Source organism: Ruegeria sp. CDSA241 (assembly GCF_059611265.1).
Map to the genome: position 1 here is coordinate 1 of NZ_JBXWPF010000007.1, position 54263 is coordinate 54263.

Sequence of the window (54263 nt, forward strand, 5' to 3'; positions counted from 1 at the left end):
CAATGGACGCTTACGAAGAAGCCGCAGAGTAAACAGACGACAACCAGATCAGCCCCCGCAATGGCCAGGGGCTGATCTTATGGGATGAAATTGCCAGGAATCCCAAATGGCGGCGTCTTGATGCTGGTCCCGGTCAGACCATGCAGGAATTCCACAAGACTGGTGATTTCTGCATCTGTCAGGTCAATCTCTGGGATGTCGATCCGGCTGCGTAGGCGCGCCATTTCGAACTGATCGCCCCATACCGCGAAATCAATCTGTTCCAGCCACGGAATTTCGGGCAGGGCGGCCATGTCACGGGTCCAACGCGACAGGCTGCGTTCAGGGTTGAGGTGATGGCGGATCACGCTGTCGAGATCGGGAAAGGCCCCGTTATGGCCGTATGGTGCGGTTAGAGCGACATTGCGCAGCATCGGCGTTCGAAAGCGGTAGGCATCCTCAAGCCGATCACTTTCGCCCATGCGGCCAACATCGCGGACATTGGGATCCCATTGCCGGGTGCGGCCCGGGCCAAAGGGCGGCAAGGCCAGCGCGTGGAACTTCTGATCCGACATTAGGGGCCCGGCGTGGCAGGTGGAGCATTGCGCCTTGCCATAGAAAAGGGTCATCCCAGCCTTCTGAACCGGTGACAGCGCATCGGTGTTCCCTGCCAGATAATGATCAAAAGGGCTGTCGATACTGCGCCATTCGATAGCCATGAAGGCGGCCAGAGCATTGGCGATCTGGGTGATGGTTATGTCTTCGGATGTCTCGACTTCAGGGAAGGCTGCGATCATGGCCGGACCGTAGGCGGGGTCGGTGCGCACACGCTTGGCAAGGATCGGCCAGCCCTTGTCTATCCGGTCATGTACCGCGCCGGTCACCTCGTTTTCAGCCACATTTCCTGCCATCTCAAACTGCGAGGTCAGCGGGAACAGCGCCTGCGCGGCCAGCAGAGAATTCAATCCCGCGGGCAACCATTCCTGCGCCGGAGAGTTGAAGCCGTTGCCATAGACATCCGAGATACTCAGTCGTCCGTCATGGAAAACAGTATGGATGTCCTTTGCCCCGAGGTTCCAAAGGCCGGGCGAATTTCGGGGAATACGCTTGCGGATTTTGTCGGACCCAGTGCCCGGCGTGCGATCGGGGCCTAACCCCTGACCGCCTTCGCCAATACCCAGCGACAGGCCGTCGGATGTTCCGAAATCGGGATGGTGGCAATGGGCGCAGGCGATGTTTTGATTGCCCGACAGGATTGGATCGTAAAACAGTTGATGACCGATGGCTGCCTGTTCCATATCAAAGGACAGGAAATCATCATCGGTCAGCGGGCGTGGCAGCTCTTGCGCTGCGGCTGCGCCGGCGAAAAGGAAAGCAATCCCATGCGCCAGATTATATTTGCCCTGTGTATGCTTGCGACCCCTGCGCTGGCCGAGCTGGAACAGGCGCGTGACATGATGGAGGCCGGCGCGTTCGAGGCCGCGCGCGAGGAACTGCTGCCCGCCGCCCGATCCGGCAATGCCGAGGCCGAGGAATTGATCGGCGTGATGTACGGGTTGGGTCTTGGAGTCGAGCAGGATTATGAACGGGCCTTTGAATGGTATCTGCGCGCATCGATGAAGGGGCATCCGGGCGCACAATCGGGGATCGGCTGGTATTACGAACTGGGTCTGGGCATGCCTGCGCCCGATCTTGTGCGGGCTTACATGTGGTACACGCTCAGCGCCATTGGCGGCGATCCCGACGCGGCAATCAGCCTTGAGGAAGTGGTCAAGAAAATGTCGCAGGAGCAGATTGAAAGAGCCCATGTTCTGGTCAACGACTATAAAGGGTGGATGTACCCGTTTCGGTGAGGGTCGGGCCAAACGCCCGACCCTAAATGGCTTAGTTCAGGTCCGCGTCACGCGATGCGTTGACGTCTGCCTCGGCCGCTGCAACGGCTTCGGTGAGCGCGGTGAAGACCTCATCACCACGACCGACGTTGGTTTGGAACCACTCGTAGACCGGGGTTGCCGCCTCTTTGAACGCGGCTTTCTGCTCGGGGGTCGGCACGTACAGATCACCGCCACCGGCGACGAAATCCTCATAGGCCTGGATCGACTTGCGCTTGGGTGAGGCAAAGGTGGCCTGCTGCAGCGCATAGAACCCATCGACCACGACACGGCGCATGTCTTCGGGCATCTCCTGGAACTTGGCGTTATTCATCCACCACAGAGCGCCCATATAGGCATGGCCGTCCAGGGTGACATATTGCAGGCCTGCATCGGGGAATTTCATGCCCATGATGTCGGTGATGCCGTTCTTGGACCCTTCAACCACACCGGTTTGAAAGCTGGTGAACAGTTCCGGCCACGGGATCGGGGTGGGCGATGCACCCAAGGCTTTAACCAGCTCTTGTGGCAGGTCAGCGACCACGGTGCGGATTTTCAACCCTTCCATATCAGCTGGTTCAGCCACGCGACGCTGGGTGTTGGCAAAGTTGCGCCAGCCACCAGTGTTGCCGATGGTCATCAGACGGATCGCGCCGCCGGAATCCTCAAGCGCCATGTCGCGCATGGTGCGGGTGAAATCGCCGGATAGAACATGCTCGGCAATCCGGTCATCCGCCATAAGGTAGGGTAGGTCGAGGACCTGGACATAGGGAAAGATGCCTGACGCCCCGCCCGAGGTCGAGATATAGATGTCGATGGTTCCATCGGCCACACCCTGCAGGCATTCCGCGCCGTTCGAACACAGCTGCGTACCGATGAACAGCTCGACCTCGATCGCGCCGTTCGAAGCGGCTTCGACATAGTTCTTGAAAACGATTAGACCGTCATAATCCTCGTCATTTTCGTTCGAGTTGGCCGTGGCGCGCAGCGTATAATCCGCTGCCGTGGCCGCGATGGCTGATGCGGCGACCAGCGACGTGGCCACCGCTGCGGTTTTGATAAAGGTTCTGAGCATGCGTTTCCTCCCTGTGGAACTCAGTTAGTTGGCAAATCCCGTTATCCTCGGGATCGTCATGGATAATGCGGGGATGTAGGTGATCAGAAAGATCACGATGATTTCAACGGCCAGAAACGGCAGGATCGCCTTGGCAATGGTTTCAACCTTTTCGCGCGACACGGCGGCGGCCACGAACAGCACTAGCCCCATGGGGGGTGTGGCCAGACCAACGGTCAAGTTGACGCTCATGATGATGGCAAAGTGGATCGGGTCGACGCCGAGGCTGGTAAAGATCGGTCCCAGGATCGGCCCAAGAATGATGATCGCAGGCCCGGCATCCAAAAACATGCCGACAACGAACAAGAGCAGGTTGATCAGAAACAGCAGGATCAGCGGGTTTTCCGACAGGCTGAGGATCAGCGAGGCCAGCTGTTCTGGCGCATGGCTGAGGCTGACCACGGTTTTGAACGCCATGGCCGCCCCCACCAGCAGCAGAACGACGGCGGAGGTCAGGCCGGCATTGCTGAGGATCTCGGGCACTTCTTTGAGCGTCAGGGTGCGCAGGATGAAAAAGCCGATCAGAAAGGCATAGCCGACGGCCACCGCTGCGGCTTCGGTAGGTGTAAAGATACCGCCCAGAATACCACCCAGAATGATCACCGGAGTCAGCAGTGGAAAGAACGCCTTGAGGCTGGCCTGACCGCGTTCACCCCATGTGTATTTGCGGCTGGCAACGGGAAAATCATACTTGTCGGCCATGAATTTGATCATCAGCATCAGGCCAACGCCAACCATGACGCCCGGCACGATCCCAGCCAGAAACAGCGCCGCAACGCTTTCGCCCATCACATACGCGTAGATGATCATGATGCCCGAAGGGGGAATGATCGGACCGATCACCGAACTGGCCGCCGTGATTGCCGCGGCAAATTTGCGGGTATAGCCCTGCTTCTCCATCGCCGGGATCAGCATTGAACCCAGCGCTGATGTATCCGCCACGGCAGAGCCCGAGAGTCCCGCAAACAGGATCGAGCTGAGCACGTTCACATGCGCCAACCCGCCGCGAAAATGGCCCATCAAGGCTTGGCTGAATTCCACCAGACGGATGGTTATCCCGCCGCGGTTCATTAGCTCTCCGGCCAGCATGAAGAAAGGGATTGCCATCAGGGGAAAGCTGTCCATGCCGTTATAAACATTGCGGTACAGCAGGGTGATGTCATTGGATTGGCCATTTAGCCACAGCAGGATACCCGGGGCGGCCAAAAGGGCGAAAAAGACCGGCAGGCCGATCATCAGAAAGACAAGGAAAGTGGGCAGGAACCAAATCAACATCTATTCAGCCCCCACCGGTGCGTCGGCAATTTCAGGCAGCAGGTCTGCGCCACCCAATAGCGAGACAATCGCGCGCAGGATCAGCTCGACATTTACTACGATCAGAAGGGCCACCCCTACCAGCAGCGAGGCCATCATCCAGCTGCGCGGGACGCGGTACCATTCGTCAAAGCCAAATGAGGTGGGAATATACAAAGCGGCGGTTGCGAATTTGCCCCCGAACCCGGTCACTTCGGACCAGCCGATCTTAACCGCCACCAGCAGCACCGCCAGTGACACGAACAGCAGCGCGAGCATCAGTACCTGTCCCAATACGCGCGGAAGCATCAGGGGCACCATGTCGATGGCCACGAACCCGCCGCGGCGAAATGCGGTCGGGGCCATCAGACCCGTCATCCAGAGCATGCAGAACCGGGCGGCCTCATCCGGCCAGGGCAGTGCGTTGCCCAGCACATATCGGAAGAATACCTGAATCAGGATTGCAGTCACCATGAATGCAATCGCAACGACGCCAACCGCGCGGCCCAATCGCAGCACGGTTTCGTTCACGAATGCAATCGGCGCCAGCATCGTTGCCAGTCCGCCCATGCGTTTCCTCCCTATGTCAGCCGCGGGTTTGTCCCGCAGTCGTCAGAGCGCGCTTAGGACTGCGCGAATTGGCCGAGTTTTCCGGCATAGAAGGTCAGCGCGTCTCCATCGCTTATGCTGGCCTTCAGGACTTTGCCCACCACGATCACATGATCGCCTGCGTCGTGATAAGCGTGTTGTTCACATTCAAACCGTGCCAGACAATCCGGCAGCAGAGGGGTACCATTTGAGCAATGCCCATGGGCGATGTCTCGCAGCGCAAAGGCGTTTTTCGAGCAGCCGAAACACAGCTCGGCCTGTTCAGAGGACAATACATGAACGCTGAAATGGCGCGCCTTGTGGAAATAGGGGAAGCGGCGCGAGTTGCGGTCGCCGGCCCACATGATCAGGGGCGGGTCCAGCGATAGGGACGAAAAACTGTTGGCGGTGATGCAGACCGGGCCGTCCGTGCTGTTGCAGGTGACGATGGTAACTCCGGTGGCAAAGCGGCCAAACGCATCGCGCAGGGTTCGGGTGTCATCCTTGTGTGGGATGAAAGTATGGTTCATGTCCTGTGACATTGCATTCATCATGGTACCTCATGGCCCAGTGCCGCCTCATAAAGGCGGTACCAACTCTCGCGATCCAGATTGACTTTCAAGGCGTCCGAAATCTGTTTGATCCGGCCCAGATTGTTGGTGCCCAGCACCGGCAGGATGCCAGCAGGATGTGCCAGAAGGAAGGCCACGGCCACTGCGGCCCGGTCCACTCCGAATTCGGCTGCGATCTCATCCGCGACCACGCCGACCGGAGGGTTCCCGGCCATCAGCAGTCCGCCGCCCAGCGGCGACCACGCCATCACCGGCTGCCCATGCTGTTGATGAAACGCCAAGTCGCCATTGGTGAAGGGGCGGATTTCGCCCAGCGAGATCTCGATCTGGTTGGTGACCAGTTGGGTCTTCATCGCTGATTGCAGCAGGGTCCAGTCCCACGGGCGGAAATTCGATACGCCAACCGCGCCCACTTTGCCGCTGGCCACGACCTCGTCCAGCGCTGCGCCGGTCTCATGGTGGTCCATGAAGGGATCAGGGCGGTGGATCAGGAGCAGGTCGACATGGTCTATTGCCATTTCGGACAGCGAGGTGTCGACGGATTTCAGGATATGCGCACGCGACGTGTCATAATATTTTACCTTCGCATCCGCGTATCGGCCCATCGGCGCAACGATGTCGCATTTGGTGACGATCTCCATCCGCGCGCGCAGCGCCGGGTTGGCGCGCAGGGCGTTGCCCAAAACCGCCTCGGCTGCGTAACCGCCATAGATGTCGGCCTGATCGAATGTGGTGATGCCCTGATCCAGGCAGGCTTGTATCTTGGCTTCGACATGATCCGCCGAAGTGTCACTGTCATCACCCAAGCGCCACATGCCGTATACTAGGCGGCTCATTTCCAGCGTGTCTGAAAACTTTACACGTTGCATTAGCGGCGAACTCCGTTGCCCAGCGGGGTGGCTGGGATGGTTTTGGGCACGCGTCCGTATTCCTCGGGAAGCGAGCAGGTTTTCAGGTTGGGCATCACGCGGGCACCGAAATGGCGGGCCTCGTCCAGATGTGGATAGCCCGAGAAGATGAAGGCGCGGATGCCCATCTTTTGATAGTCTTCAATCTTGGTCATGACCTGATCGGTGGAGCCCACAAGCGCTGCGCCGCAGCCAGACCGCGCCCGGCCAACGCCGGTCCAAAGACCTGGCTCGACATAGCCGTATTCATCCGCCAGATCGCGGTTTTTGGCCTGATGCGCAACACCCAGCGAGGTGGAATCCAGCGCCCGTTCGCGGATGGCGCGACCGTATTCGTCGTCCAGCTTGGATACGATGTAATCAGCGTATTCCTGCGCTTCGGCCTCGGTATCGCGAACGATCATGTGAACGCGCAAGCCGTAATCCAGTGTCCGGTTGTAATTCTCGGCTACCGCATGAACCGCCTTCATCCGCCCGGCCAGTTGATCCTTGGTTTCTGGCCACATCAGATAGACATCGCAATGCTCTCCGCACAGTTCGAGCGCAGATGGGGAATAGCCGCCGAAATACAACAGTGGTCCGCCGGTCTGATAGGGTTTGGCTGGATCGGTGGTCAGGCCCGAGAAATTATAGACCTCGCCCGCATGGTTGATCTCATCCCGCGTCCAAGCCTGTTTCAGGATTTCGACGACTTCGCGAGAGCGTTGATAACGGAACGCGCTGTCTGCCTTTTCACCAGGAAAATCGGACGATATGATGTTGACCGTCAAGCGCCCCTGCAACATGTGATCCAGCGTCGCGATGGTGCGGGCCAGCATGATGGGCTGCATTTCACCGCAACGCACCGCGGCCAGCAGGTTGATCTTGTCGGTGATCGGTGCGCATCCAGAAACAAAGCTGAGCGTGTCCTGACCGACCTGATAGGATGACGGGCACAGGATGTTGCGAAACCCCTGTGCCTCGGCCTCTTTCACGATGGCGGAACAATGGTCCCAGCTGGACCGCAGATCGCCATCGGGCATCCCCAGAAACTGATAGTCATCCGAACACAGAGCCGAAAACCACGAGACCTCGGCCGCATTCAGATCGGGGGAGGTGATTGGGACGATCGTCATCTGAGTCGGTCTCCGCAATGGATTTGCTTTTTCTCTTGCGTAGCAATCACATTGATGTAGATCAATAGTGTATCAATTTTTCCTGTGACCAATCGAAGCGCCCCGACGTGCCCCCCACAAGCCGAAACCCCAATGCCCTTCCGATATATGTTCAGATTGCAGAACTGCTGATCCGCGATATTGCGGCCGGCCGTCTGATTGACGGTGAGCGCCTGCCGCCCGAACGGGACATGGCGGCGGACCTGAATGTCTCGGTCGGGACCCTGCGAAAATCGCTGTCCGAGCTTGAGAAAAAAGGGATGTTGGAACGCATTCAGGGCTCGGGCAATTACATCCGTGAGACCGGAACGCAGAACAGCGTCTATGCGATGTTCCGGCTTGAGCTGCCCGAAGGGGGCGGTTTGCCAAGCGCGGATATCCTGTCGGTCGATCATCTGGAAAAGCCTGCCAATCTGCCCGGGTTCGGAGCCGCGGCCACGGGGTCGCGCGTGCGCCGGATGCGCTATTTGAATGACACAATCATCGCGGTCGAAGAGATATGGCTCGACGAATCAGTGGGTTTGATCGACGGCAACCTGCTGTCTGACTCGCTGTATCGCTATTATCAGCAGCAGTTGGGGTTCTGGATCACGCGGGCCGTAGACAGGGTTTCAATCGCCGCGCTGCCCGATTGGACACCGACGGGCTTTACCAAGCCCTTCGGGCAGACGGTCGGGTATATCGAGCGGTTCAGCTGGTCAGAACAGGTCGAACCCGTCGAATTCTCTAAAACTTGGTTCGATCCGGATCGGGCCACCTATGTTCAACGCTTGAAGTAAAAGGAAACGCGCATGACCCGGACCATCAATTACGGGCTGATCGGATGCGGCATGATGGGGCAGGAGCACCTGCATAATATCGCTCTGCTGGATGGCACGCGCGTGGCGGCAATCTATGAGCCCGACCCGCAGATGGCCCACGCCGCGCAAGAGATCGCGCCCGAGGCTGTGATGGTGGGGTCGGTGGCTGACCTTCTGGCGGTCGAGGATCTGGATTGCCTGGTCATCGCCAGCCCGAACCACCTGCATGTGGATCAGATCTGCGACATCGCGGCGATGCGCCCACTGCCCCTGTTGGTGGAAAAGCCGCTTTTTACCGATCCGCAGGATGCGGCGCGGCTGGAAACGGTGCAGCGTGACTATCCCCATCCAATCTGGGTGGCGATGGAATATCGCTATATGCCTCCGATTGCCGCTTTGATCAAAGGGCTCCAATCCACCGGCGGGGTGCAGATGCTGACGATCCGAGAACATCGATTTCCCTTTCTGGAAAAGGTCGGCAACTGGAACCGGTTCAACCGCAATACCGGCGGCACATTTGTCGAGAAATGCTGCCATTTCTTCGACCTGATGCGGCTGATCCTTGGGTCCGATCCGGTGCGGATCACCGCCAGCGGTGGGCAGGCGGTAAACCATCTGGACGAAAGCTATGATGGGGAAACGCCGGATATTCTGGATCACGGTTATGTTCTGGTTGATTTCGCCAACGGCACGCGGGCGATGCTGGAACTGTGCATGTTCGCCGAAGGATCGCGGTACCAAGAGGAAATCTCGGCCACAGGACAACTGGCCAAGATCGAGGCGCTGGTGCCGGGGCCGGGGCGCTTTTGGCCCGATCATCTGGGTGAGCCGCCGGTGCCGCAGGTGATTGTCAGCCCGCGTAATCCGAAGGGGCCGGTGTCACAAGACATCCCCGTCGATCCGCGCCTGCTGGCCGCCGGGGACCACAATGGATCGACCTATTACCAGCATCAGGGGTTCCTTGCGCTTGTCCGCGGCGAAAGGGCCGCGCCGGATGTGACGCTGCAGGATGGTCTGTGGGCCGTTCGTATGGGGTTGGCGGCACAACAGGCGCTGGCAACGGGTGAAGCCGTTCGGTTGACCTGATAGGCAACAAGGACGATGCGCTGAGCCGGTGACGAAATTGCGCCTATCGGAAACGCGCTCCCCCAACTTGCGCATAAAAACCTGTCGTTTTTGATTTCTAATGGGTCTTTTTCGCTTGTTGATGCTGCATCTGCACCCTAGCTCTGTCCGTGGGACACCCCTCCCCAACGAGGGGCGTGTATCTGGAAGGGTAATACACATGACTATCGAACAACCGGCATCGAATGACGCCGTGCGCAAACCTGAAACGCGGCCGGCAAATCCGCGCTTTTCCTCGGGGCCCTGCGCCAAACCCCCCACATTTGACCTGACCAAACTGGCTGACGCAGCGCTTGGCCGTTCGCATCGCGCTGCTGTTGGCAAGGATAAGCTGAAAGCGGCCATCGACGGTACGCGTGAAGTGCTGGGCATTCCAGCAGATTACAAGATCGGCATCGTTCCCGCGTCTGACACTGGCGCGGTTGAGATGGCGCTGTGGTCGCTGTTGGGTGAACGCAAGGTCGAGATGCTGGCCTGGGAAAGTTTTGGCGCGGGATGGATCACGGATGTGGTCAAGCAGCTAAAAATCGACGCCGAAGTGAAAACAGCCGATTATGGGCAGATCATCGATCTGGCCTCGGTCAACTTCCTCCATGACGTGGTCTTTACATGGAACGGCACGACTTCGGGCGTGCGGGTGCCAAACGGTGACTGGATCGCGGAAGACCGTCAGGGTTTGACGATCTGCGATGCGACTTCGGCGGCCTTCGCGATGGACCTGCCGTGGGACAAGTTGGATGTGACCACGTTTAGCTGGCAGAAAGTTCTGGGCGGAGAGGCGGCGCATGGGATGCTGATCCTTTCCCCGCGCGCTGTGGAGCGGCTTGAAAGCTATACCCCCGCATGGCCATTGCCCAAGATTTTCCGCCTGACCAAGGGCGGTAAGCTGATCGATGGTATCTTTACTGGCGCCACGATCAACACCCCGTCGATGCTGGCGGTTGAGGACTATCTGTTCGCATTGGATTGGGCGCGCTCAGTTGGTGGTCTGCAGGGATTGATTGGCCGGGCCGATGCGAATGCCGGTGCGGTGCATGCGTTCTGCGAGCAGAATGGCTGGATCGCTAACCTGGCTGACGACCCGGCGACGCAGTCGAATACGTCTGTCTGTCTGAAATTCACCGATGCGCGCATCCGGGACGGCGCAGCCTTTGCCAAGGCCGTTGCAAAGCGGTTGGAGGCCGAGAATATCGCGTTGGATATCGGGGCTTATCGCGACGCACCTGCGGGTCTGCGTATCTGGTGCGGCGGCACGGTCGAAACTTCGGATATCGAAGCGATGTTGCCCTGGCTAGCCTGGGCCTTCGAGGCTGAGCTCGCAGCACAAACTGAAGCCGCCTGATCTTTCCCAATCTTCACCGGGCCGCCTCAGGCCCGGACATCTCATTACATTCAAGGACCACAGACATGGCTCCCAAAGTACTCGTTTCTGACAAACTCAGTGAAACCGCTGTTCAGATTTTCCGCGACCGCGGCATCGACGTGGATTTCATGCCCGATCTGGGCAAGGACAAAGATAAACTGGCCGAAGTGATTGGCCAATATGACGGCCTTGCCATCCGCTCGGCTACCAAGGTCACGCCGACCTTGCTGGAACATGCGGACAAGCTGAAAGTCATAGGTCGCGCCGGCATCGGCACCGACAATGTCGACAAGGATGCCGCCAGCAAGAAGGGCGTCATCGTGATGAACACGCCCTTTGGCAACATGATCACCACAGCCGAGCACGCGATTGCGATGATGTTCGCCGTGGCGCGGCAGATCCCCGAGGCCAGCACTTCGACCCATGCGGGCAAATGGGAAAAGTCCAAGTTCATGGGGATCGAGCTGACCAACAAAACCTTGGGCGTCATTGGTGCGGGCAATATTGGCGGGATCGTCTGCGAACGCGCCCTGGGCCTGAAAATGAAGGTTGTCGCCTATGATCCCTATCTGGGCGAAGAGAAAGCCGCCAAGATGGGTGTTGAAAAGGTTGAACTGGATGAGCTGCTGTCGCGTGCCGATTTCATCACCTTGCATGTGCCGCTGACCGATCAGACTCGCAACATTCTCAGCCGCGAAAATCTGGCCAAGACCAAGCCTGGCGTGCGCATCGTCAACTGTGCCCGCGGCGGTCTGGTCGATGAAGAGGCGCTGGCCGAGGCTCTGCAATCCGGTCACGTTGCCGGTGCCGCCTTTGACGTGTTCAGCGAAGAACCGGCCAAGGACAACGCGCTGTTCAACCTGCCCAATGTCGTCTGCACCCCGCATCTGGGTGCCGCCACGACCGAGGCGCAGGAAAACGTGGCGCTGCAGGTGGCCGAGCAGATCTCGAACTATCTGCTGACCGGCGCGGTGGAAAACGCGCTGAACATGCCCAGCGTGACGGCGGAAGAGGCCAAGGTCATGGGGCCCTGGATCAAACTGGCCGGGCATCTGGGCGGTTTCATCGGTCAGATGACGGATGAGCCGATCAAGGCGATCAACATCCTCTATGATGGTGTTGCGTCGGAAATGAACCTTGCCGCTTTGAACTGCTCGGCTGTTGCCGGGATCATGAAGAAGTTCAATCCCGAGGTGAACATGGTTTCGGCCCCGGTTGTGGCCAAGGAACGTGGTATTCAGATTTCGACCACCAATCAGGACAAGTCTGGCGCCTTCGAGGGCTATATCAAGGTGACCGTCGTGACCGAGAAACGCGAGCGTTCGATCGGCGGAACCGTGTTCAGCGATGGCAAGCCGCGCTTCATTCAGATCAAAGGCATCAATATCGACGCCGAGGTGGGCGCGCACATGCTCTATACCACGAACGAAGATGTGCCGGGTATCATCGGTGCGTTAGGTCAGGCCATGGGTGAGCACAGCGTCAATATCGCGAACTTTACCCTCGGACGCACCGAGGCAGGGGGGGAGGCGATTGCCTTGCTTTATGTTGATGAACCCGTACCAGCCGAAGCGCGGGCAAAGCTGGCCGAAACCGGCCTGTTCACGCAAATCAAACCGCTGGAGTTCGACGTTGCCTGAGGCGGTGTTGAATATCTGAGACACTTCATACCCGCGTCTTCCAAGGCGTGGGTATTTTCTTTTCCTGGCCGCCAAGACGCGTCACAAGCAGGGTGTTCCTGTTGATTTAGGGTTTTCCATGTCCTCGCCAATTTATGCAATCGGTGACATCCACGGCCAGCTCGGCATGCTGCAGGTTGCGCTGTCGCGGATCGAGGCCGATGGCGGGCCAGATGCAAAGATTGTGTTTCTGGGTGACTATGTCGACCGGGGCCCGGACAGCCGCGCCGTGTTGGACCTGCTGATCGAAGGCCAAAAGGCGGGGCGCAACTGGGTCATGGTCAAGGGCAACCACGACCGAATGATGGCTCGCTTCGTGCAAGAGCGCGAAATTGCAGATAAGCAACTGCCCGTCACGCTGAACTGGCTGAACCCACGGCTGGGTGGTCGGGAAACGCTGGCCTCCTACGGGGTTGAAGTCACGGACAATGACCGCATCTATCAGGTCCATGAACGGGCCTGTGCCGCCGTACCGCCAGCACATCTGGATTTCATCAACGCTTTGCCAGTTTACCATCAAGAGGATGAGCTGCTGTTCGTCCACGCTGGCATCAGGCCCGGTCTTCCACTGTCGCAGCAATCCGAAGATGACCTGGTTTGGATACGGCAGGAATTTTTGGTTGAATCTGGCCCGCACCCCTGGCTGATCGTGCATGGTCACACCCCTGTGGATACGGCGGAACATTGCGGCAATCGGATCAATTTGGATGCGGGCGCGGGCTATGGTCATCCGTTGGCCACTGCCGTGTTCGAGGGCCGTGATTGCTGGTTGCTGACCGCACAGGGGCGCGCGCCGCTGAGACCTAGTCTTCGGTAAACAGGTCTTTGTAAGCTTCGCGTAGCGCGTTTTTTTGCACTTTGCCCATCGTATTGCGCGGCAATTCGTTCAGCACTATCAGCTTGCGGGGATGTTTGAATCGCGCCAGTTGGGTCTGTGAGCTTGCCATGATGGCCTCGAGGTCGGGCGACTTGTTTGGTTCGGCTACCAACAGGCCCAACACGGTTTCGCCGAAATCCGGATGGGGCACGCCGATAACTGCGCTTTCCAGAACACCGAGCTGGTCGTCCAGCACCAGTTCGACCTCTTTGGGATAGATGTTGTACCCGCCCGAGATGATCAGGTCCTTGCCGCGTCCGACGATATGGACATAGCCGTCCGCGTCCACACGTCCAAGGTCGCCGGTGATAAAGAACCCGTCCTCGCGCAACTCTGCTGCGGTCTTCTCGGGCATTTCCCAATAGCCCTGAAAGACGTTGGGGCCACGCACCTCGATCATGCCGATTTCGCCCTGTGGCAAGGTTTCACCCGTCTCTGAGTCGGTCACTTTGAGCTCAACGCCCGGCAAGGGGAACCCCACGGATCCGGCGCGGCGTTCACCGTCATAGGGGTTCGAGGTGTTCATGTTGGTCTCGGTCATACCGTAGCGTTCAAGAATGCGGTGCCCGGTGCGGGCCTCAAACTGCTGATGCGTTTCGGCCAGCATTGGGGCCGAGCCCGAGATGAACAGCCGCATATGACGTGCCAGATCGCCGGTGAACCGGTCGTCATCCAACAGACGGGTGTAGAAGGTCGGAACCCCCATCATCGCGGTTGCATCAGGCAAATGCCGCAGTACCTCATCCAGATCGAATTTCGGCAGAAAGATCATCGACCCGCCCGAAGCCAGTACCACGTTGGTTGCCACGAACAGCCCATGAGTGTGAAAGATTGGCAGAGCATGCAGCAACACGTCATCGTCGGTAAACCGCCATTCCCGTACCAATGTTTCGGCATTCGACAGCAGATTGGCCTGTGACAACATCGCGCCCTTGGATCGGCCGGTCGTGCCGGACGTGTACAGGAAGGCGGCCAGATCATCCTCGGTGCGGTTGACCGGCTCGAAAGCAGGCAGCATACCCAGCGCACGCCGCATCAGGCTGCCGGATCCATCAGCGTTTAGCGTTTCAAGCCGTGCCTTCTGGGCGGCGGCGACGGGTGCCAATCCAGCCCTATTTACATCATCGCAGACCACCAGCGCAGCGCCGCTGTTTTCAATGAAATAGCTCAGTTCGCTGACCGTATAGGCAGTGTTGAGTGGCAGAAAAACCAGACCGGTCTGCACACAAGCAGCAAACAGCGCAAGCGCTTCGGGCGACTTTTCCACCTGAACCGCAACGCGTTGTCCGGGTTCGAGCTCAAAGCCGATTAGGGTATTGGCCAACCGAGATGCCATGTCCAGGAAATCAGAATGGGTCAGCACCTGACCGTTGGGCAGATGCAGGAAAGGCGTCTCTTTGCCCGCGTGAATGCCAAACAAGCGATCGTAAAGCAGGTTGCCCATTTACCGAGTTCCTTTCTGTCCAGTCCTGGCGAATCTGTCTTGGAATGGCGTGCTGGTAAAGCCCTGAATGGCGCAATCGGTCGCCGTTCTGTCCGCATGATGTGCCAGAGGTTGCTGCGGACAAACTGTCTTCTGGCGATCGGGGGCTATCTGCGTTAATCGCAGGTGAATTCGCCGGAGATAGACTATGTATGTTGCCACCCTGTTGACCAATCCCGAAACGCGAACGCTGGATTTGGCGCTGGTCGAGTCGCTGCGGAATGCCTGGGGCGGGGCCGAGATCATCTGGCTCAGCCCGGATGAGGCGGCAGAGTTCGCGCTGCAGGACCTTCCGGGCAACCAATGGGATGTCTGGGGTGATTTGCAGAAGCTTGGCGTTGACCTGATCGTGCAGCCTGCCGAGGGGCGGCGCAAAAAGATGCTGTTGGCGGATATGGACAGCACCATGATCCAGCAGGAATGCATCGACGAATTGGCGGATGAGGCCGGGGTCGGCGACCGCGTCAAGGACATCACCGCCCGCGCAATGAATGGCGAATTGGATTTCGAAGGCGCGCTGACCGAACGGGTCGGGTTGCTGAAAGGGTTGGATGAGGCTGTGATCGGCAAGGTTCTGGCCGAACGCATCACCTTGATGCCCGGCGGCAAGGAGCTGGTCGCGACGATGCGCGCGAATGGCGTCTATGCGGCACTGGTCTCGGGCGGGTTCACGGCGTTTACTGCCAAGGTGGGCAGTGAATTGGGGTTTGACGAAAACCGTGCCAACACTCTGCTGGCCGAAAACGGCAAGCTGACCGGCGATGTGCAGCGACCGATTCTGGGACGACAGGCCAAAGTCGACGCGCTGGAACAGATTACCAAGCGTTTGGGCCTGTCCGAAAACGATGTGATCGCTGTGGGTGACGGGGCAAATGATCTGGGTATGTTGGACCGGGCCGGAACCGGGGTTGCGCTGCATGCAAAGCCTTCGGTCGCGGAACAATGCGAAGTGCGCGTCAACCATGGCGATCTGACCGCGCTTTTGTATCTGCAGGGCTATGCGCGGCAGGAATTTGCCCAAGCCTGAAAACCGGGGCTTTCCTTTATTTAACAAAAATGTTAAACAGTGGTCATGAATACGCTTCTGACCACATTCTCCGCATTGTCCGACGCCACGCGGTTTTCCATCGTTGAACAGTTGATGCAGGACGGAGAGCAGCCCGCGGGCGACCTGATCGAAGGGCGCGGCATGTCGGGTGCTGCGGTCTCGCGCCACCTGAAGGTTTTGCGTGAGGCCGGGCTGGTTCGGCAACGGGTGCAGGGCACCCAGCGGATGTATTCGATCCGCCCCGAAGGTCTGTACGCGATCGCGGAGTGGACCATTTCGAAACGGCAATTCTGGGAAAGCAGTCTGGATCGTCTGGGCGATGCTATTGAAAGGGATACCTCATGGCCGATCTAAAGCTGGAGCGCACGTTCCCGATACCGCCAGAGGATCTGTTTGCGTGGATCACTGTCGCAGAACGGCTGTTGCAATGGTGGGGCCCCGAAGGGGTGCATGTGCCCGAACATACTCTCGATTTTTCGCGCGTTGGTCCGTGGTATTCGGTCATGCAGAATGGCGAGGGCCAGCGGTTCAAGGTCTCGGGCCATGTGACCCATGTCGATCCGCCCAATTCGGTTGGCTTCACCTGGGGCTGGCATGACGATCAGGATCAGCGCGGGGCCGAAAGCCATGTAACGCTGCGGATCGAAGCCGCAGGCGGCGGCGCTCGGCTGGTGGTCGATCACCGCGACCTGGGGGATGACGAGATCGCCGCAAACCACGAGAAAGGCTGGACCTCGACGCTGAACAAGCTGGCCGGTCTGGTGCAATAAGTTTTCATCTGGGAGGAAAGAAATGCCACAGTTTCTGTTTGTCTATCACGGCGGGACCACGCCATCGGACCCGGCCGAAGTCGAAGCAACCATGGCCGCCTGGGGCGCGTGGTTTCAGAATATGGGCCCGTCACTAGAAATACCCGGCAACCCGGTGGGCCAGTCCTATACCGTCAGCTCGGGCGGTGTGGTCGACAATGGCGGTGCCAACCCGGTATCCGGCTTTACCGTGATCAAGGCCGACAGCATCGACGCCGCCAATGAAATGGCCAAGGGATGCCCCATGGTCGTAAACGGGTCAGGCTCGGTCGAGGTGGCCGAGATTCACGAGATTGAGATGTAGCGGCCCTAGCCGGGGAAACCCGGCGCGGGTCGGATCACGCCACATTCCAGCCCGCGACGGCTGTATTGCGTGGCGTTCATAAAGGTGCGGGTGGCCGGGTGATCGGCCTCCAGTACGCCGAGGCTGACCAGAATGGCAGCAATGGCGCATTCGCTGGCACGGGTGGCGCCATCGGTGATCTTCAGCGCGACGCCCATGCGTTTTTCAGGGATGATGGCGATGAATACGGCCTCGGCCCCGGTCTTGATCGCGGCGCGCCCGTTCATGGCGCGCATCAGCTCGGTACAGGCGCGCGTCTCTCCGGCCACCAGCTCGGGATGTTTGATCATCGCCGCGGTCAGGTGTTGTGCCGCATCGCTGGCCCGGTCCGACCGGTCCGCCGCCGAGGCAAACCACGCCATCGACCGTGCCATCCCCACCAGCGAGGTGGCAAAGTTCGGGGCGGAACAGCCATCGATGCCATAGCCAGGGCTGGTTTCGCCGGTGGTTTCTTCCAGCGCGGACAAACAGGCCTGTTGAACCGGGTGGTCGATTTCAAGATATTCCGGCCCGGCGCCCATATGCTGTGCTACCGTCAAAAACCCGCAATGTTTGCCCGAGCAGTTGTTGTGGATCTGACAGGGCGTGTCGTCGGCAAGTATCAGCCCGTCGCGCGCCGCCATATCCTGAGGCTCTTGCGGCCCACAGCGCAAATCGGGTTCAGCCAGGCCCAGATGGTCCAGCCAGGACGTTACCCTGTCTGTGTGAATATGCGCGCCGTTATGCGAGGCACAGGCCAATGCCAGATGCTCGCTGTTCAGCCCGTATTTCGCGGCCGCCCCCGATGTAATCAACGGCAGGGCCTGTATCATCTTGGCCGAAGACCGGGGGTAGATTATCGCCTCCGGGTCGCCCCAGCTGCGCACGATCTGACCAGTGTCATCACAGATAACCGCATGTCCCAGATGCAGGCTTTCCAGTAAAGGCCCCCGCCATAGTTCGGTCATTGCTACAGGCTGCGTCATCGGGACCCTCCTAAACATGCGCAAAAAACTGCCAACCGCCCTTTCGCCTATGGCGAAACTTGCGATAGTGTGTGTATGTCGGCAATCACCGGAAGACGCAACTTACAGACGAACCGTCAGGGTTCGCGAGCCTTCCCGGTGGGTATGAGGTATTAGGTCGAGCTAGGAGGCTGGACAGATGGGATCAAAGCTCGTCCGCGTAATCGCGGGCCTGTGCGTGGCAGGGATGACAACGGCTGCTACCGCTCAGCAGGCAGACAGCACCAATAGAGTATCCGTAAACACCGACTGGAGTGTGTTTGTGGAAGAGGACCCAACCGAATGCTGGAGCGTTGCAACGCCGGATGAAACCGTCAACACGCGCGGCGGGCGCGTTGTTTCGGTGAGGCGCAGCGACATCCTGCTGTTTGTCGTATTCAGACCTGATCCCGATGTGAAGGGGCGCGTTTCATTCACCGGGGGCTATCCGTTTGCCGCGGGATCGACCGTATCTGTATCCATCGACGGAAACAGCTTCGAATTCAGCACCGAAGGCGAATGGGCCTGGCCCGCGTCAGAGGGTGATGACCAAAAAGTAATCGCTGCCATGAAAAGCGGTACCGAAGCAGTGCTGACCGCCCGGTCCGAACGCGGCACTCAGACCAAAGATACTTTCTCATTGCTGGGCTTCACAGCCGCTTTAGACGACGCCGAGAAACGCTGTACCAACTGAGCGCGCCAGCGCTCGGGCAGTGGCCAGGCTTGCAAAGTGGTGCCAGTTTCGCAGGATAGGACCGCCCTCCTTCATAGCTTAACTTAACGTCATCTATAAATTTGATCTGCGTCAATGCTCCGCGCTCTGAAATACTGAACTAATCGGTTCAAGCAGAGAGAAAAGGAGAGCATCGATGCAGAAGAAAGTTTTGGGCCTGTTTGTGCTGACCGCCGTCGTATTGCTGAGCGCTTGTGATAAATCCGCTGAGACATACCCGGTTTCGGGAGAGCAATGTGGGCCAAACGATCCGGTCAAAACGCTGGACGCCGAGGATTGCTTTATTCCACCAGCAGGTGCGTGATCCAATACGGCTGGCCTGGAAACGTCCGGGCGGCATAAGAGTTCGAAGGACCGCGGGGTTGATCCCCGCGGTTTTTTGTAACCTCTGGCGTCGCTATGCTAAGCTGAGCGCGTTAGTTTAACGACCCTTCGAGGAGTATGTCATGCGTTTGGTGATACTGGCTGTTTTAACCCCCACGTTGGCTGTGGCGGATCCTGCAATGGAATGCACGAACGCAAGTTCACAAGTCGAAATCGGATCTTGCGTTGCCAGTATGGAAGCGGGGGTTGAGGCCGCGCTGACCGATAGTTTTGGCTTTGCCATGGATGCAGCCAACGCGTTGGACGAGGTGACCGGACGGACAAGCGCGGCGCCTGCGATGGAGGCGGCGCAAAGCGCGTGGGTCGGGTATCGTGATGCGCAGTGCGAGGCGGTCGGCGCGTCTTTTGGTGGTGGGTCGGGAACCGGCATTGGTATCACCTCTTGCCGGATTGAATTGGGGCGCCTGCGGATTGACGAATTGCTGCGTTTTGCAAATTAGGCGCGACGAATTCTTTTGATCTTTGCGCGCAGTCCTATATAGAGGCGCATTCCAAGCCAGAATCTTCGAGACCCACCTATGTCGCCCAAAGCGCCGATCACTCAAGACGTCATGACCATCCCCCGCAAATTGCCGGAGGGGAAGGTGAACCTTGTCGGGTTGACCCGGGATCGCCTGCGCGAGACCCTGATCGAACACGGCACGCCTGAAAAACAGGCCAAGATGCGCACGGGCCAGATCTGGCAGTGGATTTACCAATGGGGTGTGCGCGACTTTGCCGAGATGACCAATCTGGCTAAAGCCTATCGCACCCTGCTGGCCGAGCATTTCGTGATCGAAATCCCCGAGGTTGTGACCCGACAGGTGTCCGAGGATGGCACACGCAAGTATCTGGTCCGTATTGCTGGCGGCCATGAGGTCGAGGTGGTCTATATTCCCGAGGACGATCGCGGCACGCTGTGTATCTCGTCTCAGGTCGGTTGCACGCTGACTTGTTCCTTCTGCCATACAGGCACGCAGAAACTGGTGCGCAACCTGACGGCGGCGGAAATTGTCGGTCAGGTGATGATGGCGCGGGATGATCTTGACGAGTGGCCGGTACCGGGTGCGCCCAAGGACGAAACCCGCCTGCTGTCGAACATCGTTCTGATGGGTATGGGCGAGCCTCTTTACAATTTTGAGAACGTCCGCGACGCGATGAAAATCGCGATGGACCCCGAAGGTATCTCGCTGTCTCGCCGCCGGATTACCCTGTCGACATCGGGCGTGGTGCCCGAGATTGCGCGTACCGCGAAGGAAATCGGCTGCCTGCTGGCAATTTCGTTCCACGCGACGACCAATGAAGTCCGCGATGTGCTGGTGCCGATCAACAAACGCTGGAATATCGAAGAGTTGCTGCAGGCTTTGGCCAGCTATCCCAAGGTTTCCAATTCGGAACGGATTACGTTTGAATACGTGATGCTTGATGGTGTGAATGACAGCGATGAGGATGCGCATCGTCTGATCGAACATATCAAGCGCCACAAAATCCCGGCCAAGATCAATCTGATCCCGTTCAACGAATGGCCCGGCGCGCCGTATAAGCGCAGCTCAAACAATCGTATTCGGGCTTTTGCCAATATCATCTATCAGGCCGGGTATGCCTCGCCCATCCGCAAGACGCGGGGCGAGGACATTATGGCGGCCTGCGGTCAGCTGAAATCGGCCACCGAACGCGCCCGTAAATCGCGCAAGCAGATTGAGGCCGAGGCCGGTCTCGACCGCGGATAAGCGGCTGAATAGAAGAGCGTCGCAAAATTAATTTTTGGGGCGCTGTCTATCGAATGCAAAATTTGATATGTTTCATTGGCTAGGTGTGGATGCACCAGGCTCACTTGCGCACAATAGGGTGAGTTCGGTGGCTGGCATGTGGCAAATTCGTTCACGGCGGCTACCTTGTATTTCAGCTCCGTGTGCCGATTGCGGCATAACAGGTTACGAGTTGGGTTATCTCTATGATGTTTCGATTGAAAATTCCGTACTTTAATTTTGTTTTAGTTTTGGCTTGTGCGGCCGTCGCCGTAACTGATGTTGTTGCGCAGTCAAATGATGAGGATGCTCATCTGGCTATCGAAAATCCGGCTGATCTGACCAAGGACGACGCGCGTGAAATTTATGACTCGTTGCAGCGCCGGATGGCACGCGGCTATGCCGCAGCGCAGTTGGATCTGCTTCTGAATTACCAAAACTGGCCGCTGTACAACGATGCGCCCTATATATCTGAAACCCATGGTCGGCGATTTGTGAACAGCTATGCAAACCGGATGGCGTATAATTATGCAACCTTGACGGAAGGCGAAAAGCTTCCGGTGGGGTCTGTGCTGGCCAAGGACAGCGTGACCGTTACGGATGAGGGGAAAAGCCATCCCGGCGCGATGTTCGTCATGCAGAAACTGGCCGAGGGCGCCAACCCTGCTACGGCTGATTGGCGTTATATCATGGTCATGCCGGATGGGTCATTGTTTGGGGACACGATGGGGGATCGCGCCAACGCAGTTGCGTATTGCCACGATTGCCACGAGGCGGTTGCCGACCGAGATTACACATTCTTCGTTCCCGAAGAATATCTGGTCGACAATTAGGCCTCTCTCACCCAAATCTCGCGGTGCCGATCACTTTGATCAGTTGCTGACGAACCGGATCTGGCTGCGCTGCGACGGCGTTCAGGACCTCTCGAAGTTCTGCGCGCAACCCATGCATCTGGTCGATCAGGGAAATCATCATCGACACTGCGTCTGCCTCCATTTCGTATTGGTCGTGCAACTCGCAGGCCAACTCCAGCCGGGCAACGTCGAGGCTGTGATAGACCAATCCGCGATCTGTTTGTTCGGGGATCACGATTTCGGCGGCCAGATATTCTGTCAATCGGGTCGAAGTCAGCCGGGCTACGGCGGTGATCAGTTCCTCTTCGGTCAGGGTGCGGGTCATGACGGCATTCCTTTGCGTGGGTCATAGCGGTGGGTTTCTCGCCATGAATCCATAAATTGCCTCAACTCATCATCGATTTGATCGGGCATTGAAATGGTCAGCTCGATCAACTGGTCGCCCCGTTCGGCCGAGCCGCGCTTCTTCACGCCCTTACCCCGCAAGCGCAGGGTTCTGCCGCTGCTGGTTCCCGCCGGGACGGTCACGTTTACACCCCCATCGATCGTGGGCGCCGCCACTTTGCCGCCCAGCACCGCCTCATCAATCGTGATGGGCAGCGTGATGTGAATGTCATTTCCCTGACGGTCGAATACCGGATGATCCGCGACTGATACTGTCACCAGCGCATCGCCGCGCGGCCCCTCACCATAGCCAGCGGCACCCTTGCCCCGCAGGCGAATGGTCTGACCGCTTGTGATCCCTGCGGGTATCTTGACCTCGATCCGGTCCCCATCCGGCAGGGTCAGTTTCTGGCTGGCGCCAAACACCGCATCCAGAAAGCTGATCTGAAGCGTGAAGTTCAGATTGTGGCCGGGCGCGTGAAACTCGCGGCCGCCTTGCCCACCAAATCCGCCGCGACCCCGCATGAATTCGGCAAAGATATCCGACATGTCGTCGGGGTCCGTCGCCTGCCCGCGATAGGGGTTGCCGGCGGCTTCGGCGTAATCGCGATAGTATTGCTGTTGCGGGCGTTCCTGTCCCGAGGCATCAATCTCACCATTGTCATAGCGTTTGCGCGTCTCAGGATCTTTCAACAGATCATAGGCCGCGGCGGCGGCCTTGAACTTGGCTTCGGCCTCGGCGTCCCCGGGTTTCAAGTCCGGGTGGCATTCCTTGGCAATGCGCCGATACGCTTTTTTGATTTCAGCGTCGCTGGCATCTTTGGCCACGCCAAGTGCGGCATAGGGATCGTCGCTCATCTCACCTCTCATGGATGGGGGAAGGGCTGATCATGATGAAGGTATTTTATCACGTGATTTCAACAGGTCAAAAAGAACCGGTGGCTAAATTGGTTCGCAAGTTTCGTAATCTCTGATACTATCAGGCTGTTTCATATTATTCATTGACGGAGATTAGCCGATGACGCGCAGACTTAAATCGGTTCTGGCCTTGCTGGCGGGCAATGCCATTGGGTTAATGTTGGCCGCTTTGCTACTGACCGGTTTTGCAATCAAGCCGATTTCATTCATCGTTGTGGTGATCGTATTCACGCTGGTGCAGGTGGTGGCCGAGCCGCTAATCCTGAAGTTGGGTGAGAAAAGGGCGCCTTCGTTGAAAGGCGGGATCGCGTTGATCGTGACCTTTGTCGGCCTGCTTGTGACCGATCTGGTGACCAATGGGCTGACGGTTGGCGGAATTTCCAACCTGCTGGCTGCGACACTGCTGGTCTGGCTGGGCGCGCTGATCGCCAGCGTAGTGCTGCCGATCTACGTGTTCACCGAGCTGCGCACGCCCAAAAAGTAATTACAGTGCGTTCAGGCTGGCATCGATTGCCTGCCAAAGCTCAACCACCGGCTCGCATCCCACGGACAGACGGACAAAAGCGGGGTCAACGTCGTCGCCCCAACGGGCGCGGCGCTCGGCCGAGCTATGAACGCCGCCAAAAGACGTCGCAGGGCGCAGCATTGGACAGGTGTTGATGAAGGTTTCGGCCTTGGCCTGGGTTTCCAACGTGATCGAAAGAAGGAATCCGAACCGCGTGGTCTGAGCCTGTGCCAAGGTGTAGGACGGGTCGCCCGGCAGGCCGGGATAGCGGATGTATTTTACAGCTGGATGCGCTGCCAACCGTTCCGCCAACACCTGGGCCGAGCTGCACATCCGGTCGAACCGAACATCCAACGTTTCCAACCCGCGATGCAGCAACCAGGCCTCGTGCGGACCGGGGATCGCGCCAGAGACACGCCGCCATTCCTCGACCCGCTCCATGATATCTGCGTTCCGGCTGGCCACATGTCCCATCAGCAGATCGGAATGCCCGCCCATGGCCTTGGTGTCCGAGGATACGACGATGTCTAGGCCCATATCCAACGGGCGTTGGCCCAGTGGCGTCAGGGTTGTGTTGTCGGCAATGGTGATGCCGCCTGCCGCGCGCACGGACGACGCGATGGCTGGCAGGTCCATCATATCCAGGCCAGGGTTCGAGGGGCTTTCGACAAAGACCACATCGAAGCCGTCGAACCCACCTTCGGAAAAGGCGGTTGTCGGGCGTTCTGTCACTATGACACCCAGACCAGACAGAAATCGGTCGGCCAGCACGCGGGTGACGTAATAGCCATCCGACGGGATTAGGATGCGCGACCCGGCTTTGACCGTGGCAAACAACGCGGCCGAAATCGCCGCCATGCCCGACGGGAAAGCCAGGCAGGGGGCGTCTTCAAGATGGGCGAGAACCTGTTCCAGATGTTCCCAGGTTGGGTTGTTGACGCGACCGTAGAAATCATGCCCGTCCGGCGCGCCGGGCAGGTGGAACATACTGCTTTGGGTCAGGGGCAGGGCCACGGGCTCGCCCTTGGTCAGTGCGTTGCCCCGCAGATGCAGCATCTCGCCGGTCTTGCGCCCCATCGTTTAGCGCCCCGGTATTTCGTCACGGGGCGGGGTGGGTTCCCATTTCTCGATTATGTCGACCGCCTCTTGCGCGGTATCGACGAACCGGAACAGGTCCAGATCCTCGTCCGAGATGGTGCCGGCGTCGGCCAGCGCCTCCCAGTTGATGACCTTTTCCCAGAACGCGCGACCGAATAGCAGGAAAGGCACGCGCTCCATACGGCCGGTTTGAATCAGGGTCAGGGACTCGAACAGCTCATCCATGGTGCCAAAGCCGCCGGGGAAGATGGTGATGGCGCGGGCGCGCATCAGGAAATGCATCTTGCGGATGGCGAAATAGTGGAAGTTAAAGCTGAGCTCGGGCGTAACGTACAGGTTCGGTGCCTGTTCATGCGGCAGCACAATGTTGAGACCGATGGAACAGCCGTTCGCATCCTGTGCGCCGCGGTTACCAGCCTCCATCACGCCGGGGCCACCGCCGGTGACGATTACATTCTCGCGCCCGCCGGTTTCGTTCGATTTCTCGGTCATCAACCGGGCAAACTCGCGCGCTTCGTCGTAATATTCCGACAGCCCGGCCAGCGTTTCCGTCCGCGCGGTGTGTTTCTGTGACGGCTCAGGGATACGCGCGCCGCCGAACATGACGATGGTCGAGGTGATCTCACGCTCGGTCATGATCATCTCGGGCTTGAGCAGTTCCAGCTGCAAGCGCACCGGGCGCAGCTCATCCCGGCACAGGAAATCCTCATCGGCAAAGGCAAGGCGATAGGCGGGTGAGCGGGTTTGCGGGGTGTCGGGTACCTCGCTTGCGGTCGAACGGTCGGTCTGCGCGTCGCGAAACGGGCTGAGGCGGTCTTCTCTCATGGGGTAACGATCCCTGCTTGCGTGTTTTCCAAACAGCTATAGGGTTCGGGCGCAGAGTGCCAGTCACGGAAAGATGAGAATGAATTGGAAGAGCGAAATACTGGCGGCACAGCACCGCATAACCGGCTATGCACAAGTGACGCCAGTCATGGAAAGCCGTGCCTTGGGTCTGGGTTATTCGGTGGAAATGAAGCTGGAGCATATGCAGCACACCGGCAGTTTCAAGGCGCGCGGGGCGTTTAACACTCTGATCAGCACGGATGTGCCTGAGGCTGGTGTTGTGGCCGCATCGGGCGGCAATCACGGCGCAGCGGCCGCCTTTGCCGCGCAGGCGCTGGGCTATCCGGCCAAGATTTTCGTGCCCGAACTGGCGGGGCCATCCAAGATCGCGCTGATCGAACAGACCGGCGCGGATTTGAGCGTGATGCCGGGTGAATATGCCAACGCCTTGACAGCCGCGCGGGCGCATGAGGAGGCCACGGGCGCGATGCAGATCCATGCCTATGACGCGCCTGCAACCGTTGCTGGACAGGGCACTTGCTTTGCCGAGTGGGAGGCGCAGGGCCTGCAGGCCGATACCGTATTGATCGCGGTGGGCGGTGGCGGCCTGATCGCCGGGGCGCTGGCCTGGCTGCAAGGCACGCGCAAGGTCGTGGCGGTTGAGCCAGAAACCTCCTGCGCGCTGAATGCAGCCCTGCAGGCGGGAGAACCGGTGGATGTATCCGTCTCGGGCATTGCGGCAAATGCGCTGGGCGCGCGGCGGATCGGCTCGATTTGTTTCGATCTGGCACAGGGCGTGCAATCAGTTCTGGTCAGTGATGAGGCCATCGCGAAGGCGCAGAAGGCCCTGTGGCGGGCGCATCGGATTCTGGTGGAACCGGCAGGCGCAACCGCCTTGGCTGCGCTGCTTTCGGGGGCTTACACGCCAGAGCCGGGCGAGCGGGTGGCGGTGCTGATCTGCGGCGGAAATATCTCACCGGACCCTCTGAACGGCTGAAACCGCAACAAACAGCCGCAAAGCGTGCGCTCAGCGTCGCATTGCAGCCAGTCCGTCGCTTGCGTATAGGCAACACAAGCGTGAACAGAATCTGCAGGGAGCCGCCAAATGTCCAACGCGCAACTGGAAGCCGCCATCGAAGCCGCCTGGGAGGCGCGAGATGCCATCACCCCCGCCACCACCGGCGAGACTCGCGAAGCGATCGAAGATACGCTGAACGCGCTGGACAGCGGGTCGCTGCGGGTGGCGGAAAAGCAGAACAGCGGCGACTGGCATGTGAACCAGTGGGCGAAAAAAGCGGTTCTGCTGGGCTTTCGCATCAAGGATATGGAAATCCAGACCGGCGGCGCTCAGGACGGCGGCTGGTGGGACAAGGTGGACAGCAAGTTCGCGGGTTGGGGTGAAAACCAATGGCGGGCCGCTGGCTTTCGCGCGGTGCCGAATTGCGTCGTTCGCAAATCCGCCTTTATTGCGCCCGGCGTGGTTCTGATGCCGTCATTTGTGAACCTGGGTGCCTATGTGGACGAGGGCACAATGGTTGATACTTGGGCCACCGTCGGTTCATGCGCGCAGATCGGCAAGAACGTCCATCTGTCGGGCGGTGTTGGGATCGGCGGCGTTCTGGAACCGATGCAGGCGGGTCCGACCATCATCGAAGACAACTGCTTTATCGGCGCCCGGTCCGAAGTGGTCGAAGGCTGCATCGTGCGCGAAGGCTCGGTTCTGGGCATGGGCGTGTTCATCGGCAAATCGACCAAGATCGTCGATCGCGAAACCGGCGAGGTCACCTATGGTGAAGTTCCGCCCTATTCGGTGGTTGTTGCGGGCTCGATGCCGTCCAAGAACAACATCAACCTCTACTGCGCCGTGATCGTGAAACGGGTGGATGAAAAGACCCGCTCGAAAACCGGGATCAACGAGCTGCTGCGCGACTAATACTGGGCGCGGATCAAACAAGGGGGCTGCAGCGCGATCCGCTGCCGCCCTTTTTTGTTATCGCTTACCCTTTGACCGGATAGCGGTCCGGTTCTTCGAACACATCAATGACGCGCGACCCGGCTTTGATCTTGCCGCCATGCTCCACTCCTGCGGGGATCGAATAGCTGTCACCGGGGCCATAGCTCCTGGTTTCATCGCCAATGGTCAGCTCAATCTCACCTTCGACCACAGTTCCCCATTGTGCCAGATGGGAATGAAGGGGCAGTTCGAAATCCTGAAGAAAGGTAAAAAACGCCACCAGCCCCGCGTCTGATCTGATCACGGCCGTTTGCACCACATCTTCGGGGAAGGGCACGTCGAGGCTTGGGAATCCTGTGATGAAATCCGGATAAGTCATGGCAACGTCCTTTTGTGATCGGTGTCAGGTTACTGCGGGCACTATGGCGGCACAGGCGATCCACTGCAATTCCCCGGCTGCTTGACCGCAGGCAGGCACGCGGCTATGGCCCCTTGCATGGAAAAGCAAAAGAAACCTTCGCGTCAGCAGGTCTATACCCTTCTTGTGCAGATCGGTCGCAAGGATGGAGATGGCCTGCCCGACGGCGCAACCGGGGCGGCATTGATGTGTTTTGCCAGTGGCGTCGACGAGGCCGAGGCCGTGCGCGAAACGGTGGCGATCCTGAAACAGGCAGATACCGCGCCTTTGGATGTCACAGGCTATGGCACTTTGGCCGAACGTGAGGCGCAAGGTCACGAGATCGACCCGGATGAACGGGCCCTAATGCAGCGCGCACTGGATGAAAATGCAGTGATCGTGGCGCAGATGACCCCGTTTTTCGGGGATGAAGAGACGGCTTAGTTCCGCGCCCCAAACCACTTGCGATAAATCTCGTCATAGGTGCCGTCTTCGCGCAGCGCCAGCAGCGCCTGGTTGACGTCTTCGACCAGCGGGGACCCGGTAGGGAAGGCAATGCCGTAATTCTCGCGCAGGAATATACCGCCTGTCATCGAGGCGATCCGGCGTCCTTCATGGGCGGCGAAATAGGACAGGATCGGCGCATCGAACACGATGGCGTCCAGTTCCTCGTTGCGAAAAGCTTCAAGCATGGGGTCGAGCCCATCATAGTTGGTAAACTCGATCTCGCGGCGGTTCAGGAAGTTCGCAGCGGTTGAATTCGTGATTGTTCCGACCTCTTTGCCGTAAAGGTCATTTATCGAATTCACGCTGCCACTGATTGCATCCACTGTCATGACCGAGGTGATCCGCGCAGTGAAGACCGAGACGATAAACAGCGAAGATACAACCAGCACTACACCCAGAATTCGACCAAATGGCGTGCGCGGCATTCGTTCCTCAAACCCGCCATTGACCACCAGGTTCAAGGCCCACCAGAATGAGGGGAACCAGGCCTCGTCAAGCTTGCGGTCGAAATAGGGCTGCGAGCGGCGCTCGAACACCCACATCAGCATGCCGCCGCCAAGAAGGATGGCAAAGGCGAGCCCGATAGCAATGAACAATTCGCGCGACAGTAACGCATGTAGCAGTGACGGGCGGCGCACCGCGTCCGATGGCACCATGATCTGCAAACCAGCCTCGAAAATCGGCTGGCTGAAGTCCATCTGCGTTTCTCGCGAGGCAGTGATCGAGATATTGGCGATGGCCAGATCTGCGGATCTGTTCTGCACTGCGCCCAGCATGTCGCCAAAGGCGTCGGAACGTTGGATGGAATAGTCCCAATTCAGGGATTCAGCCAACGCCTCAAGCAGGTCCATCGAGAATCCGGTTTGGGCTCCATCTTCGACAAAAGAAAACGGAGGCCGTGTCACGGTCGAAACCGTCAGCGTCTGGGCCTGGCTTTGCTGGCCGAGAACGGCGAAAGTCAGGCAGATCAATGCGAAAAGAGCACGTGTCATCGTAAAATCACCTGTTTCGCGGCCCTCTAGCGCATATTCGAACCGGCAGACAAGGCAATCGCAGCGTAAGGCCCCATGTTTTCCGGGGGTGTCAGTTCGATACAAGGTGGAAAAAGCCCGCGGTTTCTGGCCTGTTGGGGTTGGCAATCGGGCCAATTCGTTGAATCTGTGCGCGAACCTGAAAGAAATTTTATGGAAAGGGCCCACCATGACAGATCCGATTGCGTTGACGGCCGACCTGATCCGTTGCCCATCGGTCACACCTGAAGAAGGCGGTGCCCTTGTCCTGCTGCAGGATGTCCTGTCGCAGGCGGGGTTTGATTGTACCCGTGTTGATCGCGCCGGCATCAGCAATCTGTTTGCGCGATGGGGTGCAAAAGGTCACGCCCGAAGCTTTGGTTTCAACGGTCACACCGATGTTGTTCCGGTGGGCGACGAGGCCGCTTGGACCACACCGCCTTTCGGGGCAGAAATCCGGGAAGGGTTCATGTATGGACGCGGGACCACTGACATGAAATCGGGTGTGGCGGCCTTTGCAGCGGCGGCAGTGGATTTTGTACGCGACACGCCGCCCGACGGGGCGATCATCCTGACGATCACGGGTGACGAAGAGGCTGATGCGCTGCATGGCACCACCGCCCTGCTTGACCATATGGATCAATGCGGCGAGCGGATGAGCGTCTGCCTGGTCGGTGAACCCACCTGCCCGAACAGGATGGGTGAAATGATGAAGATTGGCCGTCGCGGCTCGATGACCGCCTGGTTTACCGTAACAGGTGTGCAGGGCCATTCGGCCTATCCGCACCGGGCAAAGAACCCACTGCCCGCCATGGCCCGGCTGATGGACAGGCTGGCCAGTCACGAGTTGGACCGGGGATCTGATCATTTTGACGCCTCGACGCTGGCGGTTGTGGCGATCGACACGGGTAATTCCGCCACAAATGTCATCCCGGCACAGTGCAGCGGGGCGGTGAACATCCGGTTCAACGACCTGCATTCCGGCGCCAGCCTCAGCGATTGGCTGCAAGCGCAGGCGCGCGATGTAGCCGCCGCGTTTGGCGTTGATGTTGATGTGCGGATCAAGATATCGGGCGAAAGCTTTCTGACCCCTCCTGGCCCTCTGTCGGAATTGGTGGCCAAAGCGGTTGCGGCTGAAACCGGGGTCACGCCCGAGATGTCAACAACCGGGGGTACTTCGGACGCGCGTTTCGTCAAGGATCATTGTCCGGTTGTCGAATTTGGTTTGGTCGGCAAAACCATGCATCAGGTGGATGAATGCGTTGAGGTGGCGCAGATTGAACAGCTCAAGGCGGTCTATACCCGTATCCTGACCGACTATTTTTCCTGATTCATGCAGCGCACCCTGGTGATCATGGCGAAAGAACCGCGCCCGGGCCGTGTCAAAACCCGGTTGGGGCGCGATATCGGTATGGTCGGTGCGGCGTGGTGGTTTCGCCATCAGACCCGCTCTTTGATCCGGCGCCTGCGCGATCCGCGCTGGCAGATCGTGCTGGCGGTCTCGCCGGACCGCGAAGGGCTGACCAGCCGCATCTGGCCCGCTGATCTGCCACGTGCGCCACAGGGGCGTGGGGATCTAGGCGATCGTATGGGGCGGATGCTGCGGGAAATGCCAACAGGGCCAGTCTGTCTGATCGGTGCGGATATCCCAGGGGTTACACGGGGGCATATCGCGCGCGCGTTCCGGGCATTGGGGCGCAACCAGATGGTGTTTGGTCCGGCCCCGGATGGCGGATATTGGCTGGTCGGGGCGCAACGCATTGGTGCCCTGCCACACAGCCTGTTTCAAAACGTGCGCTGGTCGACGGAACATGCGCTGGCCGACACGCTGGCCTCGATCCCCGGATGCCGGGTGGAGATGCTGGATCAGCTGCGCGATGTCGACACGGTTGCTGATCTGCAAGCCTGACCCTTTTTGGTCATGACGCCGCCGCATCTCCGTGATAGGCCGAAATCATGACTCGCATCCCTACCAAGCAAGAGGTCCTCGATTGGATCTCAGCGAACCCCACCCTGACCTCGAAACGCGACATTGCTAAAGCCTTTGGCATCAAGGGCGCGGATCGGATCGACCTGAAACGGATCCTCAAGGAACTTGAGGCCGAAGGGCATCTTGAAAAGCGCAATCGCAGCTATCGTGACCCGGATCGTTTGCCGCCTGTCAGCGTGTTGCAGGTGAAGGCGCCGAATGCCGATGGTGATCTGTTCGCGCGCCCGCTGGAATGGCATGGCGAAGGGGTCGAGCCGGTTGTTCTGATGATCACTCGCGCCAGTGACCCGGCGCTGGGTGAAGGCGACCGCATTCTGGCCCGTCTGACCGTGGTGCATGAGGAAGACCATAATTACGAGGCCCGCCTGATCCGCCGGATCGGAACCAACCCGCGCAAGATCGTCGGTATCTTCCGCAAAGGGACCGAGGGCGGACGGATCGTGCCCATCGACAAGGCCGGGCAGAACGAGTGGTTGGTCAATGAAGGTGCCGTACTGGGTGCAAAAGACGGTGAGCTGGTCGAGGCAGAACAGGCCGGACCCAAGACCCGCATGGGCCTGCCACGTGCCCGCATTGTCGAACGGCTGGGCGACCCGTCGGCCCCCAAGGCCGTGTCGCTGATCGCCATTCATCAGCATGGCATTCCCGATGACTTTCCCGACACAGTGATTGCAGAGGCCGACAAGGCCAAACCCGCTGGCCTGAAAGGGCGCGAAGACCTGCGCGATATGCCGCTGCTGACCATCGACCCCTCAGACGCGCGGGATCATGATGACGCCTGTTTCGCCCATGCTGACGATGATCCTAAGAACCCCGGGGGGCATGTTATTTGGGTCGCCATTGCTGACGTCGCCGCCTATGTGCAGCCCGGTACGGCGCTGGACCGCGAGGCGCGCAAGCGGGGCAACTCCAGCTATTTCCCCGACCGCGTGGTGCCGATGCTGCCGGATCGGCTGTCCGGTGATTTGTGTTCGTTGCACGAAGGCGTCCCGCGCGCGTGTATCGCCGTGCGGATGCAGATCGACGCCGAGGGCAACAAGATCGGCCACCGGTTCGTGCGGGGGCTTATGCGCTCCGCCGCCTCGCTGCATTATGCCGAGGTGCAGGAGGCCATCGATGGTGCCCCCAATGACCGCACCGGGCCTCTGTTAGAGACCGTATTGAAGCCGCTCTATGCTGCTTATGCTGCACTGAAAAAGGCGCGGGGTGTGCGGCAACCGCTGGAACTGGACCTGCCGGAACGCAAGATTATCCTGAGCGATACGGGCGACGTTCAAAGCGTGGCTTTCCGCGACCGTCTGGACGCGCATAAGCTGATCGAAGAGTTCATGATCCTCGCCAATGTCGCTGCGGCTGAAACCCTGATCGCCAAGCGCCGCCCGCTGCTGTTCCGTGTCCACGAAGAACCAGCACCCGAGAAGCTGGAAAGCCTGCGGGAAACGGCTCAGGCGGCGGGGTTGAATTTGGCCAAGGGGCAGGTGTTGCAGACCCGCCACCTGAACGCACTGCTGAATGCGGCTGCGGGCACCGAGGATGCAGAGTTGATCAATCTGACCACCCTGCGGTCGATGGCGCAGGCCTATTACAACGCTGAAAATTTCGGCCATTTCGGGCTGGCGCTGCGGAATTACGCGCATTTCACCTCGCCCATCCGGCGCTATGCCGACCTGATCGTGCACCGCGCGCTGATCTCGGCCCATGGCTGGGGTACCGATGGGCTGACCGAGGATGAGATCGCCCGGCTGGACGAAACTGCCACTCATATCTCGGATACCGAACGCCGCTCGATGATGGCGGAACGAGATACGACCGACCGGTATCTGGCGGCTTATCTGAGCGAGCGCGTTGGGACTGAGTTCTCGGGTCGGATCAGTGGTATCGCCCGGTTTGGGGCTTTCGTGAAAATGGACGAGACCGGCGCGGACGGTCTGGTACCGGTGCGATCCTTGGGGCGCGAGTTCTTCCATTTCGACCGCGAGGCCGGAACCCTGATGGGGTCGGACACCGGGCTGATCATAGCCATCGGCCAACGCGTCACCGTGCGTCTGACCGAGGCGACACCTGTGACGGGCGGGCTGGAGTTGGAGCTGTTGTCGATCGACGATCAGGCCCTGCCGACGGGGCGCGGAGGAGCATCCAAGCGCCCAACGCGACGCAAGGCGGTCAGCACCAAGCGCAAGAAGGACAAGATCAAACGCAAGGTGGAACGCAAACGCCGTCAGAAGTGATTTCGCATCTCGGGAACAAGGCGAATGTAAGTTAGCCTTTTCCGGGAAGGTGATAGGTCAACGCGCGGGCGATCAGCCAGCCATGGCGGGTGGCGTCGATCTGACCCGGGTCATCAAACAGAACAGCGCGGTTGCCGTCTATCCGATCTTCGCCCGGAAAGGCCGAGGTGAAATCGCCCATCAACCGGCTTTGACAATGCACGAACAGGGCAAAGCGGGCTGCTTTGTGCCCGCCCAATCGGATCGTGGATCCCTTGGGCGCCAGATAGGCGGGCTGCCCCCAGCGCAATGCCTCTTGCAACGGCTGCGCGCGGGGCAACGAAGTGGCGGTTTCCAGGATCAACTGACGCAGTGCAAGCGCCCCGACACGTGTGCCTTCGGGCAGGGCTTGATAGGCCGCTGCCACTGCGGGATCGTCAAATTGTGTCATGACAGCGGTATCGCCTGCTCCATCCGGTCTATGTAGTCGCTCAACAGCTTATCCTGTTTGATCCGCTGGGTCAGCGGTGTATTGGCCGGCGTCGCGCGCATCGCGGCAAGCATCGGGGCCACGCTCATATCCACTGAGGTCGGGGTTTCTCCCATCAGATAAGTCGACTGCCACAGATAGGCCGAGATCGCCTCAAGATCGCGTTCCAGCCTATCCTGACGTTCCGCATCTGAGAATCGAGAGACGCCCTGAAACCCCAATCCTTTAACAACGTTCTTGCGGATAGAATTGGCAACTGGTTTGCGGATCAGGGCGGGGATGCCAGTGAAAAAGGTCTTATACAGAATCGGCCAGACTTCGTCATTGGCCCAACGGTCCTGAACGATCTGAAAATACAAATGTTCCTCAGCCAGGCGGATCAGAGCACGAGATTGGGCTTTTTGCAGATCGCCCAGCCCGTGATCAAAATCGGTGCCTTGTGTCTCAAGCCAGTCGCGGATCAGGTCGCTGTCGGGGATCAGACGCTGGGGCGTGCGCAGAACCGGCAGCTTTTGATGCGGCATCTTGCGCGGGTCAAGAAGGTCAGATCGCTGCCAGCGTTGGCCCGATGTTTGCAGCATTAGTGCGGTTTTCACGCAAAACGGGCTGGCGCTGAACAGGCCAAAGGCAGAGGGGTAGGTCAAAAGGGTCAGCATCTTAGGCTCCATCATGGGGATATGTGATGGGTACGCCGGCCTAATGACAGTTTTTGTCATTAGAGATAAAGTAACCTGCATTATGACCCGCACCGCCCGTTTGTTCCAATTAATGCAATCCTTGCGCTCTGGCCCGTCGCCAAGAACGTCGATTGAGCTGGCTCAGGATCTGGGCGTTTCGCCGCGCACGATTCACAGAGACATCGATTCATTGCGTAGCCTCGGCGCCGTGATCGACGGAGAGGCGGGGTTCGGGTTCACCCTGATCGAGGACGCCACCCTGCCACCGCTTGGCTTCACCGATGATGAGCTTGAGGCCCTGGTGCTTGGCCTGCGCGAGGTACAATCCATTGGTGATCCCGGCCTCTCAGAGGCTGCCAGCGAAGTCCTACGCAAGCTGCAGGGTCGTTTGCCACCGCGCCAGTCTCAGCGCCTCAGCCATGCGGTGCTGACCGCCACACGGTTTGACCGGCCGGCGAAACCAACGGTGGATGTCGCTGAACTGCGGCGGGCCACCTGGGACGAACAGACGATCGAATTTTCCTATTGGGATGCCAAAGGCGATGAGACCCATCGCCGCGTAAATCCGTTGAGCATCGTTTACATGGACCGCGCCAGCGTGCTGATCAGCTGGTGTCTGTTGCGGCAGGATTTCCGCGTGTTTCGGTTGGATCGCATGCAAGAGATGCAGATTACCGGGGCCTCGTTCCGGCCCAATCGGGTCCCCCTGCTGCGCGAAGCTCTGAACCGGCTGCGGTCCGAGCGAGAGGCGAGAGACCGCGACTCGGAAAGCTGAGCGCTTTGAGATTTGCCATTTTTGCGCTATCCTGTGGTTGAGCAGTTATCAGGAAATTCGGAATGCGTAGATGCGTAAGCGGCGTTATGACCGCAGCATTATGGGCATCCATCGTACAGGCGGAGTCCATCAAAAGCCCGGAAGGGCCACAGCCGATACAATTGGCGTCGGCTGATCTTACAGTCTCAATCCGACCGGTCGTCCGACCATCGGAGGAAATGTATCGCGTGTCAGAGGAAAGAAGCGCCCGGTTTCAGGCGTGGCTTGGTGATTTTCGGGCGAGGGCACAGGCGCAGGGCATCCTGCCCGGGACTTTGGACCGCGCGCTTGCGGGGCTGGCCTATGACAAGGACATCATCAAGCGCGATCGTAATCAGGCTGAGTTTACCAAGCCCATCTGGGACTATCTGGATGCGGCCGTTTCTGATCGGCGCGTCGCGGACGGTCGCGCGGGGTTGGAACGCCATGCCGCGGTGCTGACCCGGATTGAGGCGCAGTATGGCGTCGAAAAAGAGGTCGTGGCCGCGATTTGGGGGCTTGAGACATCTTTCGGCACATTTCGGGGGTCGGATCAGACGATCCGTTCGCTTGCGACGCTGGCCTTTGATGCCCGACGGGCTGAGTTCTTTGAAACGCAACTGATTGCCGCCTTGCGGATCATTCAGGTAGGCGATGTCAGCCCCGCAACGATGATCGGAAGCTGGGCCGGAGCAATGGGGCATACGCAGTTCATACCGACCTCGTTTTTGGATCACGCCGTGGATTTCGACGGTGATGGGCGGCGGGATATATGGGCGGATGACCCGACCGACGCGCTGGCCTCGACAGCGGCCTATCTGGCGCGTCATGGGTGGACCAAGGGACAGCCATGGGGTGTTGAAGTGCGCCTGCCCGCCGGGTTCGATTTTGCGGCCGCGAGACGCGATTACACGCTGCTGCCGTCAGACTGGGCGGCGCTGGGCGTGGTTGCGTGGGATGGACAGCCGCTTGCGGATCATGGTCAGGCAGCGATCTTGTTGCCAGCGGGTGGTGAAGGCGTTGCATTGATGGTCTTCGAAAATTTCCGCGTGATCGAGCAATACAACGGTGCAGATGCCTATGTGATCGGCATTGGACATTTGTCCGACCGTCTGGCGGGCCGCGCGGCGTTTCAGGCCGAGTGGCCTCGGGGTGATCGGGCGTTGAGCTTTGCTGAGAAGAAGGAATTGCAGCTCCGGCTGACCGAAGCCGGGTTCGATACGCAGGGGATCGACGGGCGCACCGGTCCGAACACCACCGAGGCGGTTCGGGCCTATCAACTGGCACAGGGGCTTTTGCCGGACGGCTATGCGTCCGCGCCGCTGTTAGAGCGGTTGAGGTAGGGGAGGGGGCTCTGCCCCCGTCGCCTGACGGCGCCTCCCCCGAGGTATTTTCAGCCAGATGAAGCTGCGCGGGTCAGGAGGCCGCTTTCATCAGGCCCTGTGCGATGATCTCGGCCTGTGCCTCGTCCAGAGATTTGTGGATGCGTACGAGCATCTCATCAATTTCCGCGGGTGTCAGAACCAGCGGAGGAGAGATGATCATCCGATCGCCCACATGGCGCATGATCAGGTTATTCGCAAAGCAGCGGTCGCGGCAGATATAGCCGACTGTACCCGGATCGGAGGCGAATTTGGCGCGGCTGGCCTTGTCCGGGGTCAACGCAATCGAGGCCATCATGCCGACGATCTTGGCCTCGCCCACAAGCGGGTGATCGGCCAGCGCCTCCCATTTTTCCTTCAGATACGGCGCGGCCACATCGCGGACATGCTCGACGATCTTTTCTTCTTCGAGGATGCGCAGGTTTTCCAGTGCCACGGCGGCGGCGACCGGATGGCCGGAATAGGTGTAGCCGTGATTGAACTCGGTGCCACCAATGACCTCGGCGATTTCATCGCTTACGATGGATCCGCCAATCGGCGCATAGCCCGAGCTGAGGCCTTTGGCGATGGTCATGATATCGGGGCGAATGCCGACGGTTTGTGACCCGAACCAATTGCCGGTGCGGCCAAAGCCGCAGATGACCTCATCCGCGATCAACAGGATATCGTATTTGTCACAGATGCGCTGAATTTCAGGCCAGTAGGTATCCGGTGCAACGATCACGCCACCTGCGCCCTGAACGGGTTCGGCGATAAAGGCCGCGACGCGGTTTTCGCCCAGCTCCTCGATTGCTTCTTCCAGCTCACGCGCGCGGGCCAGGCCGAATTCTTCGGGTGACATGCTGCCACCTTCGGCCCACCAGTTTGGCTGGTTGATATGGTGGATATTCGGGATCGGGATTCCACCCTGCGCGTGCATCCCTGCCATGCCGCCCAACGACGCCGAGCCGACCGAAGAGCCATGATAGGCGTTATGGCGGCTGATGATGATGTTCTTGTCGGGCTGGCCTTTTTCGGCCCAATAGGTCCGAACCAGACGGATGTTTGTGTCATTCGCCTCAGACCCGCCGGCTGCAAAGAACACATGGTTCAGATCGCCCGGCGCAAGTTCCGCGATCTTCGCGGCCAGCGCGATGGCAGGGACGTGGGTCGTTTTGAAAAAGGTATTGTAATACGGCAGTTCGCGCATCTGGCGGGCTGCGACCTCGGCCAGTTCATCGCGACCATAGCCGATATTGACACACCACAGGCCCGCCATTGCATCGAGTATTTCTTCACCCTCGCTGTCCGTAAGGTAGACGCCCTTCGCACGGGTGATCACGCGCGCGCCTTCTTTCCCTAGGGCGCCATTGGCCGAAAAAGGGTGCATGTGGTGGGCGGCGTCCAAGGCCTGCAGCTGGGCCGTGGGCAAATGGTTTGTGATGGTCGACATCGGAAAATCTCCTGCAAGAGCGATTGGCAGCTACAATATGATCAAATTTTTTCCTGTCAATCGAATCGGACAGATCTAAGCGTTGACTAAGGCGTCTGCCATCAGCTCCATGCCCTGTTCGATATCTTGTGCGGTTGCTTTTGCTGCCATATCCGCGTCCTGATTGCGCAACGCCGAAATGATATCCTTGTGGCGGTCCGGCAGGCTCTGAGTGCCGAATCTACCACATACAACGCGCAAAGACGGCCCGAATCTAAGCCACAGGCGCTCGGCCAGATCATTGAGAATCGGGGCGTTTGCATGGCCGTAAAGCGTTTCGTGAAACCGGTGGTTGAGGCGCAGATAGCCGCTGACGTCTCCATCGCTGATAGTGCGATCCAGACGTTGGTCGATCTGCTCAAGATGATCAATGTCCTGAGGTGTCACATTCGCAGTTGCACGCCTCGAAAGCTCTGATTCTATTTTGATTCTTGAATAAATCATCTGTTCGACGTCGCCGTCGGTCAGAAGAGGAACACTCACTCGGCGGTTGCCCTGAAACACCAGAGCACCATCGGATATCAGGCGCCTGATCGCCTCCCGCACAGGGGTCATTCCAACACCCAGCGAATCAGTGAGACCCTGGATCGTGACGGGTTGCCCCGGCACCAATTCACCGTACATGATTTGTGATCTGAGGGTATTATAGACCTGTTCATGCGCAGGTCGTTTTTCACGCGCACCGTCAGTGCTGGATGCCTTATTTTTGATCAAATCCAAGTGGTTTGCCCTGTTTCCCGCTATGTTGACTTGTCAGGTTTCTGACCTCGTGAAACCATACGACGGATCGTGCGAAAACGCAAAACTTGATCAAATCCAAAAAAACGGGAAAATAGCGCGTACACTTGCAGGGAGAATAATATGACAATCAAAACGCTGACCATGACAGCGGTCATCGCATTGGGGACTTCGGCGGCCTTCGCTGAAGAGGTGCGTGTTTACAACTGGTCCGACTATATCGACGAAGAGCTTCTGACAAAGTTCGAGGAAGATACCGGTCTGACTCTGATTTATGATGTTTTTGACAGCAACGAGGTATTGGAGACCAAGATGCTGGCCGGTGGATCAGGCTATGACGTGGTGGTGCCTTCGGGTACTTTCCTTCAGCGTCAGATCCAGGCTGGAGCCTTTCAGGCGCTTGACGCTGCACAGCTGTCGAATTCAGGCAATCTGTGGGATGTGATTCAGGAACGTACTGCCGGGTATGATCCGGACAACGCCTATTCTATCAACTACATGTGGGGCACAACCGGGCTTGGTGTAAATGTTGGAAAAGTGCAAGAAGCGTTGGGCGAGGATGTTGCGCTGAACAGCATGGATCTGGTTCTGAAACCCGAGAATATGGAGAAACTTGCATCCTGCGGCGTACATTTCCTGGATGCTCCGGCAGAAATCATTCCGATGGTTCTGCAATATTTGGGTGAAGACCCGGACAGCCATGACAAAGATGTTATTGGCAAGGCCGAGGCGGTTTTGACCAGCGTTCGACCGCACATTCAGAAGTTCCACAGCTCGGAATATATCAACGCATTGGCCAATGGCGACATCTGTGTCGCCGTGGGGTGGTCGGGTGATATCCTGCAGGCCCGCGATCGTGCGGCCGAAGCCGATAATGGTGTTGAAATTGAGTATCATCCCTTTGCTGAAGGGTCGTTGATGTGGTTCGACCAGATGGCGATTCCGGCTGATGCTCCGAACCCGGAGGGTGCGCATAAATTCCTGAATTTCATTCTGGATGCCAACAATATGGCTGCGGCCTCGAACTATGTTTACTACGCCAATGGCAACAAGGCTTCGCAAGAATTTCTTGAGGAAGACGTGATCGGTGATCCGGCCATCTATCCGGATGATGCGACCATGCAAAACCTCTATATCACGACGCCTTACCCGTCGAAGATACAGCGGGTCGTGACCCGTTTGTGGACCAAGATCAAATCGGGCACCTGATCCGGCTTGTTTCAGCAGGGCGGACCAACCGCCCTGCCATTCTTTTCAGATTGCCGAACGGGGGCCGTTTTGAACTCTACTGTTTTTGTGCCGTGGGAAGACCCACAGGCGAAACCTCTGATCCAGTTCCAGAATGTCACCAAACGGTTTGGTGAGTTCACGGCCATCGACAATCTGTCCTTGGATATATTTGAGAAAGAATTCTTTGCTCTGCTAGGGCCCTCGGGCTGCGGCAAGACCACGATGATGCGAATGTTGGCCGGGTTTGAAAAACCGACCGAAGGGCATATTTTGCTGGGCGGGCAGGATATAGATCCCATTCCGCCGAACAAACGGGCTGTGAACATGATGTTCCAATCCTACGCCCTGTTTCCGCATCTATCTATCTGGGAAAACATCGCCTTTGGTCTGCGTCGGGACAATATGCCAAAGCATGATCTTATGGATCGTGTCGAAGAGATGTTGCGCCTGACCCGGCTTGAACAATTCGCCCGTCGCAAACCGCACCAGATCTCGGGTGGTCAGCGTCAGCGCGTGGCGCTTGCGCGATCCCTGGCCAAAGCGCCAAAGCTGCTGTTGCTGGACGAACCTTTGGGGGCGCTGGATAAGAAACTGCGACAGGATACGCAATTCGAGCTGATGGATATTCAGGAAAAGACCGGCACCACCTTTGTGATCGTGACCCATGATCAGGAAGAGGCGATGACCGTGGCCAGCCGGGTTGCGGTAATGGATCAGGGTAATCTGATACAAGTGGCGACACCCGACCGGATTTATGAGAATCCCAGTTCGGTCTATGTGGCCGATTTCATTGGCGACGTGAACATCATCCAGGGCAGGGCCACGGCAAGCGCCGATGAGACCTATCAGATTGACTGGGCTGAAGGTCAGGCACCTTTGACTGCGTCCTCGACCACAGAGTTTTCGAACGGTCAGCTCTGTCATCTGGCGATCCGCCCCGAGAAGGTGACGATCTCGGTTGATCGTCCAGCGGATGCAATCAACGCAGTGCAGGGCAAGGTGCTTGACATTGCCTATCTGGGCAATCTGTCCACTTATCACGTCGAACTGAATAACGGCACGATTATCAAGGCGCAGACGGCAAATACCCGTCGCATTTCGCGTCGTTCCTTTACATGGGAAGACCCGGTCTGGCTGTCCTGGACAGCCACCGCCGCGGTTCTGTTGGCGGATTGATGCGCCGCGCCCTTCTGATCGCCGTCCCGTATGTCTGGCTTTTGGCGCTGTTTCTGGTGCCATTTTTCATCGTTCTGAAAATCTCGCTTTCGGACACGGAGCTGGCCATCCCGCCTTACACGCCGACACTGGATCTATCTCAGGGCTGGGCCGGGCTCAGGGATTTCTTCAGCCAGCTGGATTTTGAGAATTTCGTCTGGCTAACCGAAGATGACCTGTATTGGAAAGCTTACCTGTCCAGTGTCAAAATAGCGTTGATTTCAACCATACTGACTTTGCTGGTGGGGTATCCTATCGCGTATGGCATGGCCCGCGCACCGGCTGAGTGGCGCCCGACGTTGATGATGTTGGTAATTCTACCGTTCTGGACGTCGTTCCTGATCCGGGTCTATGCTTGGATGGGTATTCTCAGCAACGAAGGTTACCTGAACCAACTGCTGCTGTGGGCGGGCATCATCTCGACCCCGCTGACCATTCTGAACACCAACACAGCTGTCTATATCGGTATCGTCTATACCTATCTGCCCTTCATGATTCTGCCGATCTATTCCGCGCTTGAACGAATGGACGAGTCGCTGATCGAGGCCGCAGAGGATTTGGGCTGTTCGCGTATTCAGGCCTTCTGGCTGATAACGATCCCCTTGTCACGCCCGGGTATCATCGCGGGTTGTTTCCTGGTGATGATTCCGGTGATCGGCGAATTTGTGATCCCATCATTGCTCGGGGGATCCGGGACATTGATGATCGGCAAAGTGTTGTGGGAGGAGTTCTTCTCGAACCGCGACTGGCCGGTGGCCGGTGCCGTGGCAGTTGTGCTGTTGCTGATCCTTGTGATTCCCATCGTGCTGTTCCAGCGCAACCAGCAGAAACAGACGGAGGCTGAGCAATGAACAGGTTAAGCTGGTTCAACGTCGTCTCGTTGACGCTTGGTTTCGCGTTTCTCTATATCCCGATGCTCATTTTGATCATCTTCTCTTTTAACGAAAGCAAACTGGTCACGGTTTGGGCTGGATTTTCGACCAAATGGTATGGTGAGTTGGTCCAGAACGAAGCGTTTCTTGATGCTGCCTGGGTCACCTTGCGGGTTGCAGTATTCTCGTCGACCCTAGCCACCATTCTGGGTACGGCGGCGGCTTATGTGCTGGTACGCGGTGGGCGGTTCTTTGGCCGGACTCTGTTTTCAGGCATGATCTATGCGCCTCTTGTGATGCCCGAAGTGATCACTGGCTTGTCGCTTTTGCTGCTGTTCATCGGAATTGGACTGGACCGGGGTATTTTGACCATCGTGCTGGCACATACGACCTTTTCAATGTGCTTCGTGTCGGTTGTTGTATCCTCACGTCTGGTCACGTTTGATCAGTCTCTGGAAGAGGCAGCGTTGGATCTTGGGTGCTCACCCGCACAAGCCTTCCGTCTTGTCACCCTGCCGATCATCGCCCCGGCGGTGATTTCAGGCTGGCTATTGGCTTTTACGCTGTCGCTGGATGATCTGGTGATCGCATCATTCACATCGGGCCCGTCAGCCACGACTCTGCCGATCAAGATTTTCTCAGCTGTGCGGCTGGGCGTCAGCCCTGAAATCAATGCGCTATCCACGATCATGATTGCGGTCGTGACGGTCGGTGTCATAGCAGCATCTTTGGTCACCAAGCGCGCGATGGTCCGGCAAAAACAGGATGAGATGGCGGCAGTGCGTGCGGAATGAAACGTCTGTTCCCTGAGTATACCTATGGATCTGGACCGCGATCAGGGTGCTGGTGGGATGAAACTATCGCAGCACCAGACTGGCCGGTGTTGCAGGATGATCTGAGCGTGGATGTCGCCATCATCGGCGGCGGGTTCACAGGTGTTACAGCCGCGCTTTTCCTGGGGCAGGCAGGCCTATCCGTCGCAGTTCTCGAGGCGGAGACGCCGGGGTGGGGTGCCTCGGGTCGCAATGGTGGGTTTTGCTGCCGAGGTGGGTCAAAGCTGAGCGATCGTGGCATGGCTCGGCGATATGGGGTCGAGGGGGCCGAAAGCTTTGCCCGGGCCGAAGTGGATGCGGTCAATCTTGTCGCCGACCTGCTTGAGGCGCATCAGATCGAAGCGGACGTTCATTCCAAGGGCGAGACCGCCCTGGCCCACACCGCCCGCGCCATGGAGAAATTGCGACGCTCTGCGGATGACGGGGGCTGCTTGCATGAGGCAGCCGACCTGCCCGGGCTCGGGTTGGGTGGGGATTTTTTCGGGGGCTATAGCGTGCCGGTCGGATTTGGTCTGAACCCCCGGAAATACCTGTTCGGCATTGCAAATGCGGCCGCTTCCGTTGGGGTCCGATTTTTTCAGAAAACCATGGCCAGAGACATCACCAAAACCAGCGCGAGCTTTGATGTTCGAACCGCGTCAGGACGGATCAAAGCGTCGAATGTACTGATATGCACCAACGGATATTCCAGTGAAAACATGCCTGAATGGCTGTCTGGGCGCTATATGCCAGCGCAATCAACCGTTCTGGTGACCCGCCCGTTGACCGAGGCTGAGGTATCGGCGCAGGGCTGGACCTCGGATCAGATGTCTTACGATACACGAAATCTCCTGCACTATTTTCGTCTTATGCCGGATCGACGGTTTCTGTTTGGGATGCGCGGTGGCCTGCGCTCATCACCTAAGGCCGAGGCTGCGATCCGGCAAAAGGTGCAGCGTGATTTCAAGGCCATGTTTCCGGCATGGGCCGATGTGGACGTGACCAATATGTGGTCAGGGATGGTGTGCCTTACCCAGGACCTGACGCCGTTCGCAGGGTCCGTTCCGGGTCAGAATGGGATGTTTGCTGGGCTGGCCTATCATGGAAACGGCGTCGCGATGGGTACCTATTGTGGGCGGGCGCTTAGTCGCATGGTGCTTGGACAGGATGCGGAATTGCCTGAGCCAATGGCCCGACCCCCGCGGCGTTTTCCACTTGGGTCCTGGCGGCGGGCGCTGATGCCGCCAGCCTATGCGTTAATGGCACTGGCCGACCTCTGACACTCACAAAGCGGCCAGTTCCAGCTCGAGCCCTTGTTCATAATCCGGTGCCCCATGTTCTGTGCGCCATAGGCAGTAGGCCGCCATCCTCCACCCGTACCAGCGGCGCAAAGACCGGTAGCGGTTTACGGTTTCCTGCCGGTCATAGGCCGAAAGAAAGGACTGTTGCTCGTCGACGGTCAAAACCGCACCTCTGTAAAGATATTGCATGGCGGGTGACAGGAACAGCGCAAGGTCCTCGCAAGGATCACCAACGGCTGGGCATTGCCAGTCAATCAGCGTCAGCCCCGAGGATGCGACGAGGATGTTTCCCGCCACCGGGTCGCCGTGAATCAGGCAAGTGTGATCCGACCGCAAAATATGATGCTGTGGTTGCATCTTTTCCAGCTGAGCCCGTCGATCCGATGTGCACATCGCCAGAATGCTTTGACCATGTTCGGCCAGATCTGCGCTACCGTTTTTACCGGTGGGTGCGTTCTCTATGTTTAGGTTGAGCGAATGCAGGCGGTGCAGCAACCGGGCCACTGGGGCCGGGTCAGACCGCCAGGGGGTGCCCTGTGCGTGGTCGTAGAACACCCAATATCCGTTGTCATGTTGTCCCGTTGCCCGCAATCGCGGCACAACCCCAGAAGAAGCCAGTGCCCGCAGACAGGCGGCTTCCAATGCGGGATCGTTGCGAAACAATGGGTTTTCCAGGTCCGAGCGGTACAGTTTCAATACCTGATCACTGTCGTCGCCCAGCACCTTCCACACCCGGTTTGTCCTGCCACCATACAGAGTTTCGAACTGTGCCCCAGCGCTGGCAAATCCGAGCCTGACAAGTTGAGCAACAAGGTCGCGCGGTGGGGACGGTATTTGAGGCAGGGAGATCACCAATCAGTCAACGAGTCGGGCATTGCCTTGGTTTCGCTTGTCGTTAACCGTAGATCAAGCTCCTGTTCGCACCGCAGTGACTATTCCTGCTGGCACCACCTCTCCGCCAGCGAGCGTCAGCAACACTGCATCAGTGCCGACCTGCGCCTCCAGAACCTGATTATACGCTGAGGCGATGCGTTCAGACAGCAGTTCATCGCCGTCATAACTTTCCATTGTTGCGGTATAATTTCCTGCCGGTAACGGGGCGGCATCGTCATCGGTTCCGGCCCAGACAAACTCGGATTCCGTCGTAGAAACAGCGATGCGTTCAACGACCTCGTCCGAGTCGTTGCGGATCACCATAAAGGCGCTGTCCGCCCCGGGGTCGGCCTGCGCATACAGCGTTTCTGGTGAACCGTCGAAATGAAAGGCAGAGGCGGTTCGCACATCCATCCCGACCCAGCTGGCAAGCTCTTCAAGGTTTACACTGCCAAGCGAATAGGCAAGCGCTGAGAGCAGATCGTTGGTCTGAACTTGCTGCTCGACCATCGAGAACTGAGCCAGTTGCGAGGCGTATTCTGATGAATCCAGCGGCTCCAGCGGGTCTTGGTTGCGGGCCTGGGCGGTCAGCATCAGAAGGAAGGTTTCAAAATCCGAGGCCAGGCCGGATGTTCCAGATTGCGCCGAAGATTGGGTCTGTGTGGCGGTAGCGCCTGTATTCTGTGTGGGCGTGATCATGCTCAAAGCCTCATATCAACGCGGCCACTATGGCCGATCCGGGTTAAGACCGGCTCGCTGGCCTGATCCATTTCGGTCTGGGTTGTATTCAGACCGGAATCTGCGTGTCTATCCGCGCTTTCGGACTGGCCGTCTGACGAACCACCCAGATTGAAAGACAGATCGCCAAGCCCGAGGTTTTTGAACTCAGCCTCAAGAACCGAAAGATGTCGCCTCATCATTTCCAGAGTTTCCGGCCGCTCGGCTGCGATCGTCATTTGCAACCCGTCATCCCGGCCATTCATGACGATTGAGATCTTGCCCAGCTCTTCCGGATTCAAGGTCAGTTCAATCGTGCCGGATTGTGGTCTTGCATGTATCGCAGCGGCCATTTGCCCCGCGATTGCCCGCGCCGTTTCTGCCCGTGCTGAGGTTAAAAAGTGCTGATGGCTTGCTGACGTATCTCGTGCCGTTGAAAATGGCTGGCTTTCGCGCGCGGGCAGAATCCCCTCGGCATCCGGGTCTGATACCAAATCAACGTCCTGCACCTTGGCAGACGCCATCAGTTGTATTTGAACAAATGTCGGAACGGATTGTGTTGTCGGCGGTGAACCGGTGGCTTTGGGAGCCTGAGCCGCATCGGGTGTATCTCGCGAAACCAGCTTTGGTTCTGGCACTTCGGGTTTTCCGGGCGCAGAATCCGAGGGTATCGACGCCTTGGTCCGATAGCCCTTTGCAATAGTGGTTTGCGGCAGATTGTGTTCCGGTTTTTGCTGTGCGGTTTTCGCCTGCAACAAAGCCGGAACCTCAGATCGGGCGCGCTGCGCCGCGTTTCCAGGCGCATCACCCCTAGGATCGGGGGCCGCATTGTTTGGCGCTGCGAATATTACGGCCTTGTCAGGTTCGGGCAGCGATGTCGGCGTTTCCTCAGGTGCCATCTCTTCGTCCTGCGCCGACGCGCGGGCGGGCGGGTCAGTTTCAGGTTTTCCCGACAGGCTGGTCGCAAGATCAACAGAGTCTTCTTCGACCACATCCTCTTCAACCTGCACCTCGGCATTAATGGTCAGTTCGGGCACGTCCTCATTCAAGCTGTCACCTTCGGAACGCTGCAATTCCTGCTCCATTACCTCAGCAAAGGTGTCAGCCCCTTCCGAGATTGGGTGTCCCTTGGCGGCAGTTTCAGATTTTGCGGCGCTGGCGGTCGAGGATGTGGACAATATAAGAGGGTTGGGCATTTTGCTCCGGCTCCGGTTTGCGTAACCAGGAATTTGCCCGCAGGAAGTTACGTTTATTTTAACCGCTTTCATATTTGATCCAGAAAGTTCGATGCAATTTTCGGAGAAAGCGATGAAGCTATCTGGTATTCCAGCGGCGCCGCAGCCCTTGTCTGTTGAGCAAAAGCTGAAAGATGCTGCGGTAGAGCTTGAGGCGGCGTTCCTGTCTGAAATGCTTAAGTCCGCAGGTCTGGGCGAATCCCGAGATTCGTTCGGCGGCGGTGCGGGTGAAGACCAGTTTTCATCGTTTCTTGTTCAGCAGCAGGCACTGCAGCTTGCCAGGTCCGGCGGTGTTGGCCTGTCCGAAATCCTGTTTCAGTCCATGAAGGAGAATACCAATGCCTAACAAGTCTGAACATGACCTGATCAAATCTCTTGAAGAAGTTCTGGACCTTGAACGCAACGCCTTGGTGACCGGGGATCTGGATCGGTTGAATCACATGGTCCCGGAAAAGGAAAAGCTGATCGGTGCGATCAATGATCTTGAGGTGATTGATAGTGATGAACTGATCGGGGTTCAAAAGAAAGTCGACCGGAATCAGGCTCTGCTGAACAGTGCGGCCGAAGGGATTCGGGCGGTTGCCGGGCGCATGGCTGAACTGCGCCGAGTGCGTCAGGAATTCAGTACTTATGGAGCGGATGGGCAACGCAGCGATTTTACCGTTCGCAGTCACGCAAAGCTGGAAAAGCGGGCCTAGCGCGAGGATTGAATCAAATCCGAGCTTTCTGATTTTCGAGTCTTAGCACTCCGTTAGGAGATCGGCGTCAAAGGTGATCCTGCATCTGGAAACTCAGATGGCGCGAACAGCCCGACGGCGGGTCGCAGTGATCAGAAAGACGTCAAAGCCCGTACATGTTGCGGGGTAAGCAAGGGCGCAAAAGGCCCGAACGGAAAAGGAAGAAAGCTATGTCCAGCATTCTGACAAACAACGGCGCAATGGTTGCGCTGCAAACCCTGAAATCGGTCAACAAGAACCTGGCGCAGACCCAGAACGCGATTTCAACTGGTAAGGACGTCGCCACAGCCAAGGACAATTCAGCCGTCTGGGCGATTTCCAAAGTCATGGAGTCGGACGTTAAGGGGTTCAACGCCATCAAAGACAGTTTGGCACTGGGTGAATCGACCGTTGCGGTGGCCCGGAATGCGTCCGAGACAGTCACTGACCTGCTGTCCCAGATGAAAGAGAAGATCGTTGCGGCACAGGAAGACAACGTTGACCGCGGCAAAATCAATGACGACGTGACTGCTCTTAAAGATCAGATCGCATCGGTGGTTGGAGCGGCGCAGTTTAACGGGCTCAACCTGGTTGACGGTTCGGCGGGTACAGCCTCGATCCTGTCGTCTCTGGATCGTGACTCCAGTGGCAACGTAACCGCATCTTCGATTTCGGTGGCCTCGCAGAACCTGTCCACAGGTGGGTATGCCAGCAAAGGTGTTCTGGCCGGCTCGGACAACGTCACAACCGACAATGACGCCGCGGGCTTCACGATGGACAAAGCTGGTGGAACCGGCGACATCGTGGTGGACAGTTCAACGGACAACTTTGCTGCTGGTGACAAGATCTCGATCACTATTGGTGACAAGGTTGCGTCCTACACGGTGCAAGCTGCTGATCTGGACCCATCTGGAACATATGACGCCGCTTATACGGATGCCATTGTTGCCGTTGGCCTGAAAAATCAGATCGATTCCTTGGGGATCACGGGTGTCGCAATCGACTATGACTCGGCCAACCCGGGCACTTTGACATTTGTAACCGGTGCTGCGACGGCTGGCGCCGACGCTGATCGGGACGTTACTATCTCGGCGCAGTTCACCAATGCCAATGCAGGTGGCCTGGGGGCGTTGGCTTCGATTGATGTTTCGACAGATGCTGGTGCTCAGGCGGCGCTGGGCACTATCGAAACCTTGATCGACACGTCCATTGATGCATCTGCGGCGTTTGGTTCGTCTCAGGGCCGGATCGAAACGCAGAAAGAATTCATCTCGAATCTTTCTGACTCGTTCAAGTCCGGTATCGGAGCGCTGGTTGACGCCGATATGGAAGAAACTTCGGCCCGTCTGCAGGCCCTGCAGGTACAGCAGCAACTGGCAACGCAGTCGTTGTCGATTGCCAACCAGGCGCCGCAGTCGATCCTGTCTCTGTTCCGCTAAGTTCAGGACCCTGGCCGGGGCGTGGAGACGCGCCCCGGCTTTGACCGCCGTAAGACGGCCTTTTGGAAGGATTTCAAGTGACACCGCAAACTCTTGCACAACGCGTCTATGCGCAGACCGCTGCTCCGACGCGCACACCGCGTGATACGGAATATGAGGCGATTTCCAAGATCACGCATCGGTTGAAGGCTGCGGCCGCGCGGCACAAAACCGACTTTGGAGCGTTTGTTCAGGCTTTGCATGAAAACCGGAGGCTTTGGTCTGTGTTGGCAAACGGGGTCGCCGATTCCGATAACGCCTTGCCGAATGACCTTCGCGCCCGGATTTTCTATCTAGCTGAGTTCACCGAACAGCACAGCAGCCAGATACTCAGCAATAAGGCTTCGGTAGAGCCCCTTCTGGAAATAAACATGGCCGTTCTTAAAGGTCTTCGGCAAATGGGTGCGAATTGATGGCGGGTTTGGTATTGAAGCTAGCACCAAAAGAACGCGTGCTGATTAATGGTGTAGTTGTGGAAAACGGCGATCGTAGAAGTCGGTTTTCAATCATGACACCACAGGCAAATGTCCTGCGTTTGCGCGATGCGATACATCCTGATGAGGTGAACACACCCGTTCGCAGAGTGTGCTATGCGACGCAACTGGTTCTGTCTGGAGACATGGAAGCTGAAAGCGCCCGCCAACAACTGCTGCGTCGGGTGGAAGAGTTGAGCCAAGTGTTTACGGATGCGGACAGCCGCAGAGTTTTGGCCGAGGCAACCGAAGCCTTGTTGGCCGAGCAGTATTACAAATGCCTTAAATCCCTGCGTGCTCTGCTACCGCGAGAAGAGCGCCTCATGGCCTACCAGCAATGACCTTTCAGCCGGTCATACCCTCAGGTGGCATTGTAGGCTGGCGGTTCCTTCAACGCACCTACGAAGGCCAGTTGAACAGCTTTTCCTCTTCGTCGGTCAATGAGCGTGAGGCGACGTATTTCCGGGAAAACATCGGCAAGGTTCAGACGGCTGAAGATCTGGTTTCTGACCGCCGGCTGCTACAGGTTGCCTTGGGCGCATTTGGTCTGGAGAGCGACATCGACAACCGCTATTTCATCCAGAAAATCCTGTCAGATGGAACGAGCGCAGATGATGCATTGTCCAATCGCCTATCTGATAAAAGATACCGTGAATTCTCTGAGGCATTTGGACTGGGCCCTGGCGAAATTCGAAGAACCATTCTTTCGACATTTATGGAGGATATTGCCCGGGACAACGTGACCTCACGCTTTGAGGTCGCCGTGGGTGAACAGGACGAGTCAATGCGCATATCCCTGTATGCACAACATGCGCTGGCTGAGTTGGCATCGCAAGACAGCAGTGGTGACACGAAATGGTTCGACTTGATGGGCCTTCCGCCGTTGCGAAAGATGATGGAGACGGCGCTTGGGCTGCCCTCAAGCTTTGGTCAGTTGGACATCGACAAGCAGCTTGAGGTGTTCAAGGATAGGTTGTCGAACCTGACTGGATCTGACGATTTAGCGCAGTTCGCGGATGAAGAGGCGATCGGGGATTTGACCGACAGATACCTTGCGCGCAGTCAGATCACGCAGCTTCAAAGCACAATTTCCCCGGCCCAAACCGCGTTGCTTCTGCTGGGCGGATAATGCTGTCCCTATCGCAAGATGCGTGAGTATCAAACGCAACTTCGCGCGACTATCCGTTCAGAATCGCGTCCGCCGAGGTTTTGAGCGCGTATGAGCACACGGGTTGTGACACGTTGTGCAGCTTGACCTCTCCAAGTGGCAAAGCGTCTGTACAGGCCGGCACGATGTCTTTGGTCACAACAATCCTGTGATTTACGATCTTGCTGTATTCCCCAAGTCGGGCGGCGACGTTCGCAGCTTGTCCGATCACGGTGAAGTCCAACCGTTCGCGCGACCCGATATTGCCGTAGGTTACGCGCCCATAGGCGACGCCAATCGAACAATCGCAATGCATGTCGGACCCAGACTTGCGCAGCTCTCCTAACCTTTCAACGATTCCAACTGCTGATCGCTGCGCGTTTTCGCGGGCTAAAGCAGAATCTTCGCCTGCCGGGAATACAGCAAGAACAGCGTCCCCGATGAATTTCAGAACTTCACCACCGTTTTCGTCGACGATGTCCGAGACCGTTTCAAAGAAGTCATTCAGCAGATTGATATAGGCGGCGCGGCCCAGCTTTTCTTCCAACAGGGTAGAATTGCGCAAGTCGCAGAACATGATGGCTGCATCAATCTCATCCCCGTCGCCACGACGGATTTCTCCGCCCAGGACACGCGCTCCGGTCCGCTTTCCGACATAGGTTTCCAGCAATACCTGGGCGTTTTCGCGCTGCATGAAGACTTCGTAGAACCGGGCAATCACCGAGGAGCATTCGAACACCAGCCCAAGATTGGCCGTTGTGAACCCGTCGGGGTGATCGCAAGTCAGCGTCAAGACATTGGTGCGCCCGTCTGAAAATGGCAGGGGCATCGCGACATAGTCAGTCGCCCCTTTGGCGCGCAGGTCTTCCATGATTGGAAAGCTGTGCTGAGGGTTCTCGTCATTCAGCCTTTGGCGCACGCCGCCCATACCGTTGGACACGTGGCGCAGAGGGCTGTTGATATAGGCGGGGTGGTCGTGGATTTCATAGGTGGGCACATTGGTCGAAATCTCGGCCTCACCTTTTTCCCAAATATAGTGTTTGCCCGCGATCAGCGGATGTAGGGACCAGGCAAGGATACTGAGGCGCTGAATGGCAATTCCATGTTCCAGCATCTTCTCGGCCAGCGCTTTGGTGAATGCTTCGGGCGTGCTTAGATCACTGGCCCCCCGCATCAGCCAATCAATCAGCGGCCCGCTGATATTGCCGTCTTCCGGGTTGCGCAGGTTGTTTTCACCCAGCTCAATCCGCGTATATGCGGTGGGCATAAAGCCGATATGGCCCTGGATCGCGGCGCTTTCGGGCAGGGCGTTCTCGTAGGCCCAGACGGAGTTGGCCAATCGTTGATCCGCCAGAACGACATCGTGGTAAGTGGCGGTGCCTTTGAACGGGCAGAATGTCTGAAGTTCGGTCTCATCGCTGAGATCGACATGTACATCCTGACGGGGGATGTAGATCATCGGCGGCAACCGAGTTTCGTACATTACCTTGGCATCAAAGCTTTCAGCCAGAAGGATCTCATCCCGGTAGATTGCGATACGGCCGACAAGTGGTTCGACCGAGATCCCATAGCCTTTGATATTTGGAGTCACGTGAACGTTCATAATCATCCTCCCCGGCACGGGTCTTTATAGGATGGGCGTTTGATCCGTGTTTTCCAAGGGGCAGAGCAGGATTTTCCCAATATCAAATCATCTGAATGACGTCTTTTTCGATCGACAACATATAGCCTTTTTTAGCAATGTTCTTGACCAGCAACTCGCTGACCATCTGATTGCCCAAAGCATCGCGCAGGCGCTTGATCCGCGTCGCGCCAGCAGCCTCGTCACAATCAGCTGTGCTTTTGCCGGAAATCATCGCCTCGATCTGAATGCCGGATAGAACCTCGTCATCCAACCGGGATTCGGCAAGAACTGACAGGGTTTCCATCGCCGACGCTGTCAGTTTGAAATCCATGTTATTGAGATAGACGGTATTCTCTTCCCGGCTGATCAAAAGTGAAGTGACCTGAATCCCAGTGCGCTCAATCTGTGCCATGCGTCGGTTCAACAGCACCAGCATGACCAGAAACACCAGCGCAGCAATCAGCATTGCAGTGGCGAAAACCAGCAAAACAAAGATAACCATGCGGTAACTGGACAATGTATCGGCAAAGGCAGTGCCGGACTGGGCCAGAATCTCGAGTAGGCGAATCTCGGTCTGCGAGGTCAGATCACTCTCGACGAACAGACGTTCGACGCGGGCATTGAACGCGTTTGCATCTGGCAATGTCCACAACAGAAAGGCGGCAGAGGCCACAAGTATGACAACGATTACTGTGATGCCCGCGCCAACCAACCTGACGCCCGAGCGCCGTGCCTCAGTAACGGAGATAGAATTTTCCGGCATTGGCCTTCCTTTTATCCAACCCTTCCGGTCCAAAAACGGACATGACGTTCAGCAGGGTCCAGCCCGAGCCGCGCAGCCGTTGCGCGACCTCTTTTTTGGCTTTTCCTTTGCCGCAGGACGAAACCTGCATGACGCCATAATGCAGGCGCAACGGATTGTCCTGCTTGGCCTTGTAATCGGCATAGCAGTCCGCTGCTGACGCCATGGAACCAAGCGATATCAGGGCCCCGATGGCCAGAGAAGAGAGGATCTGTTTCATAGGCCGCATCCTGCGCATGGCTTTGGTTGATATTCAATAACGCAAAGGGGTTTCGCGGTCTGATATCAGATAACAAAACGGCGTTATTGCTTGTCTGAAGGGGACATCCCCAATGTCGGGTCATCGAATTTACGGACTGTCATCACGTCCACCGAGTACCCGAAAGGACAGCACCATGCATAAGAAATTCATCGCTCTGATCATTGCCTCTGCAGTCGCAATTACCGGCGTTTCTGCATCCCAGGCCCGTGCCGCTGATGCAGAAGATATTCTTGGCGGGCTGGCGGCGATTGCCTTGATTGGCGCTGCCATCCATCATTTTGACAAGCAAGGTGACAGCAAAAAGGTTACCCGCAACTACAACCACGTGTATCAGGCCCCCAAACAGCACATCCAGAGGACCCCCAGGCATCGGCCGAACCATATCCGTCCCTTGCCCGAGCGCGTTGCGCGCTATAGTCTGCCGCAAAGGTGCCTGGAAACCTTCAAGGGCTATGGCAAAAAGCGCCCGCTTC

61 protein-coding genes (1 of these 61 running past the window's edge) are annotated in these 54263 nt (G+C 58.0%); 36 read left to right on the forward strand and 25 right to left on the reverse strand.

Annotated features, from left to right (window positions below):
• Positions 1–77: 77 nt before the first annotated feature.
• The gene (locus AC2FJV_RS07830) at positions 78–1277 is read right to left on the reverse strand and encodes a cytochrome-c peroxidase (protein WP_281995461.1); all 1200 of its coding nucleotides are present in this window, start codon (positions 1275–1277) and stop codon (positions 78–80) included.
• Between the two features lie 84 nt (positions 1278–1361).
• Here AC2FJV_RS07830 and AC2FJV_RS07835 point away from each other — a divergent pair, with 84 nt between their 5' ends.
• Positions 1362–1832 (forward strand): tetratricopeptide repeat protein, encoded by a 471-nt coding sequence (locus AC2FJV_RS07835; protein WP_142637252.1) that lies wholly within the window; start codon positions 1362–1364, stop codon positions 1830–1832.
• 31 nt (positions 1833–1863) lie between these two features.
• On the opposite strand, the gene AC2FJV_RS07840 is transcribed toward AC2FJV_RS07835, so the two are convergent.
• The 6 genes from AC2FJV_RS07840 to AC2FJV_RS07865 are packed head-to-tail and all read right to left on the reverse strand — an operon-like array spanning position 1864 to position 7440.
• The gene (locus AC2FJV_RS07840) at positions 1864–2925 is read right to left on the reverse strand and encodes a TRAP transporter substrate-binding protein (RefSeq protein WP_142637250.1); all 1062 of its coding nucleotides are present in this window, start codon (positions 2923–2925) and stop codon (positions 1864–1866) included.
• A 24-nt stretch (positions 2926–2949) separates the two neighbouring features.
• The gene (locus AC2FJV_RS07845) at positions 2950–4239 is read right to left on the reverse strand and encodes a TRAP transporter large permease (protein ID WP_142637247.1); all 1290 of its coding nucleotides are present in this window, start codon (positions 4237–4239) and stop codon (positions 2950–2952) included.
• Entirely contained in the window at positions 4240–4827 is a 588-nt protein-coding gene (locus tag AC2FJV_RS07850; protein ID WP_142637246.1) for a TRAP transporter small permease, read from the reverse strand. It lies immediately after the preceding gene.
• Positions 4828–4880: 53 nt separating this feature from the next.
• Entirely contained in the window at positions 4881–5396 is a 516-nt protein-coding gene (locus AC2FJV_RS07855; RefSeq protein ID WP_185956692.1) for a flavin reductase family protein, read from the reverse strand.
• Entirely contained in the window at positions 5396–6286 is an 891-nt protein-coding gene (locus tag AC2FJV_RS07860; protein WP_496713308.1) for an aldo/keto reductase, read from the reverse strand. Before AC2FJV_RS07860 ends, AC2FJV_RS07855 begins: the two co-directional genes overlap by 1 nt.
• Complete coding sequence (locus AC2FJV_RS07865; protein WP_496713310.1) at positions 6286–7440, reverse strand: LLM class flavin-dependent oxidoreductase; 1155 nt, start codon at positions 7438–7440, stop codon at positions 6286–6288. Before AC2FJV_RS07865 ends, AC2FJV_RS07860 begins: the two co-directional genes overlap by 1 nt.
• A gap of 107 nt (positions 7441–7547) precedes the next feature.
• On the opposite strand from AC2FJV_RS07865, the gene AC2FJV_RS07870 reads away from it, so the two are divergent.
• The 5 genes from AC2FJV_RS07870 to AC2FJV_RS07890 all read left to right on the forward strand — a co-directional run bounded on the left by AC2FJV_RS07870 (position 7548) and on the right by AC2FJV_RS07890 (position 13263).
• Positions 7548–8258, forward strand: coding sequence for a GntR family transcriptional regulator (locus AC2FJV_RS07870; RefSeq protein ID WP_142637238.1), 711 nt, complete (start codon positions 7548–7550; stop codon positions 8256–8258).
• 12 nt (positions 8259–8270) lie between these two features.
• Positions 8271–9365, forward strand: a complete 1095-nt coding sequence (locus AC2FJV_RS07875; RefSeq protein WP_281973027.1) for a Gfo/Idh/MocA family protein — start codon at positions 8271–8273, stop codon at positions 9363–9365.
• 199 nt (positions 9366–9564) lie between these two features.
• Positions 9565–10746: a phosphoserine transaminase gene (locus AC2FJV_RS07880; RefSeq protein WP_496713311.1), complete on the forward strand. Its 1182-nt coding sequence runs from the start codon at positions 9565–9567 to the stop codon at positions 10744–10746.
• Positions 10747–10811: 65 nt separating this feature from the next.
• The gene (gene serA, locus AC2FJV_RS07885; RefSeq protein WP_142637232.1) at positions 10812–12407 is read left to right on the forward strand and encodes a phosphoglycerate dehydrogenase; all 1596 of its coding nucleotides are present in this window, start codon (positions 10812–10814) and stop codon (positions 12405–12407) included.
• A 118-nt stretch (positions 12408–12525) separates the two neighbouring features.
• Positions 12526–13263 (forward strand): metallophosphoesterase family protein, encoded by a 738-nt coding sequence (locus tag AC2FJV_RS07890; protein ID WP_496713313.1) that lies wholly within the window; start codon positions 12526–12528, stop codon positions 13261–13263.
• On the opposite strand, the gene AC2FJV_RS07895 is transcribed toward AC2FJV_RS07890, so the two are convergent.
• Positions 13250–14767: a malonate--CoA ligase gene (locus tag AC2FJV_RS07895; protein WP_496713315.1), complete on the reverse strand. Its 1518-nt coding sequence runs from the start codon at positions 14765–14767 to the stop codon at positions 13250–13252. The two genes, AC2FJV_RS07890 and AC2FJV_RS07895, sit on opposite strands and share 14 nt — an antisense overlap.
• Positions 14768–14954: 187 nt before the next feature.
• On the opposite strand from AC2FJV_RS07895, the gene serB reads away from it, so the two are divergent.
• Genes serB through AC2FJV_RS07915 form a run of 4 tightly spaced genes read left to right on the forward strand, consistent with a single transcriptional unit; the run spans position 14955 to position 16967 of the window.
• Positions 14955–15833, forward strand: coding sequence for a phosphoserine phosphatase SerB (gene serB / locus AC2FJV_RS07900; RefSeq protein WP_496713317.1), 879 nt, complete (start codon positions 14955–14957; stop codon positions 15831–15833).
• A 45-nt stretch (positions 15834–15878) separates the two neighbouring features.
• Positions 15879–16208: an ArsR/SmtB family transcription factor gene (locus tag AC2FJV_RS07905; RefSeq protein WP_142637223.1), complete on the forward strand. Its 330-nt coding sequence runs from the start codon at positions 15879–15881 to the stop codon at positions 16206–16208.
• Positions 16196–16624 (forward strand): SRPBCC family protein, encoded by a 429-nt coding sequence (locus AC2FJV_RS07910; RefSeq protein WP_496692562.1) that lies wholly within the window; start codon positions 16196–16198, stop codon positions 16622–16624. Before AC2FJV_RS07905 ends, AC2FJV_RS07910 begins: the two co-directional genes overlap by 13 nt.
• Before the next feature lie 22 nt (positions 16625–16646).
• Entirely contained in the window at positions 16647–16967 is a 321-nt protein-coding gene (locus AC2FJV_RS07915) for a YciI family protein (protein ID WP_142637219.1), read from the forward strand.
• 5 nt (positions 16968–16972) lie between these two features.
• Here AC2FJV_RS07915 and AC2FJV_RS07920 read toward each other — a convergent pair whose 3' ends face one another.
• The gene (locus AC2FJV_RS07920; RefSeq protein WP_142637217.1) at positions 16973–17971 is read right to left on the reverse strand and encodes an asparaginase; all 999 of its coding nucleotides are present in this window, start codon (positions 17969–17971) and stop codon (positions 16973–16975) included.
• 178 nt (positions 17972–18149) lie between these two features.
• Between AC2FJV_RS07920 and AC2FJV_RS07925 the strand changes: the two genes are divergently transcribed.
• The 5 genes from AC2FJV_RS07925 (at position 18150) to AC2FJV_RS07945 (ending at position 21666) form a co-directional block, all read left to right on the forward strand.
• Positions 18150–18683, forward strand: coding sequence for an invasion associated locus B family protein (locus AC2FJV_RS07925; RefSeq protein WP_142637215.1), 534 nt, complete (start codon positions 18150–18152; stop codon positions 18681–18683).
• A gap of 175 nt (positions 18684–18858) precedes the next feature.
• Positions 18859–19026 (forward strand): hypothetical protein, encoded by a 168-nt coding sequence (locus tag AC2FJV_RS07930; protein ID WP_185956689.1) that lies wholly within the window; start codon positions 18859–18861, stop codon positions 19024–19026.
• A 142-nt stretch (positions 19027–19168) separates the two neighbouring features.
• Positions 19169–19546 carry a lysozyme inhibitor LprI family protein gene (locus AC2FJV_RS07935; RefSeq protein ID WP_496713319.1) on the forward strand — a complete coding sequence of 126 codons (378 nt, stop codon included), beginning with the start codon at positions 19169–19171 and terminating at the stop codon, positions 19544–19546.
• Between the two features lie 78 nt (positions 19547–19624).
• Positions 19625–20815, forward strand: a complete 1191-nt coding sequence (rlmN, locus tag AC2FJV_RS07940) for a dual-specificity RNA methyltransferase RlmN (protein ID WP_496713321.1) — start codon at positions 19625–19627, stop codon at positions 20813–20815.
• Between the two features lie 269 nt (positions 20816–21084).
• Positions 21085–21666 carry a cytochrome P460 family protein gene (locus tag AC2FJV_RS07945; protein ID WP_496713323.1) on the forward strand — a complete coding sequence of 194 codons (582 nt, stop codon included), beginning with the start codon at positions 21085–21087 and terminating at the stop codon, positions 21664–21666.
• A gap of 7 nt (positions 21667–21673) precedes the next feature.
• Here AC2FJV_RS07945 and AC2FJV_RS07950 read toward each other — a convergent pair whose 3' ends face one another.
• Positions 21674–22012, reverse strand: coding sequence for a hypothetical protein (locus AC2FJV_RS07950; RefSeq protein ID WP_281973035.1), 339 nt, complete (start codon positions 22010–22012; stop codon positions 21674–21676).
• On the reverse strand, positions 22009–22929 hold the full coding sequence (locus tag AC2FJV_RS07955) for a DnaJ C-terminal domain-containing protein (protein WP_271949567.1): 921 nt from the start codon (positions 22927–22929) through the stop codon (positions 22009–22011). Before AC2FJV_RS07955 ends, AC2FJV_RS07950 begins: the two co-directional genes overlap by 4 nt.
• A 160-nt stretch (positions 22930–23089) precedes the next feature.
• Between AC2FJV_RS07955 and AC2FJV_RS07960 the strand changes: the two genes are divergently transcribed.
• Positions 23090–23473 carry a hypothetical protein gene (locus AC2FJV_RS07960; RefSeq protein WP_142637207.1) on the forward strand — a complete coding sequence of 128 codons (384 nt, stop codon included), beginning with the start codon at positions 23090–23092 and terminating at the stop codon, positions 23471–23473.
• Here the strand turns inward: AC2FJV_RS07960 and AC2FJV_RS07965 are convergent, their stop codons facing one another.
• Complete coding sequence (locus tag AC2FJV_RS07965) at positions 23474–24571, reverse strand: cystathionine gamma-lyase (RefSeq protein WP_496689958.1); 1098 nt, start codon at positions 24569–24571, stop codon at positions 23474–23476.
• Positions 24572–24574: 3 nt separating this feature from the next.
• Positions 24575–25417: an LOG family protein gene (locus AC2FJV_RS07970; RefSeq protein WP_142637203.1), complete on the reverse strand. Its 843-nt coding sequence runs from the start codon at positions 25415–25417 to the stop codon at positions 24575–24577.
• 79 nt (positions 25418–25496) lie between these two features.
• On the opposite strand from AC2FJV_RS07970, the gene AC2FJV_RS07975 reads away from it, so the two are divergent.
• Positions 25497–26414 (forward strand): threonine/serine dehydratase, encoded by a 918-nt coding sequence (locus tag AC2FJV_RS07975; protein WP_496713325.1) that lies wholly within the window; start codon positions 25497–25499, stop codon positions 26412–26414.
• A gap of 108 nt (positions 26415–26522) precedes the next feature.
• A complete protein-coding gene (gene dapD, locus AC2FJV_RS07980) occupies positions 26523–27350 on the forward strand; it encodes a 2,3,4,5-tetrahydropyridine-2,6-dicarboxylate N-succinyltransferase (protein WP_281973038.1) in 828 nt (275 codons plus the stop codon).
• Positions 27351–27414: 64 nt separating this feature from the next.
• Here the strand turns inward: dapD and AC2FJV_RS07985 are convergent, their stop codons facing one another.
• Entirely contained in the window at positions 27415–27750 is a 336-nt protein-coding gene (locus AC2FJV_RS07985; RefSeq protein WP_496713327.1) for a cupin domain-containing protein, read from the reverse strand.
• A 117-nt stretch (positions 27751–27867) separates the two neighbouring features.
• Between AC2FJV_RS07985 and AC2FJV_RS07990 the strand changes: the two genes are divergently transcribed.
• Positions 27868–28212: a DUF8846 family protein gene (locus AC2FJV_RS07990; protein ID WP_039539567.1), complete on the forward strand. Its 345-nt coding sequence runs from the start codon at positions 27868–27870 to the stop codon at positions 28210–28212.
• Here the strand turns inward: AC2FJV_RS07990 and AC2FJV_RS07995 are convergent.
• Positions 28209–29267 carry a transporter substrate-binding domain-containing protein gene (locus AC2FJV_RS07995; RefSeq protein ID WP_496713329.1) on the reverse strand — a complete coding sequence of 353 codons (1059 nt, stop codon included), beginning with the start codon at positions 29265–29267 and terminating at the stop codon, positions 28209–28211. The genes AC2FJV_RS07990 and AC2FJV_RS07995 overlap by 4 nt on opposite strands.
• Before the next feature lie 208 nt (positions 29268–29475).
• On the opposite strand from AC2FJV_RS07995, the gene dapE reads away from it, so the two are divergent.
• Genes dapE through rnr form a run of 3 tightly spaced genes read left to right on the forward strand, consistent with a single transcriptional unit; the run spans position 29476 to position 33503 of the window.
• Positions 29476–30615 (forward strand): succinyl-diaminopimelate desuccinylase, encoded by a 1140-nt coding sequence (dapE, locus tag AC2FJV_RS08000; RefSeq protein ID WP_496713331.1) that lies wholly within the window; start codon positions 29476–29478, stop codon positions 30613–30615.
• 3 nt (positions 30616–30618) lie between these two features.
• Entirely contained in the window at positions 30619–31194 is a 576-nt protein-coding gene (locus tag AC2FJV_RS08005; RefSeq protein ID WP_496713333.1) for a TIGR04282 family arsenosugar biosynthesis glycosyltransferase, read from the forward strand.
• A gap of 47 nt (positions 31195–31241) precedes the next feature.
• Complete coding sequence (gene rnr / locus AC2FJV_RS08010) at positions 31242–33503, forward strand: ribonuclease R (RefSeq protein WP_496694189.1); 2262 nt, start codon at positions 31242–31244, stop codon at positions 33501–33503.
• 31 nt (positions 33504–33534) lie between these two features.
• Here the strand turns inward: rnr and AC2FJV_RS08015 are convergent, their stop codons facing one another.
• Positions 33535–33933, reverse strand: a complete 399-nt coding sequence (locus AC2FJV_RS08015) for a DUF1801 domain-containing protein (RefSeq protein WP_496689955.1) — start codon at positions 33931–33933, stop codon at positions 33535–33537.
• Positions 33930–34628 carry a glutathione S-transferase family protein gene (locus AC2FJV_RS08020; RefSeq protein ID WP_496710126.1) on the reverse strand — a complete coding sequence of 233 codons (699 nt, stop codon included), beginning with the start codon at positions 34626–34628 and terminating at the stop codon, positions 33930–33932. The genes AC2FJV_RS08015 and AC2FJV_RS08020 overlap by 4 nt, the downstream gene beginning before the upstream one ends.
• A gap of 82 nt (positions 34629–34710) precedes the next feature.
• Here AC2FJV_RS08020 and AC2FJV_RS08025 point away from each other — a divergent pair, with 82 nt between their 5' ends.
• Positions 34711–35424: a helix-turn-helix transcriptional regulator gene (locus AC2FJV_RS08025; RefSeq protein ID WP_496689953.1), complete on the forward strand. Its 714-nt coding sequence runs from the start codon at positions 34711–34713 to the stop codon at positions 35422–35424.
• 62 nt (positions 35425–35486) lie between these two features.
• Positions 35487–36785: a lytic murein transglycosylase gene (locus AC2FJV_RS08030; protein WP_496689952.1), complete on the forward strand. Its 1299-nt coding sequence runs from the start codon at positions 35487–35489 to the stop codon at positions 36783–36785.
• Positions 36786–36858: 73 nt separating this feature from the next.
• On the opposite strand, the gene AC2FJV_RS08035 is transcribed toward AC2FJV_RS08030, so the two are convergent.
• Together AC2FJV_RS08035 and AC2FJV_RS08040 are read right to left on the reverse strand one after the other, a co-directional pair.
• Positions 36859–38256 carry an aspartate aminotransferase family protein gene (locus AC2FJV_RS08035; protein WP_281995446.1) on the reverse strand — a complete coding sequence of 466 codons (1398 nt, stop codon included), beginning with the start codon at positions 38254–38256 and terminating at the stop codon, positions 36859–36861.
• 75 nt (positions 38257–38331) lie between these two features.
• Complete coding sequence (locus AC2FJV_RS08040) at positions 38332–39015, reverse strand: GntR family transcriptional regulator (protein ID WP_271949594.1); 684 nt, start codon at positions 39013–39015, stop codon at positions 38332–38334.
• 141 nt (positions 39016–39156) lie between these two features.
• Between AC2FJV_RS08040 and AC2FJV_RS08045 the strand changes: the two genes are divergently transcribed.
• The 5 genes from AC2FJV_RS08045 to AC2FJV_RS08065 all read left to right on the forward strand — a co-directional run bounded on the left by AC2FJV_RS08045 (position 39157) and on the right by AC2FJV_RS08065 (position 44442).
• Entirely contained in the window at positions 39157–40242 is a 1086-nt protein-coding gene (locus AC2FJV_RS08045) for a polyamine ABC transporter substrate-binding protein (RefSeq protein WP_142637176.1), read from the forward strand.
• A 69-nt stretch (positions 40243–40311) separates the two neighbouring features.
• On the forward strand, positions 40312–41439 hold the full coding sequence (locus AC2FJV_RS08050; RefSeq protein WP_142637173.1) for an ABC transporter ATP-binding protein: 1128 nt from the start codon (positions 40312–40314) through the stop codon (positions 41437–41439).
• On the forward strand, positions 41439–42329 hold the full coding sequence (locus AC2FJV_RS08055) for an ABC transporter permease subunit (protein WP_496713335.1): 891 nt from the start codon (positions 41439–41441) through the stop codon (positions 42327–42329). Before AC2FJV_RS08050 ends, AC2FJV_RS08055 begins: the two co-directional genes overlap by 1 nt.
• Positions 42326–43144: an ABC transporter permease gene (locus tag AC2FJV_RS08060; RefSeq protein WP_142637169.1), complete on the forward strand. Its 819-nt coding sequence runs from the start codon at positions 42326–42328 to the stop codon at positions 43142–43144. The genes AC2FJV_RS08055 and AC2FJV_RS08060 overlap by 4 nt, the downstream gene beginning before the upstream one ends.
• The gene (locus tag AC2FJV_RS08065; RefSeq protein ID WP_496713337.1) at positions 43141–44442 is read left to right on the forward strand and encodes an NAD(P)/FAD-dependent oxidoreductase; all 1302 of its coding nucleotides are present in this window, start codon (positions 43141–43143) and stop codon (positions 44440–44442) included. Before AC2FJV_RS08060 ends, AC2FJV_RS08065 begins: the two co-directional genes overlap by 4 nt.
• Before the next feature lie 3 nt (positions 44443–44445).
• On the opposite strand, the gene AC2FJV_RS08070 is transcribed toward AC2FJV_RS08065, so the two are convergent.
• The 3 genes from AC2FJV_RS08070 to AC2FJV_RS08080 are packed head-to-tail and all read right to left on the reverse strand — an operon-like array spanning position 44446 to position 47249.
• Positions 44446–45315: a phosphotransferase family protein gene (locus tag AC2FJV_RS08070; protein WP_496713339.1), complete on the reverse strand. Its 870-nt coding sequence runs from the start codon at positions 45313–45315 to the stop codon at positions 44446–44448.
• 54 nt (positions 45316–45369) lie between these two features.
• Complete coding sequence (locus AC2FJV_RS08075; RefSeq protein WP_496677849.1) at positions 45370–46035, reverse strand: flagellar hook capping FlgD N-terminal domain-containing protein; 666 nt, start codon at positions 46033–46035, stop codon at positions 45370–45372.
• A 2-nt stretch (positions 46036–46037) separates the two neighbouring features.
• The gene (locus AC2FJV_RS08080) at positions 46038–47249 is read right to left on the reverse strand and encodes a flagellar hook-length control protein FliK (RefSeq protein ID WP_496694184.1); all 1212 of its coding nucleotides are present in this window, start codon (positions 47247–47249) and stop codon (positions 46038–46040) included.
• A gap of 112 nt (positions 47250–47361) precedes the next feature.
• Here AC2FJV_RS08080 and AC2FJV_RS08085 point away from each other — a divergent pair, with 112 nt between their 5' ends.
• The 6 genes from AC2FJV_RS08085 to AC2FJV_RS08110 all read left to right on the forward strand — a co-directional run bounded on the left by AC2FJV_RS08085 (position 47362) and on the right by AC2FJV_RS08110 (position 51084).
• Positions 47362–47634, forward strand: a complete 273-nt coding sequence (locus AC2FJV_RS08085) for a rod-binding protein (RefSeq protein ID WP_496694183.1) — start codon at positions 47362–47364, stop codon at positions 47632–47634.
• Complete coding sequence (locus tag AC2FJV_RS08090) at positions 47627–47986, forward strand: flagellar biosynthesis protein FlgN (protein ID WP_281973048.1); 360 nt, start codon at positions 47627–47629, stop codon at positions 47984–47986. The genes AC2FJV_RS08085 and AC2FJV_RS08090 overlap by 8 nt, the downstream gene beginning before the upstream one ends.
• A 209-nt stretch (positions 47987–48195) precedes the next feature.
• The gene (locus AC2FJV_RS08095; RefSeq protein ID WP_496713341.1) at positions 48196–49443 is read left to right on the forward strand and encodes a flagellin N-terminal helical domain-containing protein; all 1248 of its coding nucleotides are present in this window, start codon (positions 48196–48198) and stop codon (positions 49441–49443) included.
• 77 nt (positions 49444–49520) lie between these two features.
• Positions 49521–49895, forward strand: coding sequence for a flagellar biosynthesis regulator FlaF (gene flaF / locus AC2FJV_RS08100; RefSeq protein WP_496694182.1), 375 nt, complete (start codon positions 49521–49523; stop codon positions 49893–49895).
• Entirely contained in the window at positions 49895–50296 is a 402-nt protein-coding gene (gene flbT / locus AC2FJV_RS08105) for a flagellar biosynthesis repressor FlbT (protein WP_271949613.1), read from the forward strand. The genes flaF and flbT overlap by 1 nt, the downstream gene beginning before the upstream one ends.
• A complete protein-coding gene (locus AC2FJV_RS08110) occupies positions 50293–51084 on the forward strand; it encodes a DUF1217 domain-containing protein (protein ID WP_271949615.1) in 792 nt (263 codons plus the stop codon). Before flbT ends, AC2FJV_RS08110 begins: the two co-directional genes overlap by 4 nt.
• A gap of 49 nt (positions 51085–51133) precedes the next feature.
• Here AC2FJV_RS08110 and AC2FJV_RS08115 read toward each other — a convergent pair whose 3' ends face one another.
• From AC2FJV_RS08115 to AC2FJV_RS08125, 3 genes are all read right to left on the reverse strand, one after another.
• The gene (locus AC2FJV_RS08115; RefSeq protein ID WP_496689946.1) at positions 51134–52705 is read right to left on the reverse strand and encodes a DUF427 domain-containing protein; all 1572 of its coding nucleotides are present in this window, start codon (positions 52703–52705) and stop codon (positions 51134–51136) included.
• An 82-nt stretch (positions 52706–52787) separates the two neighbouring features.
• Positions 52788–53489, reverse strand: coding sequence for a winged helix-turn-helix domain-containing protein (locus AC2FJV_RS08120; RefSeq protein WP_496689945.1), 702 nt, complete (start codon positions 53487–53489; stop codon positions 52788–52790).
• Positions 53461–53748: a hypothetical protein gene (locus tag AC2FJV_RS08125; RefSeq protein ID WP_142637145.1), complete on the reverse strand. Its 288-nt coding sequence runs from the start codon at positions 53746–53748 to the stop codon at positions 53461–53463. The genes AC2FJV_RS08120 and AC2FJV_RS08125 overlap by 29 nt, the downstream gene beginning before the upstream one ends.
• A 175-nt stretch (positions 53749–53923) precedes the next feature.
• On the opposite strand from AC2FJV_RS08125, the gene AC2FJV_RS08130 reads away from it, so the two are divergent.
• On the forward strand, positions 53924–54263 hold the 5' portion of the coding sequence (locus tag AC2FJV_RS08130; RefSeq protein ID WP_142637143.1) for a hypothetical protein. Its footprint extends 149 nt past the window's final position; only the first 340 of its 489 coding nucleotides appear in the window; its start codon is at positions 53924–53926; its stop codon lies beyond the right edge, outside the window.

What these genes read in the sequence shown, in the direction of transcription:
- AC2FJV_RS07830 (WP_281995461.1), bottom strand. Translation starts at nt 1,277, where the DNA reads ATGGAACAGGCAGCCATCGGTCATCAACTGTTTTACGATCCAATCCTG.
- AC2FJV_RS07835 (WP_142637252.1), top strand. Translation starts at nt 1,362, where the DNA reads ATGCGCCAGATTATATTTGCCCTGTGTATGCTTGCGACCCCTGCGCTG.
- AC2FJV_RS07840 (WP_142637250.1), bottom strand. Translation starts at nt 2,925, where the DNA reads ATGCTCAGAACCTTTATCAAAACCGCAGCGGTGGCCACGTCGCTGGTC.
- AC2FJV_RS07845 (WP_142637247.1), bottom strand. Translation starts at nt 4,239, where the DNA reads ATGTTGATTTGGTTCCTGCCCACTTTCCTTGTCTTTCTGATGATCGGC.
- AC2FJV_RS07850 (WP_142637246.1), bottom strand. Translation starts at nt 4,827, where the DNA reads ATGGGCGGACTGGCAACGATGCTGGCGCCGATTGCATTCGTGAACGAA.
- AC2FJV_RS07855 (WP_185956692.1), bottom strand. Translation starts at nt 5,396, where the DNA reads ATGAATGCAATGTCACAGGACATGAACCATACTTTCATCCCACACAAG.
- AC2FJV_RS07860 (WP_496713308.1), bottom strand. Translation starts at nt 6,286, where the DNA reads ATGCAACGTGTAAAGTTTTCAGACACGCTGGAAATGAGCCGCCTAGTA.
- AC2FJV_RS07865 (WP_496713310.1), bottom strand. Translation starts at nt 7,440, where the DNA reads ATGACGATCGTCCCAATCACCTCCCCCGATCTGAATGCGGCCGAGGTC.
- AC2FJV_RS07875 (WP_281973027.1), top strand. Translation starts at nt 8,271, where the DNA reads ATGACCCGGACCATCAATTACGGGCTGATCGGATGCGGCATGATGGGG.
- AC2FJV_RS07880 (WP_496713311.1), top strand. Translation starts at nt 9,565, where the DNA reads ATGACTATCGAACAACCGGCATCGAATGACGCCGTGCGCAAACCTGAA.
- serA (WP_142637232.1), top strand. Translation starts at nt 10,812, where the DNA reads ATGGCTCCCAAAGTACTCGTTTCTGACAAACTCAGTGAAACCGCTGTT.
- AC2FJV_RS07890 (WP_496713313.1), top strand. Translation starts at nt 12,526, where the DNA reads ATGTCCTCGCCAATTTATGCAATCGGTGACATCCACGGCCAGCTCGGC.
- AC2FJV_RS07895 (WP_496713315.1), bottom strand. Translation starts at nt 14,767, where the DNA reads ATGGGCAACCTGCTTTACGATCGCTTGTTTGGCATTCACGCGGGCAAA.
- serB (WP_496713317.1), top strand. Translation starts at nt 14,955, where the DNA reads ATGTATGTTGCCACCCTGTTGACCAATCCCGAAACGCGAACGCTGGAT.
- AC2FJV_RS07905 (WP_142637223.1), top strand. Translation starts at nt 15,879, where the DNA reads ATGAATACGCTTCTGACCACATTCTCCGCATTGTCCGACGCCACGCGG.
- AC2FJV_RS07910 (WP_496692562.1), top strand. Translation starts at nt 16,196, where the DNA reads ATGGCCGATCTAAAGCTGGAGCGCACGTTCCCGATACCGCCAGAGGAT.
- AC2FJV_RS07915 (WP_142637219.1), top strand. Translation starts at nt 16,647, where the DNA reads ATGCCACAGTTTCTGTTTGTCTATCACGGCGGGACCACGCCATCGGAC.
- AC2FJV_RS07920 (WP_142637217.1), bottom strand. Translation starts at nt 17,971, where the DNA reads ATGACGCAGCCTGTAGCAATGACCGAACTATGGCGGGGGCCTTTACTG.
- AC2FJV_RS07925 (WP_142637215.1), top strand. Translation starts at nt 18,150, where the DNA reads ATGGGATCAAAGCTCGTCCGCGTAATCGCGGGCCTGTGCGTGGCAGGG.
- AC2FJV_RS07930 (WP_185956689.1), top strand. Translation starts at nt 18,859, where the DNA reads ATGCAGAAGAAAGTTTTGGGCCTGTTTGTGCTGACCGCCGTCGTATTG.
- AC2FJV_RS07935 (WP_496713319.1), top strand. Translation starts at nt 19,169, where the DNA reads ATGCGTTTGGTGATACTGGCTGTTTTAACCCCCACGTTGGCTGTGGCG.
- rlmN (WP_496713321.1), top strand. Translation starts at nt 19,625, where the DNA reads ATGTCGCCCAAAGCGCCGATCACTCAAGACGTCATGACCATCCCCCGC.
- AC2FJV_RS07950 (WP_281973035.1), bottom strand. Translation starts at nt 22,012, where the DNA reads ATGACCCGCACCCTGACCGAAGAGGAACTGATCACCGCCGTAGCCCGG.
- AC2FJV_RS07955 (WP_271949567.1), bottom strand. Translation starts at nt 22,929, where the DNA reads ATGAGCGACGATCCCTATGCCGCACTTGGCGTGGCCAAAGATGCCAGC.
- AC2FJV_RS07960 (WP_142637207.1), top strand. Translation starts at nt 23,090, where the DNA reads ATGACGCGCAGACTTAAATCGGTTCTGGCCTTGCTGGCGGGCAATGCC.
- AC2FJV_RS07965 (WP_496689958.1), bottom strand. Translation starts at nt 24,571, where the DNA reads ATGGGGCGCAAGACCGGCGAGATGCTGCATCTGCGGGGCAACGCACTG.
- AC2FJV_RS07970 (WP_142637203.1), bottom strand. Translation starts at nt 25,417, where the DNA reads ATGAGAGAAGACCGCCTCAGCCCGTTTCGCGACGCGCAGACCGACCGT.
- AC2FJV_RS07975 (WP_496713325.1), top strand. Translation starts at nt 25,497, where the DNA reads ATGAATTGGAAGAGCGAAATACTGGCGGCACAGCACCGCATAACCGGC.
- dapD (WP_281973038.1), top strand. Translation starts at nt 26,523, where the DNA reads ATGTCCAACGCGCAACTGGAAGCCGCCATCGAAGCCGCCTGGGAGGCG.
- AC2FJV_RS07985 (WP_496713327.1), bottom strand. Translation starts at nt 27,750, where the DNA reads ATGACTTATCCGGATTTCATCACAGGATTCCCAAGCCTCGACGTGCCC.
- AC2FJV_RS07990 (WP_039539567.1), top strand. Translation starts at nt 27,868, where the DNA reads ATGGAAAAGCAAAAGAAACCTTCGCGTCAGCAGGTCTATACCCTTCTT.
- AC2FJV_RS07995 (WP_496713329.1), bottom strand. Translation starts at nt 29,267, where the DNA reads ATGACACGTGCTCTTTTCGCATTGATCTGCCTGACTTTCGCCGTTCTC.
- dapE (WP_496713331.1), top strand. Translation starts at nt 29,476, where the DNA reads ATGACAGATCCGATTGCGTTGACGGCCGACCTGATCCGTTGCCCATCG.
- AC2FJV_RS08005 (WP_496713333.1), top strand. Translation starts at nt 30,619, where the DNA reads ATGCAGCGCACCCTGGTGATCATGGCGAAAGAACCGCGCCCGGGCCGT.
- rnr (WP_496694189.1), top strand. Translation starts at nt 31,242, where the DNA reads ATGACTCGCATCCCTACCAAGCAAGAGGTCCTCGATTGGATCTCAGCG.
- AC2FJV_RS08015 (WP_496689955.1), bottom strand. Translation starts at nt 33,933, where the DNA reads ATGACACAATTTGACGATCCCGCAGTGGCAGCGGCCTATCAAGCCCTG.
- AC2FJV_RS08020 (WP_496710126.1), bottom strand. Translation starts at nt 34,628, where the DNA reads ATGCTGACCCTTTTGACCTACCCCTCTGCCTTTGGCCTGTTCAGCGCC.
- AC2FJV_RS08025 (WP_496689953.1), top strand. Translation starts at nt 34,711, where the DNA reads ATGACCCGCACCGCCCGTTTGTTCCAATTAATGCAATCCTTGCGCTCT.
- AC2FJV_RS08030 (WP_496689952.1), top strand. Translation starts at nt 35,487, where the DNA reads ATGCGTAGATGCGTAAGCGGCGTTATGACCGCAGCATTATGGGCATCC.
- AC2FJV_RS08035 (WP_281995446.1), bottom strand. Translation starts at nt 38,256, where the DNA reads ATGTCGACCATCACAAACCATTTGCCCACGGCCCAGCTGCAGGCCTTG.
- AC2FJV_RS08045 (WP_142637176.1), top strand. Translation starts at nt 39,157, where the DNA reads ATGACAATCAAAACGCTGACCATGACAGCGGTCATCGCATTGGGGACT.
- AC2FJV_RS08055 (WP_496713335.1), top strand. Translation starts at nt 41,439, where the DNA reads ATGCGCCGCGCCCTTCTGATCGCCGTCCCGTATGTCTGGCTTTTGGCG.
- AC2FJV_RS08060 (WP_142637169.1), top strand. Translation starts at nt 42,326, where the DNA reads ATGAACAGGTTAAGCTGGTTCAACGTCGTCTCGTTGACGCTTGGTTTC.
- AC2FJV_RS08065 (WP_496713337.1), top strand. Translation starts at nt 43,141, where the DNA reads ATGAAACGTCTGTTCCCTGAGTATACCTATGGATCTGGACCGCGATCA.
- AC2FJV_RS08075 (WP_496677849.1), bottom strand. Translation starts at nt 46,035, where the DNA reads ATGATCACGCCCACACAGAATACAGGCGCTACCGCCACACAGACCCAA.
- AC2FJV_RS08080 (WP_496694184.1), bottom strand. Translation starts at nt 47,249, where the DNA reads ATGCCCAACCCTCTTATATTGTCCACATCCTCGACCGCCAGCGCCGCA.
- AC2FJV_RS08085 (WP_496694183.1), top strand. Translation starts at nt 47,362, where the DNA reads ATGAAGCTATCTGGTATTCCAGCGGCGCCGCAGCCCTTGTCTGTTGAG.
- AC2FJV_RS08090 (WP_281973048.1), top strand. Translation starts at nt 47,627, where the DNA reads ATGCCTAACAAGTCTGAACATGACCTGATCAAATCTCTTGAAGAAGTT.
- AC2FJV_RS08095 (WP_496713341.1), top strand. Translation starts at nt 48,196, where the DNA reads ATGTCCAGCATTCTGACAAACAACGGCGCAATGGTTGCGCTGCAAACC.
- flbT (WP_271949613.1), top strand. Translation starts at nt 49,895, where the DNA reads ATGGCGGGTTTGGTATTGAAGCTAGCACCAAAAGAACGCGTGCTGATT.
- AC2FJV_RS08110 (WP_271949615.1), top strand. Translation starts at nt 50,293, where the DNA reads ATGACCTTTCAGCCGGTCATACCCTCAGGTGGCATTGTAGGCTGGCGG.
- AC2FJV_RS08115 (WP_496689946.1), bottom strand. Translation starts at nt 52,705, where the DNA reads ATGAACGTTCACGTGACTCCAAATATCAAAGGCTATGGGATCTCGGTC.
- AC2FJV_RS08120 (WP_496689945.1), bottom strand. Translation starts at nt 53,489, where the DNA reads ATGCCGGAAAATTCTATCTCCGTTACTGAGGCACGGCGCTCGGGCGTC.
- AC2FJV_RS08125 (WP_142637145.1), bottom strand. Translation starts at nt 53,748, where the DNA reads ATGAAACAGATCCTCTCTTCTCTGGCCATCGGGGCCCTGATATCGCTT.